Here is a 50,279-nt window from a genome sequence, read left to right as displayed (position 1 = left end):
TTTTCAATCCGTTGCTCTACCGACTGAGCTATCGCGCCGATGGGGCGTATTAAACAGGTTTCGTCATCAAAGGTCAAGTCAGTTACGCGTTTTTTTATTTAAGCGGCTATTTTTAAACCAAACCGCTCAATAAATGGCTCCGATCAGGTCGATAGTTTGCCAATATGCGCCAAACAGCGGTGAATGGCCCCACAGCCCGGCTCAAAACTGTTTACACCTTTTTCTTCTTCAAGGCGGCATGCCTCGCTGACCAAGCGCTCGGCGACACCTCGGCCACGATTGGCTGGATGCACCACCACATATTCAAGAATCTTGCTTTCTCCTTGTCCTGTACACCAGATTGCACCTATAATCTTGCTGTTAAATTCGGCTGTATAAACCGTGGTATACTGAGCCAGATTTTGCTCTAATTGTTCAACTGCATCTTGCCCGTCACCAAATTCAGGACTTGTATCGTACAGTCGCTCAAGCTGGGTGCGCATTTCTTCGTTTTCGAGTGAAGTATAAGCATGTACGGTTATAGGCATTGATTAACCCTCCTGAGCAAGCGATGGTGCTGTCACTTTTTTTGTCACAGCGAATTGATCTTTATATTCATCATTTTTGACGTTTTTTGAGGAACGTGTCCATGACAGAACGTATCAGTGAAGTGGTAAGAAATACCAATGAGACCAAGATTCGAGTTCGTTTGAACCTCGACGGATCGGGTCAGGGTACACTGAACACTGGAGTTCCATTTTTAGACCATATGATTGATCAAATCAAGCGACATGGACTATTTGATATTGATATTCACTGTGATGGCGATCTGGAGATCGATGACCATCATACTGTCGAAGACTGTGGTATCACCTTAGGCCAAGCCTTTGCACAGGCTTTGGGAGATAAAAAAGGTTTACGTCGCTACGGTCATTTTTATGCACCGCTCGATGAAGCCTTATCGCGTGTGGTGGTCGATCTGTCTGGCCGTCCGGGTCTGTTCATGGATATTCCGTTTACGCGCGCTCGCATTGGCAGCTTTGATGTGGATTTGTTTTCCGAATTTTTCCAAGGCTTTGTCAATCATGCCCTGATGACACTTCATATCGACAATCTCAAAGGCAAAAACAGCCATCATCAAATCGAAAGCGTATTTAAGGCCTTTGCCCGTGCCCTGCGTATGGCCTGTGAAATCGATCCGCGTGCGGCAGGTACCATTGCATCGACCAAAGGGAGCCTGTAATGACCCGTGTAGCCCTTCTCGATTATGGTATGGGAAATTTACACTCTGCGGCAAAAGCGCTTGAGCATGTGGGGGCTACGGTCGATGTGACCAATGACCCAAAACTAATTGCCAAAGCCGATAAAATTGTCTTTCCGGGTGTTGGTGCAATGCGTGATTGTATGCAAGGCATGCGTGATGCCGGTATTGACGAAGTCGTGCGTCATGCTGCATTTAATAAACCGGTACTGGCGATTTGTGTGGGCATGCAAGCTTTGCTTGAGCGTTCGGAAGAAAATGGCGGAGCGGATGCGCTGGGTATCTTTGAAGGTGTAGTGAAGCACTTCCCCGATATCGATGGCCTTAAAGTACCGCATATGGGCTGGAATCAAGTCCATCAGGGCGATCCGAGCCATCCAATGTGGAACAACATTGAGCAAGATGCCCGTTTTTATTTTGTGCATAGTTACTACGTTGAGCCAAAGCAGCACGATGTGATTGCAGCAACCTGTGACTATGGTCTGCAATTTTGTACGGCAATACACAAAGACAACCTGTTTGCCACGCAGTTCCACCCAGAAAAAAGTCATACCGCAGGCTTGCAACTGCTCAAAAACTTTGTGGAATGGAACATCTAAACCTTTTTTAGTCACTTCGCCTAAGATTGGGCGAAGTGGCAGCAATAACATTTTTGAATGGTATGTTTGACTATATTTTTAATGATTAAATCATTTCCATAACAATAGCATTGATGAAAAGGCCTATAAAAATGACGATACCTGATAATACTCCGCCTGCCGTACCTGGCAGCATTGATCGCCCTTTAAACTCCCGAGGCCGTATGGGCCGTTTGTCCTTTGCAGCATGGAGCCTGCTCTCTACCATTTTGGTGGTGGTTGCCGTTCTGGTTATTAGTCTGATTTTTACAAGTTTTCCTTCTGAATCGACAGCCGTGCAATTGATCAGCACGTTATTGCTGATTGCCTGCTATGTGGTGTTTTTATTTTATAGCTTTATTTTTATGATCCGCCGACTGCACGACCGTAACCACAGTGGCTGGTTGTCTCTGTTGTTTATTGTGCCGCTGATTAATGCAATTTTGGTGCTGTATTTACTGTTTGCCAAGGGCGATGCAGGCGCCAACCGATTTGGTCTGCCGCGTGGCACACCGGGCTGGGAAAAAGTATTGGGCTGGATGTATCTGGTGCTGTTGCCGATTCTGTTTATTGTTGGCTTTAGTACCAGCATGTTTAGCTCGTATCAAGAATATACCGAGCGCGCGACGGTGTTTCAGCCAGATACATTGCCAATCCAGCATTCAACACATTCGACACGTTTAAGCAGCTGATTTCGCGAAAAACCGATACTTATGGGCTTAGCGATTTGCAATTAGTTTGTTAAGATGGATCAAATTTTAGTTACATGATGATGCAAGGAACGAAAACATGCTGATCATCCCTGCAATTGACCTGAAAGATGGTAAATGTGTTCGCTTAAAACAAGGCCGTATGGAAGACGATACCGTTTTCTCTGACGATCCGGTGGCAACGGCACAGCATTGGGTCAATGAAGGCGCGCGTCGCTTACATTTGGTCGATTTAAACGGCGCTTTCGCAGGTACGCCAATTCATAAGCCTGTCGTTGAAGCGATTGCCAAAGCTCAGCCTGAACTGCCAATTCAAATTGGTGGTGGTATTCGTTCACTTGAAACCATTGAGCATTATCTCGATGCTGGCGTTTCTTTTGTGATTATTGGAACCAAAGCTGTGCAAGAGCCTGAGTTTGTCGAGCAGGCTTGCAAACAGTTTGCCGGTCATATCATTGTGGGCATCGATGCCAAAGATGGCATGGTGGCAACCGATGGCTGGGCCAATGTGACCAACGTGAAGGCCACCGATTTAGCCAAACGCTTTGCAGATGCAGGCGTATCAAGCATTGTCTATACCGATATTGCGCGTGACGGCATGATGCAAGGCGTTAACGTAGAACAGACCGTTCATTTGGCGCAGTATTCTGGCCTACCTGTAATTGCCTCAGGCGGTGTGACCAATCTGGACGACGTGCGTTTGCTCAAAGGCCAGCCGGGAATTTTAGGTGCCATTACTGGTCGTGCCATTTATGAAGGCAGTTTAAGTCTGCGTGAAGCACAGTTATTGCTGGATCAAAACGTAATGAACTAAAAATATTAGTACAAAAAAAGATGCCCCTTGAGGCATCTTTTTTTTGCTTTTACTGTGTACTTATCCATTGGTCCACGGCTGTGCCGGTGAGCCGATCCAGGCCGATTGTGCCGGAATTTTTTCGCCTTTCATGACCAAGGTCAGTGGCCCGAGTAAGCTTTGATCGCCCACCTCAGCATTGTACAGCACGATACTGCGACAATGTACGGTCACATGCTGCCCAATTTCCACACGACCGATTTTCATGATGCGATCTTCAAACAAATGTGTTTGCGGCCCACTAAAGCTATTGAGTTCGCTGTAATCTCCAATCGAGACACAGTCAAATTCGGTAATGTCTGCGGTGTCCATATACACCTGCTTACCCACTTTAACACCCAATAAGCGCATCAAGGCTGGGAGTAACGGCGTACCGCGCACATAGTTGAGGCAGTTTGGTATTGCGATCGATTCGTACAGGCTGGTAATGCCCTCACTTACCCATACAAACATGGTCCACATCGGGGCTGAACGCGGCGTATAACGACCAATCAATGCCCATTTCAGCAATACAATCACCAAGAAGCTGGCAATGCCGTACACCACACCAGACACCGCTAGAGTCAGTAACCCGATTGCCCAGCCCTGATGTACCACGTGGTCAATCACAGACAATACAATCATGTAACCCATGCCAATGGAGAAGGCCAGCGGCAATACAATGCGTAGCCCTTCAATTATACCGCGCATGAAGCGACGACCAAGGCTCGGACGGAAAGTAAGATGCTCTGGAAATTCACCAACCGATTCGCGCGCAGGCAAGCGTAGTGCAGGCGAACCAAACCAGGTTTCACCACTTTTTAAAACATCGTGCTCTGGAATTTTCGACTGCACGCCAATCAGCACGCCATCTGGCAAGCTTGTGCCGTCGGCAATGTAAGCACTGTTGCCCACAAAACTACGGCAACCAATCACGGTCGGCTGCAATACCATCCAGCCGCGGCTAATTTCTTCATCACCAAGCATGACTGCATCGGCAATAAAGCTCTCGTCACCCAATGACAATAGCTCGGGCACCACACCGGTTGCAGTCGAGACTTCGCTGTCACGTCCGACCTTGGCACCCATAAGACGAAACCAAGCAGGTGCATAAATCGTGGCAAAGAGACCATGGAGAGTTTGCAAACTGGTTTCAAAAATCTGGGTAGCAAACCATTTACGATAGTAAGTACCACTGTGTAACGAATAGGTACCTGCTTTTAAATTCGGCAAGATCACTTTTCGTAGCAGTGCAGCAAAGAGTGCGGTAAACACCACCATGACCGCACTGGCCGGAATGGCAAACAGGAAGTAACGGAACGCAGTAGACACACTGTTGGATGCCTGCAAAATACCGTGAAAGTAGTTCACATCAAACCAATCGACCAGAATAAAACTTGGGAAAATCGGAATAAAAAACAAGCAGCTAATAAATACCACGCTCAAAGCGTAATAACCCAGCTCTACTACTTTACGCCCTGCCGATGCTTGGGCACGTGAAGGCAAATGCGCAACATCTAACTGCTTGCTATAGCGTGCTGGTGCACCATCCCACACTTCAAAAGCGGGCACGGTTTTACCGTTACTTAAGGCAGAGAGCGCATTTAAATGGGCGTACTCTTGCAGTTCGGTATTTTCTTCAAGCACACTGTATGAACCGACATAGCTTTCTTTTTGCAGGCGGATCTTGCCGAGTACCAACTGACCTTGCTCAATTTTGGCATTTTCCAGATTCACCTGCGAACCCACACTGACCCCATCTTCAATGGTTAACAGATTAGGCATACGGATATGCACCGATCCGATATGAACGTTTTGTCCAATTTTGGCACCCAAAGCTTTCAGATACAGATTATTGAGTGTTGAGCCTGCCAGCAAATAATGCGGCGCAATGCCTTTCAAACGATCTGCTAACCACCAGCGGAAATACGTTTTGCCCCAGAGTGGATACTGGCCCGGACGAATGCCTTTTAACAGTAAACGATTGCCCACAATTGAAATGGCAAAACTGAGGATCAGGCTAAGCACGTATACACCGAGCGAAATTCCCATAGCGCGAAGCACGCTGTCACCCGGACTTCCCGTAAAGTAATGATAGCTAAAAAATGGCGCCAGCCATTGCAAAATGGTCAAGCCAATCAAGACTGGAATCACCATCATTTGTGCCACACCACAGCGGATACGTTTGGCATTATCGATATGATAGGCTTTGACTTCACGCATTTGCTGCTGCTTGGCCTGTTGCAGCATAAACTGACTGATCGCGCCGACTTTACGAAGCTGGTAAATATTTTGAATGGTCATTTGTGCATATTGCGGATATTCACGCAAATGCGAGGTTAAAACGGCAGCCAGTAGCGAGTGCCCACCTAAATCATCAAAAAAATCTGCCGAAAGCTGAATGGCCTGATTCGGAAAAATTTTCGCCAGACAATCAAATAAAATCTGTTCGGCTTCGTTTTGTGGCTCGTCAGATACTGCGCTATCGATGTGCTGACTTAACTCCAGTTTGCGCAGCGCGTTACGATCAATTTTACCAGAAAGTAGGCGTGGTACCTGATCGACCAGTTCAAAGCGGTTCGGCACCATGTAGGCCGGTAAGCGTGCTTTTAAATAGGCACGAATGTCCTTCACCTGAATGCGGTCTTTTTGTTCCTGATCGAGAACAATAAAAGCCACCAACTGGTCCATATCGTCGTCACGGCGCAGCACCACGGCCGCGGTTCCGATGCCGTTTAAATCACACAGGCTGGCTTCAATTTCACCCAGTTCGACACGAAAGCCACGAATTTTGACCTGATCATCGGCACGGCCAAGGCATTGAATCTGTCCGTTTTCATCCAGACGCGCCAAATCACCGGTACGGTAAAGTTTGAGTTCGTGCTCGTTGTTGGCCCACGTGTTTTGAATAAATTTTTCTGCTGTAAGTTCCGGTCGCCCGAGATATTCACGTCCGACACTTGGCCCAAAAACACACAATTCGCCCACTTCGCCCTGTGGCACCAGCTCAAGCTGGTCATTGAGTACCAACATCCCGTAGTTCGGTAATGGCACCCCAATGGTCACCGGTTCGTTGGCATAGACACGTGCCAGACTTGAAGTAACCGTAGTTTCTGTAGGTCCGTAGGTATTAAAAATCTGGTGATGCGGTAAATCCCAACGTGCAACCAGTGCTTCGGGGCACATTTCACCGCCTAAATTGATAATCCGAAGGTTGGGTACATCTTCTGGAAATAAAGCCAGTAAGGTTGGAACTGCATGCAGCACCGTGATGTTGTGCTGCTGTAGTGCTTTACATAAACGCTCTGGGTCGGTTACCAGATCTTTGGGGGCAATCCAGATGCTGGCCCCCACCAGATATGAAATCCAGACCTCTTCAAAAGACATATCAAAGGCAACTGAAAAGCCTTGATAGACTTTATCGTCATGCCGAACACCCAGCACTGAGTTTTCAGAACGTAAGAAATGACAAATATTGGATTGTTCAATCACAATCCCTTTGGGTTTTCCGGTCGAACCCGAAGTATAAATAATATAAGCCGGATCGGAGCGCGCCGCACGCTGCATCACAGGCGGCAAATTCGTTGGCTGGTTCAGCTCGGCCACAGGCCACACGGTCTGAGCCAGTTGGGTCAACTGCGCTGCCCAGTCTGTGCTGGTCACAATTCCCTTGGCTTGTGCATCGTCTAGACAGACCTGAATGCGCTCGACAGGCACATCCATATCGAAGGGTAGCCATGCCGCGCCTGCCTTACAAATCCCGGCTTGTGCGATTAACAGATCGGCACCGCGCGGTAGCCACAACCCCACAATATCACCAGCCCGAATACCGCGTGCGATCAGTTGCTGCGCAATCTGATCGGCTTGTGCGGCAAGCTCTGCGTAGCTGATCTGACGATCTTGATCAATTAAGGCAATATGCGTCGGGTACTGTGCTGCCGTGGTGTCTAAAATATCTGAGAGAACCTCAGCCTGGATAAAGTCGGGTCGCTGTTCGCCACGAATGACTGAAGGAATATGAATTATTGCGTTCATAGGATATCCAAATGTTCGCCATCGATTGTATTTATCGTTCATTTTGCGGAACAAAATTGAGGATAAACCCCGTGGTCGATCTGCTGCGGTTAAAATCAGCGCATCACCACAAACAAGCACCCAAGAGTTTTATTTATTCTTTAGGCAGATTGTTCAGGTTTTATACTAGGCAAGATTGCTTAATTCAGAATTAAAAAAATCACCTGTTTTTTTAATCTGATTTTAAGTTTTCATATTCGTTCATGAATAAGTAAATGTATTTTATTCAATTTCAAAAAGATCAAAAATAATCATGGAGAACGCTTTACAAAATCTGTGTAATTATTTACATCAAGATTAAATTTTAATTTTTATATAAAAAACAATATCTTATTTTTTTTAATTCATTTATTTTTTAAATAATATGGCACTCATCAAAATCTGATAAGAAAACTATCCTATCGATTTTTATATTTTAAGCAATATACTAAAGTTGGATATGATTATTCAAAATTCTTTCTTGCTTTTTATTGCATAGAGTCATGAATGAAATAAAAAAGAGGCCTAAGCCTCTTTTTTTAATATAGATACAATCACACAATTAAAGATACATCGCCTTATTGTCATTTAACGCAATCAAACCACGAATTGCACGGTAGACAATCCAGATCCACGAAAGACCAATCACCGCCACACAGAAGGTACTCGCAGACAACGCCACGCCGGCAAATAGATTGTCGTTATTGCCTGTGAAAAATAAAAAGAAAAATGGCACAAAGGCAATAATATTCCAGAACAGATACCACCAAAAGGTACGGATCTGCCATGTAAAGTGCGAGGCAAGCCAAGTGCCTTCTACATCCTGACGCTTCACGTAATTGATAATGAGCGCGATAATGGCCAGTAAGCCGGCACTAAAAATTGCAGCAATATATAAAATATAAAGGACCAGTGTGAGGGTTTTATTAGATTGAAGTTGTTCAGCAGGAAGATTCATATGTCACCTTTTCGTTTTTCTATTTAAGGCCTCTCTAATGGATCAAAACATTCAGCGGAGAGACCAACCACAGTAATAAAATTATATTTAACCCTATGGTACAAAAATAAATCTTACGAAAAGGTTGTTTTTGTGTTTTATGTCGCAATTTTTGTTGTGCCAGCCACGCAGCCGGCCAGCCACCCAAAAAAGCCACCACATGCAAGGTACTTTCCGCAATACGTCGAGTACCGTTTTGCGCGGCTTCTTTGTCTTGTGCATATAACCAGTAGCTCAACACATTCATGAGCGTAATAAAAATAAAGCTAAAGGGTGGCAGCAGCTTGCTAAAACTCAAAACGGCCACCACCACAATATACAGCACAGCAGCCAGCTGCATAGGCACCAGCGCAGGACGCGCCGCAGGCACCACCGAAGGCGCCTTTGAACGACTTGGCGCGCGGCTATTTCTGGCTTTGACGTAAACCACCTGCTTGGCCCGAAAACGCCCCTGCTCATCTAAAATCACCACATAATCCAGTGCACAGCCCACCAAAGGACGCGGCCCTTTGCGGGCAAAGTCGCTGATATGTAAAAACACACGTTCTTTGTTCATATCGTCGGGTTGAATAAAGCCATAGCCTTTTTCATCAAACCATTCGACTAAGCGTCCCTGATCACGCATGGCAATGTCTTCCTTAGGCAGCAACAACCTGTAAACGATTGATTAACATCTGACGCATTTCAAGCGGATTTTTTTGCATGATGTCGTCTCCCGTACGCCCTTCTTCAAGATTACGCTGAGCCACTTGCAAACGCATTAACCAAAAACGACAGGCTGCCATAGCCAGATAAACACCCAGACAGGCCTGTTCATCTTCAGTTAAAACACGTACGCGCTGATAAGCTTCAACAAACGCATCGGCATGAGCCTGATCCAGCTCTGGCAATGGATAGCGTGTACAAAAATCATTGATGGTAATGGCGATATCAAACAAGAAATCGTCTTGATTGAGTTCGGAAAAATCTAAAATACCTTCCAGCACATCACCCACAAACAAGGTGTTGTCTCTAAACATATCCGAATGAATCCAGCCGCGAGGTAAATCGGGATGCTGCGTACGGGTCTGGTTAAATAGCGCGTAAACATAATCCAGTAATTCAGCATCTTCCGATGACATTTTTGGCTTGAGTTGCTGACCCACAGCAGTCCAGTAGGCATGATTACGGCGCACACCACGTTCGAAGGTTTTGTGTTGCAACGCCAGATGCAACTCGGCCTGCGCTTTGGCGATGGCTTCAATCTGGGCTTGTGTAGCCGGAATCGGGTGCTCGCCTGCAATACGCGGCGCAATCTGTGCCGGTTTGTTGGCAATGCTATGAATATATTTGCCCGCATAGCTTAAAGGCACCGCCACAGGTACGTGATGCTGGCCCAAATGTTCAAGCACAGGGGGTAATTCACTGGCACCTTGTTCGTCAAGTTGTTCAAACACAGTCAGCACATACTGTTTGTGCGCGCTGTCGACTATAAAGTAGTTGGTGTTTTCAATACCTCCCTGAATTGGAATCAAGTCAATCACCTCTAATCCGTAAGGCGATGCGAATGCTTGAACGTCCTGTAAACTCAACGGGGTATAAACCGACATAGAAAACCTGCGTGAAACAAATATAAGTTTGATAGAATAGCCACACAGTTTACCAAGATTCTTGATGATCTCGGAAAATTTATTTATTTAGACTCATACTGTTGGATGTCACAATGCTTGCAAAACGTATTATTCCCTGCCTTGATGTCGACAATGGCCGTGTCGTAAAGGGCGTACAATTTTTAGATATCCGTGATGCAGGTGACCCTGTGGAAGTCGCACGCCGCTACAACGAACAAGGTGCAGACGAAATCACTTTTCTGGATATTACAGCAACGCATCATGGACGTGACACCACCTACCGTACAGTCGAACGCATGGCAGAAAGCGTTTTTGTTCCGCTTACCGTGGGCGGTGGCGTACGTAAAGTTGAAGACATCCGTTTATTGCTCAATGCCGGTGCAGACAAGGTCAGTATTAACTCGGCCGCGGTGTTTAATCCGGAGTTTGTGCAAGAAGCCTCACAACGCTTTGGCGCACAGTGCATTGTGGTGGCCATCGATGCCAAAAAAACCGGCGAAAATAAATGGGAAATCTTTACCCACGGCGGACGCAAACCCACTGGCATTGATGCGCTGGAATGGTCAGTCAAAATGGCCGAATACGGTGCCGGCGAATTGCTGGTGACCAGTATGGATGCCGATGGCACCAAAGCCGGTTACGATATCGCCCTGATGCGCGAAATTAACAACCGCGTTTCAATTCCGACCATTGCCTCTGGTGGCGTAGGAAATTTGCAGCATTTGGCCGATGGTATTTTACAGGGCGGTGCCGATGCCGTGCTTGCAGCCAGTATTTTCCATTTTGGTCAGCACACCATTCCAGAAGCCAAACAGTTTTTGGCAGCGCAAGGCATTGAAATGCGTCTTTAATTGGCAGCACATCATCAGGCCACCTTGCGTAGCCTGTTTTGTTGATGGGTGCAATCGGTAGCAGTCAGCGCAGTAGGTGTCCACTTTACAGGGCGTAAGCGTTCAACCGCATGGGTGAATCGCTGTGAAACAGCCCGAGGCAACCAAATACCCAGCGGATTGGCCTCTTTTAAATCGGGTGAAGACACCACGCGTGTACCCAGCAGATAATCAAACCACGGTTTGGTTACGCACCAGTTGGCATCCTGATTGGCATTCATATGATGATCGACATGCCATGGAATACGGCGCTTGGCCCAATCGGGCTGTAAATGCGCTTTTCGATGCACATAAAAATAATTGATTGCACTGTAGGCCGCCGCAATGGCCATGCCTTTGGAAAGCGGTGCAAATATGGCTATAGAGGTCGCTGCGACCACGCCAAGTGACAGCAGTTCATTACGTGTACGCCAGCTGGCTAGCCCCTCGACATAACAGTCATCATGAAAATGCTGTGTTTTTACTTCACGATGATGTGCCCAGTGTGACGCCATACTTCGAGGAACCGGGCTATAGCGTGGCTGTCCTGTACGGTGTACGCCATGCAGAATATATTTATGCGCCACCCATTCAAAGCCGTTGGCCACAATTAATCCGGCAATAAATCCTTTAATCATAGTGTTCTCCTCAATCCTGACTTGAATATATGAATTTTTCTGTGCTATGTATTGACGAAAAACCACGCAATATTGACAAAACACGACAACATGGAAAGTCGCTATGCTCACAGTGAAAAATTATGCAGGCTCGGTTTATGGCGGACTTGGGCAACTCCTGATGTGCTATTGCGAGGCCGAACAGCTGCCAGTACCCGACCGTTTACAGGCGATTCAACGGCTTGAGCGCTTTGACTATGTACTGTGGCGTGAGCTATTAGATGAGCTGTATCAGTTGCGCCCTATAGCGGGGCTGGGCTTAAAAATTGCGAGCCACGTACAACCTAAACATTTGGGCATTTTGGCTTATATTGCGCTGTCGTGTGAAAGTTTGGGCGATGCACTCAAGCGCTATCAAGATTTTTATCGACTGGTTTACGATGGTAGCCCGCTGAAGGTCGAGCAGCACGGTGCTTTTTTTTCTATTCGCTGGGAAGAGCCCGAACCCCACCCGACCCAGCTTACCGACGAAATAGCCATGGCGCTGATGCTGCAATTTTTACAGCAGTTTATGTGCAAAACCCGTATCGAGCTGTATGAAGTGCATTTTATCAATCCACTTCCCAAAGATGCGCCAGTCTATAACCGTTATTTTCAGTGTCCGGTACGGTTTTCACAGCCGAAAACCCAGCTTTTGATTCCGCTCAGTGAAGCCAGCAAGGTCGTGGGCAATGCCGATCACACCTTACAGCAATTGCTGATGCAGCAAGCACACGCCCTGCTCGATCGCTTGCCACACTCGACCCAACTCGACCAGCGCTTGCAGCAAATGATTTTAAAAGGCTTACAGCAAAACCAGTACCAGATTGAAGTCATTGCACAGCAGCTGGGTATTTCGGTACGCCAGTTACAGCGCCATTTGCAGCAGCAACACAGTAGCTATCAGCAGCGGGTACAGCAAGTGCGCTACATGCTGGCCACCGAATACCTGAGCGACCCGCACCTCAGCCTGCAAGACATCGCCCTGTTACTGTGTTATTCAGAACAAAGTGCTTTTCAACGGGCCTTTAAACACTGGTCGGGGCAAACACCGCAGCAGTGGCGACAGCAATCGCGCCGTTAGGCAAATGGATTATCGATTTCGTCGGGATCGGGGCGCTCTAAACGCTCGGGCAAAGGTGATGCCTCAAGCTCGGTCACCACAGCATTGATGACACTTTGTAAGGCTTTGGCAAATGCTAGGCCTTGCTGATCTTTGGTCAGTTGTAGATTGCCGTAAACGCTCACGCAGTCGGTCTGGTTTTCGATGGTAAGATCGTCAATTGCCATGGACTCGGTGCCATTGACATAAGGTGTAAACATGCTCGGCCTTTTCTTATGATTGTATGAGTGTTTTAGCTTGCAGCGATTTGCGCGTGATTGCAACGGGCAAATCGCTGTGTGCTGTTAGCGTAAAATCTGCAAGAAATAGTGCAGTAAGGCATCGACCAGCTGCTTGATTAAAGCCTGCTTGGTGTCGTCGTCGATTCCGCCCGAAGACGACGGTGGCGTCGATCCGCTGCTTTGCTGGGTAAACTGCTTGCTTGTGGCTGCAATGGTGTCAGAAGATGCCTCTTCGGCACATTGGCTCTCGCCATCCCAGTGTGCATAGGCCAGTGGCTGGTTTGGCTTAACCTGCGCAGCGGTTTTAGGCAGCTGATAGACATTGCGTTTTTGCTCTTCGGTCAGCTGCGGAAACAAGTTGATTCCGAGTTTTTCCTCTAAATAACACACACTGACCACATTGACCTGCAACGAGTTGTTGTTGGGTGCATAGTACGCGCCAATGGCACCTGTTTTAGGCATATACACCGCCTTATACACCGCAGTCGGGACAATCACGCCACGGCCAATGGTTTTTAGGCGTTGCCCTTCAAATAATGGCCCGGTGACCACGTAGACATCTTGCTTTTGCTTGACCACAATCGCACGGGTGGCCTCTTCAAGCTCACGCCAAATATGCTGATTATTTTTAGGTGCCTGTGGCACCATGTTTGCCAGTGAGAAACTGTCGTGCTGGGCTTTTAAATCGCCCATGTCACCGTTGGGTGCCATATGCCCGCGGTCGTAACCCGAGCCACGATAATCGCTCAATAATGCGCGATGTGCTGCATTGCCTACACGGGTTTCTTCATGAAAACTGTCTTCACGCTTGAGCTTCACACTCAGGCGCGCTGGATTGAGATATTCGGCCGACCACAATGGTGTTTTGGAAACTCCGGAATACATCACATTAAAGCCGTTAAAGCACAGCGCATAACTATTGTTTTGCAGGCTTTGCTTCATCAGCACAGGCGGAACGTCACGGTAAAACTGATTTAAACAGCCCGTGTTATGTTTGAGCGGTGATATCCACTGGCTGATTTTGCCTTCGCCAAAAGCGACCGCAAAACTGCCCACGGCCACTACGCCCAACAGGAGTTTTCCCATGTACTGATTCTTTTTTCGTGCCACGCGCGATTCGATATCTAAAACCAAAACAAAAGCTTAACAAGCCCGGATTTGCCTGTACATCAAGGTATACCCCAATCGATCAAAGCATCAGCACAAATTGATCAATAAATCATCTATACGCGTAACAATTTGTCGTTTTAATTTTATTGTTCGCTTTCAAAGTGCTTGTGTTTCGTATCTTTGATTGAAACAGCCATCAGGGTTATGACAAGGTAGACCCCTGTAAACGATAAGATGAAAAATAGGTATTACATATGAAAGCCCAGTTATTGTGTTCAGTCGCGTTGATTACAGGTACGCTTAGCATGACCGCATTTGCAGAAGCGCCTGTACAAGCAGGCGAAACGCTTGAAAGCTTATCGCAAGTGAAAGTATCGACCACAGTGAATGGTCAGCCAGGCTCAATTGCAGATTTGGTCAACAGCGGTAAAGTGCAAGTGATTGCAGGTGCTCAGCCTAGCGCACCAGCGATGCAACCAGCGCCCGCTCCTGAAATGGCGGGTGGTGCCGAAGCGCCTATGCAGGCGCCAGCAAATGCAGCGATGCCAGCACCCGAAGCCGCAGCGATGCCGGCACCTGAAGCAACTGCACAACCATCTGGTGCAGCAGCGCCACAGGCTCCACATGCCAACGCCATGCCTGAGCAGCCTGCGCCAATGCAAGCTGAATAAGCCAACCGGCATAAAAAAACCAAGGCAGTTGCCTTGGTTTTTTTATGCTCAGATTTCGATCTGACTGCCCATTTCGACCACACGGTTAGGCGGGATCTGATAAAAATCACTCACCGGACTGGTATTACGTTGCATCGAAATAAACAGCTTTTCACGCCAAGGCGACATGCCGTCTCCTACGGTATGAATGAGACGATCACGAGAAATAAAGAAGCTGATTTGCATCATGTCAAATTCAAGACCCAATGCCTCATAAGCCTGCTGTAACGCTTGCGGAATGTTGGGCTGATCTTTAAAGCCGTAATTCATCGAAATACGATAAAAATGATCGTCCATTTTTTCAATCTCGATCCGATCGGCATCGCTTACATACGGAATATCCTTGGTAAACACTGTCACCATGATATTGCGGTTGTGCAACACCTTGTTGTGCTTGATATTGTGCAACATGGCATGCGGCACAATATTCTGATTACCGGTCAGAAAAATTGCATCGCCCGGTACAAAATGAGTTTCCGAGCTTAAACCGATACTTTTAATAAATAGCCCAATCGGTAAGGCATCGGTTTCCAAACGATGATGCACAATTTCACGGCCACGTTTCCATGTCATCAAGATGGTAAACACCACCACCCCAATCACAAACGGCACCCATCCACCCGATAGAATCTTAAGCGAGGTCGACGCCACAAAAATTGCATCGAGGGTAAAAAACGGAATAGCAAACAGCGCCACTTTCCACCACGGCCACCCCCAGGCACCATGTGCAAGTACCGCAATCAAAATGGTGACACAGAGCATGGTCATGGTGACTGCTACCCCGTATGCACTGGCCAAATTACTGCTTTTTTCAAACAGGATAATCAGGATAAATACCGAGATATACAGCACCCAGTTGATAAACGGCACATAGATCTGGCCTTGCTCGACATCGGAGGTATGAATCACGGTTAAACGCGGTAAATAGCGCAGCTGAATGGCCTGATTAACCATAGAAAATACACCAGTAATTACCGCTTGTGAGGCAATGACGGCGGCCGCAGTGGCCAGCCCGATCATGGGGAAAAGCGCCCACTCGGGTACCAGTAAATAAAACGGATTCGACACCGCTTGCGGATCGCGCAATAACAGCGCGCCCTGACCGGCATAGTTCAGCATCAGGCTTGGACACACCACAATAAACCATGCCAGACGGATTGGCATACGCCCGAAATGGCCCATATCGGCATATAAGGCTTCGCCGCCTGTCATGGTGAGCACCACAGAACCCATGGCTACAAAAGCCACAAACGGCTGATGTATGGCAAACTCAAACGCCCAGATTGGATTGATAAACCATAAAATATGTGGAGTTTGAATAATACTCCATAGCCCGAGTGCGCCAATGGAAATAAACCAGAGCATGGTGATCGGGCCAAAAAACTTGCCCATGGTGGCCGTACCATGGCGCTGAATTACAAACAGTGCAGTAAGAATGCCCAGCCCGATTGGCATAAGCCATTGATCAAACGCAGGCGTGGCAATACTTAAACCCTCGATGGCCGAGAGCACCGAAATGGCAGGCGTAATAATACCATCGCCAAAAAATAGCGAGGCACCAATAAAGCCCAGCGCAATCAGGTAGATTTTTTTGTTGGGATCAAGCTGTTTGATACGCAGCAACAAGGCCAGTAGCGACATAATGCCGCCTTCGCCGTTGTTGTCGGCACGCATGACGATGCTGACGTATTTGAAACTGATGGAGAGCGTAATGCACCAAAAGATTAAAGATAGGATGCCAAAGACCGTCGCTTCAGAGATATTCACATGCGCACTGGTGAACGTCTGAGCAAAGGCATACAAGGGACTGGTCCCGATATCCCCAAACACTACCCCTAAGGCGGCTAAAGTCATCGCTGGAAGCGCGACTTTTTTTGCAGAACTTTGCATATAATATCTTCGATTTGGAACAGTATTTTTTCGCAATATTATCACTAAGTTCTAAGTTTTTCTCTAAATCAATTGTTTCATACTTGGCAGAATACAAAATTTTCGCTATTATCGCTCGCCTTGGTGAGGTGTCCGAGTGGCTGAAGGAGCACGCCTGGAAAGTGTGTATACGTTTACGCGTATCGAGGGTTCGAATCCCTCTCTCACCGCCAAAACATACGAAGTAGCCACCGTAATGAAAAAGCTTGATCTTGAAGAGGTTGGGCTTTTTTTATGTCTGAATGAATCTGATTTCAACTATTGCAGTCTTGATATATCGGAAAGATATAAATGATAGGCAGGATTATTTAGTTGTAATTTTCATCACAGACTCTAAACAGAATGATCTTACCCCACACTTAAGTAAAGCGCTTAAATCTCGCAAAATTAAAAAATATGGCTCGTCTGGATATGTCCGTATTTTCTTCCTTTGTTGACCATATGAATCGCTATCACGGCAATCTCGTGATTAGATCAGCATTACAACTGATGACGCTAACTTTTGTCAGAACAGCAGAACTTAGAATGATGAAATGGAATGAAATTGATCATGAGAATCATTTACAAAGAATTCCAGCGCATGAAATAAAGATGGATATGCCTCATATTGACCATTATCAAAACAGGCTTTAGAAATACTAAAAAAATTCAACCAATCACAGGCATAAAACCTTATGTTTTCTATAATTACAGTAAAGCTAAGCCAATTGGCAGCAATGCTTTTTTATATGTAATTCATACAATGGGCTACAACGGTAAAATGACAGGACATAGATTCTGTAAACTTGCATCCACTACCCTGCATGAGCAAGGTTATATGCATGATGCGATTGAAATCCAATTAGCTCATAGAGTTGGAAATGGTGTATCACAAGCCTACAACCATACACAGCATTTAAATTATTAGGTAAAAATGATGCAAGAATGGTCTGATTTTGTTGATAGTTTGAGATGCCTCACTCTTAACTAATACCAAGTAGAAAAGGGCTAAGCACCTATCGTTATTATTTCTTACCTAAATTATTTAATCCTTTTAAGATTAAATAAATAATTTCATCAATAAACTGACTATTAACAAGTCTATAGTATTCATCTACAGTTAAACCACTTTTATTAGCTAACTTCTCAATTGTTACATCTTGGATAACTTGATATAATTCAGTATAATTAAACTCATCTGATTCTGCATAAACATAAGTCATAAAATCCTTATAATCAGAATCATTTTTTTCTTGCCACTCTTGCGTTAAAACTTCTGAAATTCTATTTGAAGCAATTGAATCACAAATATATTTTACTACTCCTCCAAAGCCACCAATCAAAAAAATAGGCTTACTGAGCTTAGCTGCAATATAGAATTCCTCTAAGACACCTGGCATGAATCCTTTATATTTTTCTAGTTTCCCCCCTGCAAAGATCCTAATATCAGAGCTATTGATAGACTCCATCCTCATCGCACTTAAACATTTAGCAATAATATATCTGTCTTTGAGGGTTTTGACCTCTAACCATGAGCTTGGATCGATTTCTTTACTGAACTCATTAGGTAAATCATAATTTATTTGATTTAGTACTTCATAATAATCTGCCTGATAATCCAATGACTCTGGTAATAGGTGTAAAGGCCAGGCTAAATGATTTTCAACACTGAATGATTTTTGGGGAAGCCTATTCTTTAGGATACTAGCTTCTTCTAAAATGAATTCTGTAAAACCATTTGTTCTCAAATCTCCTCCATAAATAAGAATATTTTTATTTACTAATAAGTGCCTAGCAAGTTCTTGAGACAACCTTTTAAGTTCATCTGGGTGAATATGTAATTCATTAAAATCTATTTCTCCATAATCAGAAATAGAAATACCTACTCTAAAATTTTGTTCCTGTTGTTGTGTGTTAGACCATAATGGAGTAAATACATTGACTTTCAGATAGTTAACCCAATCCATTTCCTCTGCATAAATAGGGGGTTCAGGATAACAAATAGTCAACTCATCAACTTGCATTTTCTCTTTTAAATATACTATCTGTTGAATTTCAGGTGGCCTTGATAATACTATAGCGGATTTATCTATCCATCCCTGATCTTTATAATATTCCAACAATAGTTGTGAATAACAAAATCTGATAGTTTCCATTAATGCTGCTATTAAAATATTTAAAACTTCATCTTCTAGTGGAATTTCATTTGGTGCTATATGTACACATGGAACGTTGCCAGAGGGTGGGAATATTCTATCTTCATATACCTGAAGACAGTTCACAGAAATAATTGGTCTGTCATGCTTCTTTGCTTCTAATATCTCTCTTTGACACCAATAACGTGATGAATATTCATCAGTTGTAATTGAAATTAGTGTTGATTTTTTAATATGCTTTATTATTTCTTCATTAAATTTATAGCCTACAGTAATTTCAGATGCATCGAAAAAATTATTCATATTCGTGCCATCAATATAGTTCTTTATTGCTCGAGCATAAACTTCACCTGTACCACCCTTTTTAGCATGGCTTAAAAAAAGCTGAATAGATGAATCAACTCCTATGCTCGAACTTTTTAAATCACTGAATCCATACCTGAATAACTCATGTGAAAGTGACAAAATAGATAGCTGATTTTTAATTTTTTTATCAAACTCGTAAGCTCTAATAAAATGTAAACTATTTAATGCACCTTCCTCTCCTGAATGCTTTAAAGCATAGCTATCTAAAGCGATTGGAACAAGATAATTAGGCTCACTATTAGATAGACTATTTAAATATTTTCTCCACTTAGAGCAAATTAGAGTATTCCTACTCAAACATATAAAAATAATATTTCTTTTTGCAATAGATATAGGAATATCATTAGGAGGGAAATCTAATGAGCTATAAAAGAAAGTTGGAATATTTAACTCACGAGAAAATGGACGATCAATATCACGAGTTAAATATTTTCTAAATATGCCACAAATATCATCAAATTGATCATTATCTTTCTGATGCCAAATAAAATGAGCTGCTAAAGGTGGATTAATATAATTACTCAACCTCATATCTCCAATAAAAAAAATATCAAAAATCAATTAAATTTAAATATTTTAAAAATATTATTTTTCCTAATCACTGGAAACTCTCAGCATTTCTTTTAGCTGCAATATCCACTTTCCCTCTTTTATTAAATGATTCATTTATATAAAATTCACAATTACTAATAAAAGTAGAATATTTCACTAATGAACAATAAACTTCTGTATCAGAGTAATGATAAACCCCTGAATATGTATGATTTTCTCGAACAAGATATGGTAGGAGGTTATAGTAACCCTCCAATTTATTTCTAATGTTTATCCCACAGTTACAATCAACATGCGTGCAAGAGCTTTTCCCGAAAATTCGGTCGTATAATTCATCACGAATAACTCCAAGCAAACCTGAAGGATTATCCCCCCACAAAGAAGCTTGTATTTCAGAATTTATAAATGGGCGACTATAAGTTTCTTCACCAATTAATACTAGTGTTACAGTAGAGTCCGCAATGTAATTTTGGCGTATTTTCCTCATAATGCTTTCATCACTTATTTCTGTATTGATATCCCCATCATTTACAGATTTATCAATAAAATGATCACCACCAAAAGTTGCTATGATTTCATTTTTTAAATCTTGTTCTTTATCATGATGGTAACTTATAAATGTCTTATGCATAGAAAGCATTACTCCCCTTAAAAAAATAAAATTAGCGCTTTTTAGAAAAGATTAAATATTAATTAAGAAATAATTAATATTTAATTTCTTAAGTAGACTTGTATTTCTTGTAGAAGCCACTATTTAATAATTTATATTAAAGTAATGGATCATATAAGCGAAATGCAAAAAAAAAATATTTTTATTAGTCATGCCCATGTAGATGATGATGGTCTTCAAAAAACCAAGGATCTTGTTAAAAGTAAAGGATTCGACATTAGAGATTTTTCTATAAATGCAAATAAACCCAACAATGCAAAAGCAGAGGATTATATTAAATATCAAATCTTAGCCCCTAGAATTAAGCAATGCTCAGTCTTAATGGTTTATATCACTCCTCAAACAAAAGATAGCTATTGGGTTAACTGGGAAATCGAATATGCACAAAAGCTAGGAATTCGAATTGTGGGTGTATGGGCGCATGGTCATCAAGGTTGTAATATTCCAGAATCATTAGACAATTTTGCAGATGCAATTGTAGGCTGGAATAGCGATTGTCTCGTAAAAGCAATAACAGAAGCACCAATATTTGAGCACTACAAAGCTCCTTATGTTGCTCGACATCTATGTGGTTAATTTATGAAAATTTTTTCGTACGTCTTAGATCGAGATATAGGTTTCGCACCTAATCCTTTTTTTGATTTTTGCACCTTAGCCACATGTAAACCAGATATACGTAAATTTGCAGAGGTTGAGGATTGGATCATTGGTACAAGTTCTACTACCATAAACAAGCCAAGGCATATAATTTTTGCAATGAAAGTTACTGAGAAAATGACTTTTAATGAATATTGGAACGACCCAAGATTTGCGAGTAAAAAACCATTTCTCTTTGGTTCTCGTAAATATCAATACGGAGATAATATTTATTACCAGGAAAATGAAAAGTGGTTTCAATTACCTTCTCATCATACTGAAGAGGATGGTAGTATAAACTTATTAAATCTAAAAAAAGACACTAAATCTGAACACGTATTAATTAGTGATCATTATTATTATTTTGGCAACAATTGTATTCCCATTCCACTCGAATTAGAACAAATTATAAAGGAAAGACGAGGTCATAAATATGTAAATACAGAATTACATCAGCAAGTACTTAATTTATTGAAAGAATATACTCTAGGAATTCATGGCACCCCTCTTTTATGGGAATTTTTAAGTTTAAAAAATAAGCAGCTAACTATTACATTCTAAAGTAGTAACTTAATGATTTGTCTGCTTAATTACAACTATGATCAGTGATATAAATGTGAAAATCAATAAACCAGTGCGGAGTAGTAATTTACCTTCAATAGCATTGACCTCTTTTTTTAGATCAATAATTTCTTTATTGTATTTTTCCTTTATGTCATCAATTTCTTTCTTTAACTTAAAAGGTGAAAAGATATCACCAGACATATCTGAGACCTTATTACTAGTAATTGTTAGAACAGGCGGCTCATCCTTGAAATAGTCTTTATATTCTGCTTGATTTGCCCCAGCCCTATCTAAGTCTGCATACCAAATTAAGGCAAAAGGATTACCTTTCTCAAGAACAACATCACTAGGGCCCGCATTATAAACAGAAAAAGTTAGACGTCCACTCCAACCAGGATCAACATGAAATCCAGAAACATTAATTAAGCCTTTATACTTATATTTAGCTTTAAAAGAGATAAAAGCTATTGCTTCTATAGGGACTTGTACGATCTCTTCCGTAATAAGTAATGCAAATTGTCCTTTAGGAATTACAAACTGTGGATCCTCATCTGTAAGTATTTTCTTAACTTTAGTATCTGCATCCGAACTAGGTGTAATATAAACCTCTCTACCGATCGTCAAAGCGATAGAAGCACAATCAATATTATTAACACCCTTATAATCGGGTAAAAGAATTTCTATATTCTTTTTTAGTTTATACCCACTCCAAAACATTACTGTAAATATCCTTCTTTATGATTCCCTAAACGAGAAAAATAAGGGTTTCTTTTTTCTACCGCAAGCAACCTATCTTCAATCTTCATTGCGATATCATTAATTTCATATTTTTTACATAATCCCGATAGTATTTTAAATATAGATAAAGAATACTCATTAAAACTCTCTCTATATGGATGTATTTCCATATGATCCATTGACTCTACTGTTTTTAATATTTCACCTGAAAGAACACAAAAATCCATAGCCAATTCTAAACCACAATCGCTCCTCCCCTCATAACGTTTTTGCTCAATGTAAAGCTGCCCAACAGATTGAATCAACTCATCTAGCGTGGCTTGATCACTTGTATTTTTTTTCTCCAAATGCTCGCTTATTAAACATAAGAAAATGTTTGCATAAGAAAGATTTATAATTAGTGAATCTATTACTTTATTTTTAATTCTTTCTTCATCTTGACCATTTCGAACAGCACTGAGAACTTGGCTACTATATTTACCTATATGAGCAGCCATATGTCTTACTTTACCCTGTGTACTAAGCACCCAAATATCTTTATGGTAACGATCATCATGCTGCAATTGCTTATATTCTAGATTTTTAAGACTTTCAAAGGCTGACATATTTTGTTTCCTATTTCTACAACATATAGTATCAAATAGACGACTACACCACGAAATATAGCATGTTTTTTCAAATTTAGATAAGCCCCCATAGACCACATCATCGAGTTGATTTACTAGAAAAATTAGGCAAAAAGTTTTATAATTTTTAATCGATAGAAAAATTATCCCTATACTTATCATTATATTAAAAATCCACCCTCCTGTTGATGTCAAACTTAAAGATAAAAAGTATACAAATATAACTGCATAACTTAACAAACCTATATTGCCGAGTATAAAAGCAATATAGATATTGCTTCTTTTACATTTCAAACGTAAGGAATGCTCTCCTTTACTATCTATTAAATAGACAGATGAATGACAGAGATTAAATAAATAAAAGATAAAGTTCAGATTAGGAATCTCTCTCCGAATACAATATGCGACAAATCTAGCACTTACATTAGGATGAGTTGTCAACTGCTGTGCATATACTTCGCGAAGCAGTTTTTCGCGATCTTTTTTTATATCAAGATACTTTTCACTAAAGGTTTTTATAAGTTTACTCTGCTCTCCTAAGTTGAGATATTTATCTAAACTACCAATATTATACTTCAATATCAGTAAATTAAATGTACAAAATACATATATGATTATTGGAAATAAAAAAATAAAGTTGATTAAGAAAACTATACTTTCAGTCCAGTTCATTTGAATTTTTCATATACTGATAATTTTTATAATTCTAACAAATCAATAACTTAATTTTCTATATATAAATTAATTAAAAAGCTCAGACATCATAAGTATATTTTTTAAACATAGATCTTGTATTCTTACTTTTAGTAAGATAATCTTACATAAAGGATGTAAGATTATCTTACCAAAAAAAATGTGAGGCTCAGATGACCAAAAAAGATATTGAAGCTGCATTAATAAGTACATTACAGGAAATTCAATTAGTTAGTGGATTAGAGTGTCCACCCTTAACAAAGAATACTACCCCTTTAGCGGATCTACCTCAATTCGACAGCAAAGTATGGCCTATTGCCGTATGTTTAATTGGTGAAAAGTTAGGTATTGACCTTCCTAATGATGTGAATATTTTTAAAAAGGAAGATAGTTGTGATTCATTAGATATCTCTGAAATTGTCAATAAAGTTCTCTCTTTGGTAGAGAACACAATCGAAATTGAAATTAAGAAGGTTTATCTTCAATGAATGTTGAAAACAGAGATGATACTCGCTTAAAACTTGCTTCTCGATTGAAAGAAGCGCGAAAAGCAGCTGGACTTACACAAGGGCATGTTGCAAAAATGGTTAACTTACATCGACCTACAATTTCAGAGATTGAAGCAGGAAATCGACGAGTTACCTCAGATGAGTTAAAAGTTTTTGCTGACATATATGATGTAACTGTAAGTTGGCTTATTGGCGAAACTGAAGAATCCTTAAACATTGATGATCCAAGACTTCAGTTAGCTGCTAGAGAATTAAGCAAGTTAAACGATGATGATTTGGAGCGACTATTACGACTACTTGCCTCAATGCGTGATTCTTCTAAATAAACTAATAGGCTGTTAATGAATACAATCTCATTCAATAGACAAGAATTTTTTATGCAAGGAATGCACCTTGCTTTAAAAACAAGAATTAAAGCGGGCTTCGATGTCAAGTCACCTATTTGTATCTATAAATTATGTGAAATAGAGAATGTAATTGTACGTTTTAATGATATTAACATGGAAGGAATGTACGATCGCAAGCCTAAACCTAGAATACACTTATCAGCATTAAGGCCTTTGGGAAGAAGAGCTTTCACATGCGCCCATGAGCTAGGACATCATTTATTTGGACATGGCTCAACAATTGATGAACTCCAGTCACAGATCAACAATATTCAGCATCATCCTAATGAAATTCTTGCTGATGCATTTGCATCAAATATTCTAATGCCAACATTAGGTATCAAACAGGCATTTGCAAAAAGAAAAATATCAGTAAATCAAGCAACAGCATTAGACATATATGCCATAGCTTGTAATTTTGGAGTTGGGCAATCTACTTTAGTAAATCACTTAGCATATGGTATAAATTTAATAACAAAAGCCCATCGAGATAAACTCGGAAAAATTACGCCTAAAATGATAAGGACACAAGTATTAGGTATAGAAGTGTCTGAACCTCTGATATTCACAGATATATACTGGAATAATGAAGTCTTGGACATGGAGAAAGGAGCCCTTGTTCTTATACCTCATGGTACTTTTGTAGATGTAAATATGTTATCACTACATAGTGAAAATAAATTTGGGAAGGTTTATCGTGCAATAAAATGTGGCATAACTCGTATTGCTATTCCTGGCACATCGTGGGCTACGATTGTGAGAATTGCACCTCCTAAATACTTAGGATTAGCAAAATTTAGACATTTGGAGGAGGATCTTGATGAGTAAGTACTCTAATCAACTAGGTTCAGTTCATATAGTTGATGATAATCTGTCAAGAGCATGGGCAAGAATCATTCTACACATACAGGAACACCCTCAAAATGAAATTACTCCACTAATTTTGTCATTAACAGGTTTTGATATTAATGGGCAACCTAATGAAGTTGAAGGATTTTCAGAAGAGCTAAATAATTTATTAATTCAAAGAAAATTTCGAAAAATTGAAGACGTTGCAAATACTATATTTCCTAAAATATTATGGCAAACTTGTGGAAATGATAGACAAAAGCTTTATGCAAGATACAAAAAAGTATTTGAAAGTTATAAAAATTATAATCCCAGAGAAAATAATAGAGGCTCTTACTTTGAGCGCCTAATCAATTACGGAAATGATAGCAATAGAATAAATCAATTAGAATGGATCATCTCACAACAAAATTCAAGAAAAGGGGTACGGCGCTCAATGCTTCAGGCTAGTATCTTCGATCCTTATAAGGATCATGTAGCTACGGCACAATTACAATTTCCATGTATGCAGCATATGAGTTTCGAACCAACAGAAGAAGGGCTTGTAGTTAATGCATTTTATGCCACTCAACAGCTTTTCATAAAAGCTTATGGAAACTATTTAGGTATTGCTCAGTTAGGAGCATTCATGGCAAGTGAGATAAATATGCCTCTCTATAAAGTGAATGTATTCGTAGGCATAGCAAAATTAGAAAAAATTCCAAAGAATGATGTACAATTGAAGAGTTTGGTTGCTTTAGCGCAATTGAATAATTGATCCTTATCAGGGTAAATCATCTATCCTATATCTTAGCAATCAGAGTCGACTGTGAATTCTTCCCTTGATACGTACTATAATCCTGAAACTAGTAAGAAGGGCGAATATACAGAGAAAATAATGACTATGGATAAATCACACTCCCATCTCTCGCCTCTAAAAGTATCACCTGTATATGATACTTACTGGAGATTTGCCGCAGAAAGGCAAAAAATTTATTTTGATAGACTATATCAACACGCTGCTCCATGGACTTCAGATCCTATAATACAGGTTCATAAATTTACGAATGCGTATAGAGCTGCTGACCGAGTTAGTCAATATTTAATCAAAAATGTAATTTATCGAGAAGACCTACCATCTTCAAATGAAGAAGTCTTTTTTAGAATTATGTTATTTAAATTTTTTAATAAAATTGAAACTTGGCAACTACTTGAAAATTCATTAGAATCAATTACTTTCAAAGATTATAATTTTGAAAAATATGATTCTATTCTAAAAAAAGAAATGTTAAAAGGTAAAAGAATCTATTCAGCGGCTTACATTATGCCTCCAGGGAAAATAGCTTATGGGTATGCTCAAAAACACCAAAATCATTTAAAACTATTAGAAGCAATGATGGCGGATAAAGTTGTAGAAAAAATTGCTAAGTTAAAAAAAATGCAAAGTGCCTTTGAACTCATTAAGAGCTACCCAACCATAGGAGATTTTTTAGCCTATCAATTTATTACAGATATTAACTATAGTGAAATAACAGACTTTAATGAAATGGATTTCGTAATCCCTGGTCCGGGTGCACGAGATGGATTAAGAAAATGCTTTAAACATCATGCAGGATTAAGTGAACCTGAATTGATAAAATATATGGCAACTCATCAAGAAGAAGAGTTTGATAGATTAAATCTAAAATTTAACTCTTTATGGGGACGTCCTTTACAATTAATTGATTGTCAAAATTTATTTTGTGAAGTTGATAAATATTCACGACTTGCTCATCCGGAGATTCTAGGCATCTCTGGAAGAACACGGATCAAGCAAAAATATATTTCAACTGGACCTCTATCCCCTCCTTGGTTTCCTCCCAAATGGAATATCAACGAGAAGATTGATGATTATTTAAGAAGTAACGAAATAAAACCCAAGATCTTTATAGACTAAGATTTTATATAGTAAATGAGATAGTTTTGATGAACCAATACATTATTTGTCATGGAATTGATCTTTTAGATTTAGAAGATTTTTCTAAAATATTTAATAATTTTCCTAAACAATTTAAAAACGTATACTTTACTAAAAAAGAGCAATCACTAGTAAAAGATAATATCAATAAGGTGGAAAAGTTTTCCTCACGTTTTGCCGTCAAAGAAGCCGTAATGAAAGCATTAAAAGTTGGCTGGGGAAATGGGGTAGCTTTTACTGATATCGAGGTCATCACTGAACCATCTGGATCATTATCGATTGAATTACATAGAAAATTAAAGGAAATACAAATGGAAAGAGGCATTAAATCTTGGTGTGTAAGCACTAGTCATTCTCGCACTACGGTAATTGCGAGTGTAATTGGAAGCTCAGCATGAATTAACATTGTTCACTATAATAGTTTTTTATAATTATGAGTGGCTTTGTTTCACAAACATTTCAGAGACTGGTTTCCCCCAGAACCTATCAAATCCAAGGCACAACTCGAGTGTGAGGTCTGCCTAATTCTGTAAATCTCTTGAGGATTGCTACACATGCATGAATCTCGTTACCTTGACTGTCAAAATTCCTAGCAATGAGTTTATCGTCTAATAACTTAATGCAATGCATCTTGGTTTCAACCAAACTGCTCCGATGATGATAGCCACACCATTTTTGCCATATCGCCCTACCTAAATGCTTAACTGTTCGAAGTAGTTCATTTCTTTGTAGCGAATGGGTCTTTATATCTTTCTAGGGTTTCGCATTCTTTCTCGACAGAATAACAGCATAGGCTTGCCGATCCGAAATCAACTGCCGACATTTCTTGGTATTATAAGCACCATCGGTATATACGAAGTCAATCTGGTCATCTCGTGGAATTTGTTTAAGAAACTCATCACGTACTTGTAAATCTCTCACATTGTTTGTTGTGTGCTGAACTACTCGTATTTGAAGGATCTTAGCATCTATAACAATATGAAGTTTGCGTCATTGACGACGATACTCAGGCTGATGTTTCTTACGCTTCCATTCGCCTTCACTTAAAAATTTTAACCCTCTAGAGTCGACGAGTCGGTGTAACCCATCACGACTTTTCTGATAGCTTATCGCAATATCAATATACTTTTGTCGGCTGCATAAGGTGGATTAATCTGGTGCTGACCAATTCAAACCACAGAGTTTAATCAGGTTTTGAGTAAAGCCAGTGACCATACTTAAAGAAAGACGGAATAGAAATTTAATCATTAAACAGCATTAAACCGCTGTATGGGAATAAGTTTGATTACGCCCATGCTTGCATTCTTGTGGATATGCATACCATTGGATCTTAGGACCTAACCAGATTAAAATATTTCCACGCTCGATTAAAGCTTGGTTATACGAGGACCAATTAGTTGTACGGTAGGTTTTTAAGGACAGGCTTCTTCATCTAGAAATTATATTACTGAAGAAGACTTCAATAATAGCTTTATAAAACAAAACCATTTTATTTTCTAAATCTTGATTTTTTATGCAGACCCTCCTTCTCGCATCTTAATAGAAAATCCTACTTTTAGAGCTTTTCTTGAAGAATTATTATAATTAAAGTTCATTATATTTTTTTAATTCTACAAAAGATTTTGCTTGAAAGGGTACCAGCAAGAAACCAAGTAACCATCCAACACTCAAGGGCAAAATAGCAGCACATAAATATATAGCTAAAATTTGAATTAAATTTAATTCTTTGTAAAAACTCATTAATAAATACAAAAGACCTAATGCAATAGAGGCGTATATTAAAATCCAAATAGTTAAACAAGTATAAATAAAAGGCTTAACTACAAATTTCCGCAGAATATAACCATTACTAATAAGATCTTTTTTGATAAAAATAGGAAAAATAGTATGTCTTGATAAACGAAAAGCTCGTTTACGTTCCTTTCTACTCATACAATATCTAAGTAGATACAAATCCTCTAAACGGCTGTTATAAAAGCGATTTAGTAAAACTATTTCCTTTTGCTGATTAGTAATTATTGCATAAGGATGATCATCATTTACACCCTCAATCTGAACTTTAAAATTAGTTAGCAAGTCTATTATTGCAATTTCCTCTTCGTAATCAATTTTTGGTGAAATCCACTTCATAATCCAGTTAATCACTCCCAATTTCTCTATCAGAGTAATGAAAGGTATCAATAAACCAATCACTGTTAAAATGAGTGCTATCCAGTGAATAATAGTAGTGTCTAAATGCAATGATTCTGCTAGTTGTATAAATTGATTTTGATTCATTTCTTAATTTTCACGTAATACTCCCAATCCGATCTTGTTTTTTATTCTCATATAGATAAAATGAGATTAGCAACTAGATTGAAAATTTTGCTATACTATAATAATAAAATTATGCCTTAACAACTATCTTTTCCATCTTCAACAGATTTTATTATTTTCTGGTTATTGTTTTCTATTACACAAATTCTTGCTCTATATGTATGATTGATAGTACCAAGAGTAATCACATACGGCTGATTTTTTTCAAAATTACTTAATGGAATCAAAACACAACTTTTTTCCGAAATTGGTAAATCGACATTATCAAAAGATTTTTCATAAATAGTTTTGTAATCTTGAGTAAAGTTAATTTTAGCCAATTCAACTAAAAAACTGACCTTATTATCATTTTTCGACTCATTTGTATAAACGCATAAGTTCGTATCTTTGATCTTAGTGCTTAATTCTTCTGATTGCTTGTTACATGCAATAAGTGCAAAAACAATTATTAAGTTTATTATAAATTTATACATTTCAAGATCTCGGGAGCAGTTTTTTATCATAAGGATTCAATAAAAAACTTCTCAATATTTGTTCTACATAACCTTGCAATTTTAGACTTACTTGATGATGTTTACGATTAGGGTTGACATGTTGTAAATACATTGCATCAAACCAAAACTCAATGATACGTCCTTGCTGTTCAAAGTTAAAATCCTGAAATTTTTTATTTTTATCTCGACCTACTAGGTCAGTATCATATGCTTTTAACTCTCGATCTCCGGAATCGACAGAATTAACTTGTGACGTATATCCTCCGTTACATAATTGTTTTATGGCAAGCCAGCCATTAGAAACTCCCATCTGATACTGCCAGATATGAGTCATTTCATGAATAAACCAGTGCCTATCAGCACCAGGTGCCTTACTATAATCCGGAGTATTTAAATACTCATCTTTAGGCAAATAAATTTCACCCGCAGGTGTCATAGCATTACCTGTTCGAGTGTGTATTAAACCTCCAAGATGTATCCAAACTTTGGAATAATCAATTGAGTCTTTAAATATAAGTTTCGACATCTCGATTTCGCCCGATGTCATTTTTCTTTTCGTATTAAGTTTTATAACAGTTGCATTTTTCTTCATATCTCCATCAATTTTTTTTAATTTTTCGAAATAATTAGATATAAGATTACTAGTCATGATTATGTTCCTTAGAGATAATTCTGATTTCTATTTCCTCAAACTGATCACTAGTAATCAATTGAGTAAATCCATCGTGATCACTCTTACCATGAATTACATTGCCATTTTGATGAATCTCATAACAGACATTAGCTAAAGGCTCATCTGTTAGCTCATCTTTCAATACAAAACGTTGACCATATGCCTTAATTGGTGAAATAGTTCCGCTACTTTTTATATCTCTTGAGTTACCAATTCCATTTGATAATACTGCAAGATCAGATATTTTTATGTATTTTGCTCCACATGTTGCTTTATCCCCCACAGCAACAATACTTTTACCCCCAACGAGCATAAATCCTTTATTTGAAGCAATAGCACGTGCTTCAATCTTACACTTTGGACAAAAATGAGGCATACCATCGAGATGGACAGCTTTTCCTTCCACTAAAAATGTATGATCACCAATTATAATTTGACCACCATGGTCCGTCATGCAACCAACTGTTATTAATGCTTTCATTTTTCAATATAAATTTATCTTCACGTTATGCAAGAAAATATTTAGCTCACTTACAATATCTTCTATATTTTAAAAATTGATTTTTATCTATCTTTTTAAATATATCCATAAAGTAATATATCGTCAAATTAAAAAAATAAATATCTCTGTGATATAAGATTTTAAATTCATTTTATAGGCTAATTAAATACAGCAATTACTTTTCCAGAATAAATATTTGATATGTCTTGTTTTTTCATATTAAGAAATCACTTTATATAAGTTCTAATGTAGCTACAACCACCAGTTATACTCAACGTTTAAAATTTGAAAAAACATCCAATTGACTAAACCCACCCTAAATTTTATCATTCCCCTACTGGCCTACATTGCCAGTCGGTTTTGACAGACCGTTCATCTAGCGCATCGGGGTTTGCTTTTCTGAGCATCACCCTTATGTGTAAAAACCTTCTCGTCCCCCTTTACGGTAGAACGGGAGGGGGACGCGTTCGCGCGTGCTGGTTCTAGATGTCCAGTCTGTCAACCCCCTTTCGTTCTGCCACCATAATCAATTGACAGTGATTCGGTAGAACTTCTAATTACATCTAGGAGTAGTCACCATGGCTCACATCGTCCGTTTATTACTTTGCTTATCGCACCCGCTCGTTTTGCCTTTCTGTTTATCTAAACGCAGATCGCCCATATCTTCATGATCTTTTCTTAAATTCAGATCACGGCATATTTACGTTTAATTTTTAATATTTGGAATGCTTTTCCATAGGTTCGCTTGCCCAAAAAAACTCTAGCGCCAAAAAAATCATTCCATCATAAAAAATAAGGATAACAATAGATGAAAGGCAAAATACTCGATTATTCCGTTCAAACCAATACCGTCATTATTCGTACCGAAGACCAAAAGCATTATTCATTTTTAGGCGCTGTGTGGCGTGAGTGGATTGTCCCCATGCCGGGCATGCATGTATCTTTTGAATTAGATGCGCAAGGCGAAGTAAGTGAGGTATTTATCGATGTACCCACCGACGAGCCACCTATTGCGCCAACAGACCATTCACACACAGCTTTGACCAAGGCCAACGCATACAATATACGCGCTGCGCGGCATCAAAAAAATTTAGAAAAACAAGCCCGCTACCGCACCTTGGACTGGGTGTTAAAATGCATAAAGCACAGCTTCGATTTTAAAGGCCGTGCCCGCCGCCGCGAGTACTGGTCATTTATGGGGTGCTATGCCCTGCTCGGCTTAAGCCTGCTGGTGTGTTGCCATGTATTTAACTTGGCAAATAGCCTGTTTTGGGGCGTTATGCTCACTATGCTCATACCTGCACTTGCGGTGAGTGTGCGCCGCCTGCATGACATTAACCGCACGGGGTGGCTATTACTTATCAATTTGGTACCCATCGTGGGTATTGTGATGGTGATCTTTTTCTTTACCCTTGAAGAAGGCGATACGCACAGCAATCGCTATGGCCCAGCCTCAAAATAAAATGTGTGTTTGGTGTAAGGGATTCAGGAAGTGAGCGGGTTGCATCACTTCCTTCACTGCGCTTACTTTGGCGCATTTTGGTCGGGTTCGTCTTGGGTTTCTGCATCATTTAAAAACTGTGCCGAATGCTTGGGTGCAATTAAGGGCGCCGTAGGCCGTGGGTGGGTATTGGTGTATTGCATGCCCACACTGGCATACATATCGTCGGCTGCAATTTCGGTTTCATAGCGCTCTTCATCGCGCTCACGAATTTCGCGAGTAATCTGCCGAATCTCGCGCTCATCGATACCCAGCTCTTTCAGCACGGCCCCGCCAAACACAATGGCAGACTCAAAAGTCTCGCGTAAAATATAATCTACATTTTGCTTGACCAAATACAGCGAATGCTCACGGTCATAAGATCGAACCAGCAGCTTGGCCAGTGGAAACTCATGCTGCACCAGATCGACAATTTGATTGGTCATCTCTTTCTGATTCACACATACCAAGATCGCTTCGGCATGTGCCGCTCCGGAGGCCTGTAAAATATCCAGCCGCGAGCCGTCGCCATAGTAAATTTTAAAACCGAATCTCTCGGCGTTTTTAATCATGTCGATATCGGTATCAATAATGGTCACATCCACCCCGCGTGCCAGTAAAAGCTGACTGGTGACCTGCCCAAAGCGCCCGAAACCAATCAAGAGCACACTGCCGCAAAGGTCTTTAGCCACCTCAACCTCATCCAGTGAATGCTGGCTTTTCTCTTGGGTAAAGCGCTTGAGCAAAATGCCGAGCACCGGTGTAAATACCATCGAGAGCACCACAATGGCAGTCAGATTGGCTTTGGTGGTGGCATCAATCACCTGTGCACTGGCCGCCGCGGCAAACAGCACAAAGGCAAACTCGCCGCCTTGCGCCATTAATACCCCTCGATCAAGCGCCTCATGGTGCGAACTGCGGGTCATGCGTGCCACGATATAAATCATGAGGGTTTTTACCGCCATAAAAGCCAGCACTGCCGCCAAAATAAATGGCCAGTTCTGCCTTACAACGGTCAGGTCGAGCGACATGCCTACACCCAGAAAAAATAGCCCCAGTAAAATTCCCCGAAAGGGTTCGATATCGGCTTCAATCTGGTGTCGAAATGTCGACTCCGACAGCAACACACCCGCCAGAAATGCCCCCATTGCCATAGAAAGCCCACTCACCTGCATCAGTAATGCTGCACCCAGCACCACCAGCAGCGCGGCCGCGGTCATCACTTCGCGGGCTTTAGAGGCAGCCAGCAAACGAAACAGCGGATTGAGCAGCCAGTAGCCTGCGGCAATCAGGCCAGCAATGGCAAGTAACCCAATGCCGATACTTTCAAGGCGCGAGCTGGTGGTTTCAATCACGTGCGTAGGCGCCATAAAGGCCACCAAAGCCAATAGCGGTACAATCAGTAAATCTTCAAACAGCAAAATCGAGACAATTTTTTGCCCTTTGGGCTGGTTCAGATCGCCACGGTCGCCCAGAAGCTGCATCACAATGGCTGTAGAGGTCAGTACAAAGCCTGCCGCTGCAATAAAGGCAATTTGCCACTTCAGGCCAAACAGCATGGCGGTGCCGGTTAGCGCCAGCGCACAGGCCACAATTTGCAAGGTGCCCAAACCAAAAATCTGACGGCGCAGCCCCCACAAATGCGAAGGCTGCATTTCAAGCCCGATAATGAACAGGTACATCACAATACCCAGTTCGGCAATGTGTAAAATAGAAGCCGGATCTTGAAAAAACGCCAGCCCAAATGGCCCGATCACCAATCCCGCAATCAGATACCCCAGTACCGAGCCAAGACCAAGCCGTTTAAATATCGGCACCGCAATAACGGCCGCCGCCAGCAACACCACAGGCGCCAACAGACCAATCGAATGCGCTTCCTCGCTCATGCTGTTTTTCTCTTTTTTATGTTTCTTGGTTTGACTATAGGGCGAAATGCATGAATTCAAAAGCACAATTTTTTTCTATGTAGGCCAGTATGTGCTGCAATTGCACACAGTTTATGCAGATAACACCGCGCAATACTTGACCTTTGCTAAGCTTCCTGTAAAATTCAGCCTATTCAAAGATGCCGGCATAGCTCAGTTGGTAGAGCAACTGACTTGTAATCAGTAGGTCCACAGTTCGAATCCGTGTGCCGGCACCATCTTCCCTTCTGTTGTTCTTCTCTTTCTCTATTTTATTTTCTTCGCTTATTGCTTTTCTGCGGCAATTTCGACGTAACGAATCACGCCATCGTCATATAAATATCGACATAGCTTCGCGGTCATCTGTATTTTTAGCAGGTCGAGTGTGTGATCTGATGTACCCTGCCGCTGTGTAATGTAGTCTGCAAATCCGTTTAAAACCGGTGTACTGATATCACGCAGTGATAATAATTTAAAGCCTTGCTGCTCAAGGCTTTGCTCAAGGCGCTGCTGGTCGTGTAATTGTCTTAAATCGACATCGGCCGCCCGAAGTAAATAATAATATTTCTGTTTTTGCCACATCGATAATTTATACCACTGCGCTGAAAGCATCAGGGTATGAAAGCCCAGTCGTCCGTGTGTGGCAAGTACGCGTTTGGTGGACGTTAAAAATGCCGCCAAAGGGCTGTGATAGGCAGCATCGATACATAAAGCCACATCGAAGGGCTGTGAAAAAACAGCCGGATCGAGCGCCAGAAAAGACACTTGTAATACCTGATCGACTGCGGCCAGTTGGCTTTGCATCCGCTTTACCTGTGCCGGCTGTAGTTCCACGCCCGTGACATGCTGAACATGATGCACGCTCAGCCAGTGCTGTAAGCTGGCACCCTGACCACAGCCCAGATCGAGCAGGCGGTCATGCGGCTTTAAGCTGACCGCAGCGGCCAGTTGATCGGCCAGTTGTGCACAGGCCGTTGGGTAGTCGGCGGTCTCTTTCCAGTACCCCAGATTACTCCATGCCAGTGCGCGCGCATCGCCCAGCGCCGCCGCATTGATGGCATATTTATGCGGTAGGCGGCGTGTCAGGGCGTGCGGTAGCTTCATGGTTTACTCACCTAATAACCAGACTTAATAGCCCAGTTGCGGTGCCACTTCTACTTTAGGTTTAACCCCGACAAATGGCAGCGGCGCACCAAAAATTTCTGCAATATTCATGGCAGAGGTCACTGCCGATTCTAAAATCGGTAAGCCATCACACGACCACGAACCACAGTAAAACACTTTACGCTCTGGATCTTTGTGGCGCTGTTGCAGCTCTTGGTTAAGCGCTACAGTTTGCGAATCGACCACAGCACGCGTCAGCTTCACCGACGAAATCACTTTTTTCGGATCGATTGGAGTAACCGGGCGCCACGTTTGAAATACGGGAGATTTACCCACCAAACTTGGCTCGACGGCGTTCATCCATACAGTAAACTGTTGACGGGTAAACTTACGGTCCATCATGTAGCTCAGTACTGACCAGTCCTTACGCTTTGGCGGCATTACGGTGCTATCGGTATGAATCACCAGATCACCCTGCTCAAAACGGAATTGCTTTAACAGCGCCAAATCGTCTGCAAACTGTGTAGTATTTAAAAACACATCAATTTTATCGGTTGGTGTGGCCACTACCACACGATCAAAAAACTGCTGTTCGCCCTGATCATTTTCGACCAGTACTTTTTCGCCTTGCTGTTCAACCTTCACAATCGCAGAGCCACTACGGATGTCGATACCTTGAATCAAACGGTCGACAAATGCCGGCGTGCCGCCTTGCATACGCAGCAAGGCATCGCCATCGGTCAACTGACGTAAAAAGGTCAAAAGTGGTTTTGCAGGCCAGTCGCCAATGGTTTTGGGGTTACAGGTACAGATGGTATACAGCACCGGCATCACGGCGCCATGCCAAAACACTTCTTCGATATCGTTTCGGTTAATAAACTCGGCAAGGGTAATATCTTGATTTTTAGATTTAAAAAACTGGTTAATCGCGGTTTTTAGCTGCAACATGCCTTTGACCAGTCGCCAGCCATACTGCTTGATGCCCTTACGGTTGTTAATGATTGGAAAATTTCCAATGCGGCTACGCGTTGTGGTCAGCCATGTTTCGGTTTTGTCTTCAAACAACCAGCTACATGCCATGTAGGTACGTACCGGAAACATGGTCATACCCAGGTGCGTGGCCAAACTTAAGGTATTTTTCCATAAATACGGATTCATCACACGCAGTGGTGCATCGATGTTTCCACCCTCAAATTCAATACTATGGCTATCCATTCCTCGACCAGGAAGGGCTTCAAATATCGTGATTGCATGTCCTGCATCTTTTAAAATTCTTGCGGTCGCAAGGCCTGCCATGCCGCTACCTATAATTGCGATATCCAAAATGATGTTCCATTCGTGAGAATATTTCTTTTGATTATGACCCACAAAATCTTAAAATGCGGTATTAAAAACTACCAGATTTAAGGGTTTTGTGCGGCGTGCCTCTGGCAATCTTTTGAGGTTTTTCATATACATATTGAAATAATTCACCAATAAAGTATTACAGATATAAAAATGGCACTCAAAACTCTGCTTTATTTAAAAAGCTGATAAAAAAAAGTAAGATAAATTAACCAATTTTTTTGTAACAGCACTTTCATCATCTTAAATTTTGAGCTATCATGCTTCAAAAATGAGAACCACATCACATTAATTAAATGAGGGTTCCAAACAATCAGTGCATGAAAATAATGAAACAACAGCGTACGGCTCTTTATCAAAATTGATAAAGGGCCTTTTCTTTGGCTCTGCTTCAACGTCCTGAATACAGCACGGTGTATGACGAGCATTTGGCGTTGACCAAACTGATCAGGCTGCTCCTGCCTTCGGGTTTTGTCGAACAATAAAAAACCCGTTATGAATGGGCATAACGGGTTTTAAAGGATCAGCTATGAAACCTACTCAGAAACATCGATACACAGGTATTTCATTTCCAAATATTCTTCAATTCCGTGCTGGGAACCTTCACGACCTAAACCGGACTGTTTCACCCCACCAAATGGTGCCACTTCATTGGAAATAGCGCCGGTATTGACCCCAACCATTCCGTACTCAAGTGCTTCGCCCACGCGCCACTGACGCGCTGCATTTTGGGTAAACACATACGCAGCCAGACCAAACTCGGTATCGTTGGCCATTTCAATGGCTTGCGCTTCGGTTTCAAAGCGGAATAACGCAGCCAGCGGGCCAAAGGTTTCTTCTTTAGCAACACGCATGTCTTGGGTAACACCACTGAGTACCGTCGGTTCAAAGAAGGTGCCGCCCTGCGGCGCGAGTTTACCGCCGATTTCGACCTTAGCGCCCTTTTGGGTGGCATCGTCGATATGCGACTGCACTTTGGCTACGGCACGCTCGTCGATCAGTGGCCCTTGCGTCACGCCATCTTCACGGCCATCGCCCACACGTAAGCCTGCCACAACTTGAGTCAGACGTTCGGTCAACTGGTCATAGATACCCGCTTGAACGTAAATACGGTTGGCACAGACACAGGTTTGACCGCTGTTACGGAATTTGCTGGCCATAATGCCTGCAACCGCCTGCTCTAGGTTGGCATCGTCAAAAATGATCACCGGCGCATTACCGCCCAGCTCAAGCGAGAGTTTCTTGATGCTTGGTGCGCACTGCTGCATCAAGATACGGCCCACTGGCGTAGAGCCTGTAAAGCTGAGCTTTCTGACCACATCGCTTTCACACAGGGTTTTGCCCACTTCCACTGCATCACCGCTAATGTTGAGCAATACATCTTGTGGCAAGCCTGCTTTTAAAGCCAGTACTTCGAGCGCATAGGCTGTCAGTGGTGTCAGGTCTGCCGGCTTCACCAGCATTGAGCATCCGGCAGCAATGGCCGGCGCTGCTTTACGGGTGATCATGGCCGCCGGGAAGTTCCACGGTGTGATGGCTGCCGTAACACCAATGCCCTGCTTGATCACCAGTAAACGCTGATGCGCAACGGTTGGCGGTAAAATTTCGCCATCAATGCGGCGCGCCTGCTCTGCAAACCAGCGAATAAACGAAGCAGCATAACCAATTTCACCACGCGCTTCTGCCAGTGGCTTGCCTTGCTCGGCAGTTAAAATCTGTGCCAGATCTTCCTTATGCTCAAGCATAAGGTGGTGCCACGCCCACAAGATATCGGCGCGCTGCAAGGCGGTTTGGGTTTTCCACGCCGCTTGCGCTTTTTCCGAACGTTGAATTGCGGCTTCTACAGCGGCGCGGTCACTGGTTTTTACCCAAGCCAGTGATACACCTGTCGCGGCATCTTTGACCTCAATTGCTGTGCCTGTTGCAGGTGCAGTAAACGAGATATCCGGATGTGCGAGTAAATACTGTAAACTTTCTTGAATCATGCTGTTTGTCCAACTGCTGTGCTGTGGGTTTCTGCATTCAACGCTAAAACACCTTGTTTCAAGATTTCAAGACCAGAACGGAACTGTTCAGTCGGAATCGTCAATGGATACAAGAAACGGATGACGTTGGCATATTTACCACAGGTAAGTAATAACAAGCCATGCTCCATGGCATAGGTTTGTACGGCTTTGGCCTGTTCCGCTGTTTCAAATTCTGCGGCAACCATTGAGCCTAAAGCACGAATATCGATAATCGCCTGATCGGTTGCTTGCTGAAGCTGCTCAAGTACGCTCACCAGCTCTGCACCGAGTACATTGGCACGTTCGCACAGTTGCTCTTCTTCGATGGCATCAATCACCGCGTGTGCTGCTGCAACCGCAATTGGGTTACCTGCATAGGTTCCGCCCAAACCACCCGGGTTTGGTGCATCCATCACTTCTGCACGGCCAACGACGCCTGAAATCGGGAAACCACCGCCCAAGCTCTTGGCCATGGTGATGAGATCTGCTTTGGTTTCGTAATGATCCATCGCATAAACTTTACCTGTACGGGCAAAACCACTTTGTACTTCATCGGCAATCAGTAAAATACCGTGTTTGTCACAGAGTGCGCGCACGCGTTTTAAGAAATCGGCCGGTACAATATTAAAGCCGCCTTCGCCCTGTACTGGCTCAAGTACAATCGCTGCAACGTCGTGCGGTGCAACGTCTTCACTGAAAATGTTGTCGATACTTTCCATTGCGGCATCGACACTGATACCACGTGATGCAACTGGATAGCGCGCATGGAACACACCGCCCGGCATTAAACCGAAATCGCGTTTGTAAGGTGCTGTTTTACCGGTCATGGCCATGGTCATGAATGAACGGCCGTGAAACGCATTACCAAAGGTAATGATGCCTTGGCGACCCGTGTATGAGCGTGCGATTTTAACTGCATTTTCAACCGCTTCTGCACCTGTAGTGAAAAATGCGGTTTTGGCAGGGCCTGCAATCGGTGCAAGTGCATTGATACGCTCTGCAAGCGATACATAGCTTTCGTATGGTGTAACCTGATAAGCAGTATGTGTGAATTTTTCAAGCTGTGCTTGAACGGCAGCAATCACTTTCGGATGACGATGACCCGTATTTAACACCGCAATACCGCCTGCAAAATCGGTAAAGGCATTGCCTTGTGCATCCCAGATTGTGGCGTTTTCAGCCTTGTCTGCATACCACTGGCACATCACACCCACACCACGTGGAGTTGCTTGCTGTTTACGCTGATTAAGTGCAGAATGTTTAGTGTCCATCTATCTATCCTCTAGTGTTATTCATTACAGCTTTGGTCACACATTCCCGCCATCTTTTACAGGATGCTTTACAATAGCTGTCTACCACTGTAATTTCGCGCGTCTTGCGTCGACTGACGAGAGCCATTTATCAACTCAGGGAGAGAGCCAATTGCGTAGTTTGCTGGGCGATCATTTATTACAACGTTTACAACAAGATGTAGACGGAAAACTTCATCAACGTTTATTTCGCTGTTTGCAAGGCGCGATTGTTGAAGGTGTTATACCCCCAAAAACGCGTTTGCCGGCTTCACGTGACCTCGCCAAAGAAATTCATGTTTCACGAAATACAGTGTTATCGGCCTACGAACAGCTTCAGGCTGAAGGCTATTTGGAAGCAAAAACCGGACATGGCACATGGGTGGCCGAGCAGTTACCCGAAGCCTTTTTAAACACGCCCAACGGCAAACAGCGCGTGGGGCTGCGGAATCCGCCGCGCTCGTATCAATTGTCGCAGCGCGGTAGCCAACTGATTGGTTATGCTGGTGCCTCGCCTTACCAATGGGGTGCATTTGTGCCGGGTGCGCCAGATGTGACCGAATTCCCACATCATATTTTTAGCCGTATTCAGGCGCGGTTAAGTCGCGAGCCAGATATTCATCACCTGATTTACAGTAATGCAGGCGGTTGCACCGAACTGCGTAGCGCCTTGGCCGATTATCTGCGCGTGGCGCGCTCGGTACAGTGTGATCCCGATCAGATCATTATTACCGAAGGTATTCATCAGGCGATTGATCTGGTGTCACGTGCGCTGAGCGACATTGGCGATCCGGTCTGGATTGAAGATCCAGCCTATTGGGGCATGCGCAATACATTGCGCATCAATGGACTGAATATTCAACCCATGCCGGTCGATGCCGATGGTATTGTTCCCAAGCAGTATCCCGAACAGCCCCCCAAACTGATTTTTGTGACGCCGTCGCATCAGTATCCGCTGGGGTCGCATTTGAGTCTTGAGCGCCGCAAATCTTTGCTCAATTTGGCCAAGCGCTACGGTAGCTGGATTGTAGAAGACGATTACGACAGTGAATTTCGTTTTTCCGGGCAGCCTTACCCGTCTTTACAGGGCCTCGAAAGTGACGCGCCCGTAATTTATATGGGTACCTTTAGTAAAACCATTTACCCTGCCTTACGCATTGGCTATTTGGTGGTGCCAAAGCCACTGTTTTCATCTTTACGGATATTAGCTGCCGAGCTTTATCGCGGCGGGCATTTGCTTGAGCAAAAGGCATTGGCCGAGTTTATTCGGGAAGGCCACTACGAAGCACACATTCGCCGTATGCGGCTGTTGTACGGCAAACGGCGTGCTTATCTGGTCGATCTGATTAAGCGTTATTTAGGCCCAGAATTTTTGCATGAATACAACGACGATTCTGGTTTGCATTTGGTGCTTAAATTGCCCGACAATTGCGATGACGTTGCGGTTGCCTCGGCTGCACTCGAGCGCGGCATTAAGGTTCGGGCATTGTCGCAATATTATATGCACGCGCATGCCCATGCCGAACGTGGCCTACTCATGGGCTTTGCCTGTGTGAGTGAAAAAGACATGGTCATGGCCTTTGGGGTGTTGCTACAGTGTTTGCGCGAAGCCAATATTCCAACCCGCTCATAACGGCAAGCCAGCAGAATTGACAGATAAAAAAAAAAGAACCTCTTGAAGAGGTTCTTTTTTTAAGCCAGATGATTTAGCTGACTGAGTTTTTATTTTCTTGCAGCATGTGTTGGCGAGCTTCCTTTCCCCAGTTAAATTTGTGGGTCAGTACGCCCAGCGCCACAATCACCAGCGCCAGTCCTGTGGTGTAAATCACCTCTTTAAAATATGTTCCTTCAATCAACATGGTCACAATCGCACCAATGATGATGAAAATGACCAGATAGGTTAACCATGGAAATAACCACATTTTAAAGTCGATGGCTTTACCTTCGGCTTCGATTTTCTTACGCATGCGTAGCTGAGAAAATGCCACGGCAAGATACACATACAATGCCACCGTGCCGGTTGCCAGCATAAGAACATCGTATACATTCATGCTTTCACTGGCTGTGAGGTACACCGCCACGATAGAGAAAATACTTGAGAAAATGACCCCAACCCATGGACTGCTGTTACGGTTGGTTTTTGAAAACGCTTTTGGTGCATCGCCACGCTTAGACAATGAAAACATCATGCGTGAGCAGGTATAAAGTGCCGAGTTAAAGCAGCTACACACCGAAGTCAGCACCACAAAGTTCACAATATGACGCGCTTCTGGAATACCAAGCGCAGACAGCGTGACGCTATAGGTTCCCCATGTTGGGTCTTTTAACAATGGATTGTTGTGTGGAATCAAGCACACAGTGATAAACATCGAGCCGACATAAAACAGAATAATCCGCCACACAATCGAATTTGAGGCTTTACGGATTTCACGTGCCGGATTTTTTGATTCTGCGGCTGCAACGGTCACAATCTCGGCGCCCATATAGGCAAACATGACCCCAAGCAATGCCGTGACTACCGATGAAAAGCCCCCGGGCATAAAGCCTTGTGCAGTTAAGTTGGTCATGCCTGCTACAGCAGGTTCACCCCATGGCCATAAATGCATAATAGCCAAGCTTCCCACAACCAAGAACAATACAATTGCAATAACTTTGATCAAGGCAAACCAGAATTCAAATTCACCGTAGTTTTTCACGTCTTGCAGATTGACCCAGACCAAGCCAATAATCACCATCAGCATATAGCCCCAAATGGGGATAAACGGGAACCAGCTGTTGAGAATCTTACCGGCCACATAGGCTTCCCAACCCATGAGTAAAGTCCAGAAACACCAATACAGCCAGCCAATGGTAAAACCAGCCCAACGCCCAATCGCACGATCGGCATAAGTAGAAAATGATCCGCTGTCTGGATTCATGACTGCCATTTCACCGAGCATTCGCATAATCAGTAAAACCAGCAATCCCCCAATGGCATAAGCTAAAATCGCTGCGGGGCCCGCAGAATAAATCACACTGCCCGAGCCCACAAATAAAGCGCCGCCAATCACGCCGGCAATTGAAATCATGGTGAGGTGACGCGACTTCAAGCCACTTTTAAGCCCTTCGGCTTGGCCTGATTCAGTCGCTGTTTTGAGCGCTGCCATAACTATTTTCCTTAATACCTCAAAAGCAGAGGCCTGCAACATCGCCTTTGCAGTGCGCCTCTCCTTTTAACCTGTTGTTGACTGGGCCATGCCGGCTTTAACTGCCTGTATAAGGCCCAATCGAACGTTTCCGTATGCATACTTCTAATGAATCTAATGTGTCTTTTTGGTGGCCAATAAACGAGAGCCATTTGTCTATGGTAATTGGGAGCCAATCTTATTTTTTTGCACCAAAATAGTGCTAAAAAACGATTCGGATCAGTGCGCTCCTAAACGCGTTAGGGCTAATTGGATGTTTTGATTTATTATTTTTACTTACCGCGCTTCGATATTTTCTTTAATTTAAGTAAAAAATAGTGTGTACGATATAGCTCAGATCATCATATTTTCTAAAAATATAAAAATTCAGGGATAAAAAAACCTCACGCAAGGTGAGGTTTTTAAGTCATGTATTTTAGAACGGTAAGTCGTCGTCTAGATCTGCTGGAGCTGGTTGCTGTGGAGCTTTAGGTGCATAACCACCTTGATTGCCCGCAGCATTGTTGCCATAACCGCCACCTTGATTGGCACCAGCGTTGTTTTTGTTGTTATAACCACCGCCTTGGTTGTTGTAGCCGGTGTTTTGTTGCGGTGCATTGTTGTTAAAGCGTGGCTGGTTGTAGTCCTGACCACCACCCATAGGCTGCTCGCCTTGGCTACGTGTATCAAGCATTTGCATCTGGTCGCCACGAATTTCGGTGGTATAGCGCTCTTGACCGTTTTGATCTGTCCACTGGCGGGTACGTAACGAACCCTCAATGTACACTTTTGAACCTTTACGCAGGTATTGCTGTGCAATTTCACCTAAACGGTTATTCAACACAATACGATGCCATTCGGTTTGCTCTTTACGCTCACCCGTACTTTTATCTGTCCACGATTCGCTGGTTGCAATCGAAAATTGAGTCAATGACCCGCCATTTGGAAACGTTTTGGTTTCCGGGTCACGGCCCAAGGTCCCAACTAAAATTACTTTATTCACACCACGCATGAGCTTTAATCTTCCTATCTATTTCTGTCTTTTACTTTATAAGAGTTATGATTAAATGGCTACCTCTGACCCCAACAACTGCGTTAAATGTTGTCGCGCAGCATCATCGATGACGCGTTTATCCACTTTTATATACGCTACACGCTGTTCGGTCATCACCACGACTTCTTCAATTCCGCGGATCGCCAGCAGTTTAGACGTCCACTCGGCTGTGTGAGTTACCTCAGGTAAAGGCAATACAATCGACGACAAATAGCGCGGCTGCGCCAACCCGAAGCTCACCAGCAACCACAGTATAGCAATCACGGCCAAGATACTCCAACCCAGTGAAGTGTTGTGCAGCATCAGCAATTGTCCACCCAGCGTACCACCAAAAAAGGCACCCAAAAACTGGCTACTGGCATTGATGCCCATAGCGGTGGCTTTAGATTGAATCGGGGCAGATTTCGATAACCAAGACGGTAACAGCGCTTCCATCACGTTAAATGCAATAAAGAAAATACCCAAGCCTGTTAAGAGTACATACTTCGACTCATAACCAAAAATCAGAATGAGCAAACCTGCAATAATACCGGCAATGGCGGTCAGGAAGATGCCGCGCATTTTGCGATATTTTTCTGCCACAATGATACTTGGAAAAGCAAAAAACAAACTCACCACAAGTAGCGGCAAATACACTAAGCCATGTTTGGAAAGTGGAATATCGGCAAACTCAATCAGTTGAGAAGGCACATAAATAAACATCGCGGTAAGTAACAAATGCAGTGAAAATACCGACACATGCAAGCGGTTTAAATCGCCCATCTTGATAACTTGTTTAAGCTGAGCCAGATAACCCTGCTGATAATTTTTATGATGACGCGTGACTTTAGGCACCAATAGCAGCATCGAAATTGCCACCAGTCCCATCAGGGTGGTGACCCAGAATAGTCCGGAAATGCCCACCAGACTGGTGAGCCAAGGCCCTAGGCTAAACGCCACCACAAAAGATAAACCAATACTCATGCCCATCGCGGCCATGGCTTTGGTACGCTGCTCTTCACGTGTTACATCGGCCAGCAAGGCCATGACGACCGCCGATACAGCCCCGGCGCCAGCAATGGCACGCCCGATGATCACGCCATAAATGGTGTCCGACATGGCCGCGACCGCGCCGCCTAAAGCAAACAGCAACAAACCCAGCACCACGAGCGGTTTACGGCTAAAGCGGTCGGCTATCAGGCTAAACGGAATTTGCAAAATGGCCTGACTCAAACCATAAATACCGACTGCAAGACCAATTAAGGCGGGCGTTGCGTATTGATAGGACTGCCCTGCAATTGAAAATACAGGAATAATCATGAACAGACCCAACATACGCAAGGCAAAAATACTGCTTAATGCAAAGGTTGAGCGACGCTCCAACGCATTCATCATATCGACACGCTTATCTAAACTTAATCAAATTATAGAGGATTCAAGATTAAACTTCGCCTAAATTGACGAAATTCTGATACCTGATAAAAAAGGGTGCCGAAGCACCCTTTTTAGACTACGCAAGCTAACTGAAAGCCAGCTTAATCGGTTTGCGCGTGATGCTTGCTGTATCGAATCGAAGCCAAGACAGCCCATACAATAAACGCAACACCAATCAACCCTGTAACCACCTCAGGTACGTGTACACCAGTCCCACTTGCCAGCATGATAAAGGCCAAGGCACCAATGGCATAATGCGCACCGTGCTCGAGGTAAATGTATGCATCGAGAGTGCCCTTTTCGACCAGATAAACGGTCATCGAGCGCACAAAAATGGCACCAATGGCCAGACCAAGCATAATAATCACCACATCGCTGGTAATAGCAAAAGCACCAATCACACCGTCGAAACTGAACGATGCATCGAGCACTTCAAGATATAAGAAACCACCAAAACCCGCTTTAATCACACCCTTAGATGCCCCAGAAGCATCATGCGATACTGCATTGCCATTTTCATCAATTTCAGGCTCGCCGCCGAGTAAGTGACTCAACACCTGAACACCGATATAGACCACCAGCCCCCAGATACCCGCCATCGTCACCACAAGGCGTTTGTCGTCGGCCACATAGGTTGCCATGATCAGCAGCGCAACCAAGGCAATAAAGACCGACATTGCCGGCACATTCGCCAGATTGGCCAGCTTGGCTTCAATCCATTTGAACCAGTGAGTGTCTTTGCCGTCGTCGAAAAAGAAGTTTAAAAACACCATGAGCAGGAACGTTCCACCAAATGCTGCAATTTCAGCATGATGTTCCATCAGGCGTGCAGAATAGGTTTTTGGATCATTCAGTGCCATTTGGGCCACTTCAATCATGCCCATGTCGGCGGTGACCGCCACGATGGCCACCGGAAAAATCAAACGCATACCAAATACGGCAATTAAGATGCCGACAGTGAGAAAAAGCATTTTCCAAAAATGATCCCAACCACGCAAAACAGACGCATTGACGACTGCATTATCAAACGACAGCGACACTTCCATCACCGCCAGAATAGCGGTAATGGTGAGTGCTTTAAACATGGTCGAAATGCCTGCTTCCGGACCATGGGTATAGCCCCAATACGCCGATAACGCCAGACAGATGACGGTAAAGAAAATGGAAAAACGAAAATGCTTCATGAATGCCCTAAATCAAAATAAGATCAAGTATTAGAATTTCGGGATGTATTATGCGCGTTTTTTAGCTGAAAGCAGATGACATTTATCACTTTTACGCAAAATATTAAGTCTAAATTAATAAAGTGGTTTACAACGCTCAGGCCGATCGATTTTTGTTATAGTTCTTGGCACGCAAAAAATCGGATTTAGAGCAGACGACTTATGAGCTTTACTCAATTACTTTGGCAAAAAAATACCGCGTTATATGAGCAGATCCTCAATTTACCGTTTAATCAGGAACTGGCTGCTGGCACATTGGCGCCTGAGGCATTTTGTCATTATGTGATTCAGGATGCGCATTATTTGTTGGCCTATGGTCGTGCCTTGGCAGTGGCAGCCGCCAAAGCTTACGATGCAGACGACGTGATGCAGTTTTCTGAAGCTGCTAAAATCGCGATTGTGGTTGAGCGTAGTCTGCACAATGACTTTATGACGGCATTTAATGTGAGTAAAGAAACCTTTGAGTCGACACCACTAACTTTGGCTTGTCATCATTACACGTCATTTTTGACTGCGACGGCGTGGTCTGAAAGTTATCCTGTGGTATTGGCAGCGCTTCTGCCCTGTTTCTGGATTTATGCCGAAGTCGGCCGTGCCATTGTCAGTCAGTCGGTGCCAAATAATCCGTATCAGGCATGGATTGATACCTATGCGGGTGAAGAATTTCACACCGCGGTGCGTAATGTGATTGCAACCGTCGATAAGGTTGCAGCGCGCTGCGACGCCGATACGCTAGAAAAAATGCATGTGGCCTATACCATGGGTGCCAAGCTAGAATGGCTGTTTTGGGACAGCGCCTACCATCAGCGTCAGTGGTTAGGCTTATCCAACTAAAATCATCTATCAAAAGTGAGTCACAAATTGAATCTGCTGTTATGGCAAGATTAAAGTTCGGTTTGTGTACTCACTGCATGATGAAAAACATAGGGATCTGAAATTAATTCGTATTGCTCATCATCTGGATACGTGACTGCAATCTGATAATCGTCACCTGCAAATGCCTTGATTGAGCTTAAATCATCCCAGTAAGTCGCCAGAAAAAAATGGGCCCACTGATTCTGAATAACCTGTTTTACAAAAGCACCCTGATTTCCTGCAATTGTCTTTGCATGTTTTACGCCTGTACGCTGCAAATGTAAGGCAAAGTCTTCAGCATGTAATAGTGGTACACATCCATGCCATGTTCTGACGATCATTTCGGTCATCTCCTCTATATATTAAATATACGATAATTCATATTAATTAAAATAAGTATTCCAGCCCAATAACAGAAGACCTGCAGCCAGTACCCACGCCAGTGTCGCCACACTTAAGCACCACCCAATCGAGACCCGTTCAGCCAGAAAATACACCATCCCCAGATAGATTGCATAGGGAATCAGTGACCATAAACCAAATAGCGCCGTTTTACGCAGTGCCTCAGCACCTTGCTGACCAAATACAATGATATGCGCAATCAAAGCAAAGGTCGGAAAAAGCGGCACCAAGCCCGCAATATAAAAGGTCTTGCTTTTAGATAAAATGGAAATGAGCAGCACAACTGCTGCACCTAGGGTGCATTTAAAAAACAAACCAAGCATGCCAATACGTCACTTTATTTGCTGAGTTGAAACAACATATGCAGATTAAACGCCAAAATGAAGCCTACCGCTACACGCTATAGTAGATAAACACTTAACAGTGCTAAAAATGCAGGTAATGCCTGAATAAAAAAGATTTTTTTATTGGCGGTCATGCCGCCATAGAGGCCAGCCACCAATACGCAACCCAGAAAAAAGCTCGCGAGTGGAACAAATAACGCTTCGGGCGCGCACAATGCCCAAAAAAGACCGGCTGCTAAAAAACCATTATATAAGCCCTGATTTTGTGCCATCACTTTGGTGATTCGGGCTTTTTCAGGCGTATTTCCAAAGGCTTTTAAGCCATAAGGCCGATCCCACAAAAACATTTCGACCACCAGAATATAAACATGCAGCAGTGCAATCAGCGCAATCAAAATTAGTGCGAGCATGGTGTCCCTTCTTGTTTATTGTATTCAATGTGATAACGCTCACTATAGCCATATTAGATGATTGCTGAACAGAATAAATTGTGAACCTGACCGTTTTGATACTCATGAAAGCTCTAGCTGACTGAAAATAAATACCAGATGACGCTGACATAAAAAGTTACATGAATACGTTACAAATTGTGTAAAAAATCACAAAAAATTCTTTTTTTAAACAGTCAAACACGATTTGAGTGATTAATATAAATACAGCTTATTGACGTGTTTGCTCCAAAAACACGTGAGAAATCCAACAACTATTTACTCAATAAGGACACAATAATGGATAACACTATCAATCGCACATTTGTTAAAGCAATTTCTTGGGCCAGTATCTTTGCAGGTGTACTCGCTGTACTTGCAATCTCCTTTTTGCTTTCATTACTCGGCGCTGCGCTTGGATTTTCTTTACTCGACCCGATGTCGCACGATGACATTTCCAATGGCTCTGGCACAGTGGTGACCATTTGGACGCTCATCTCGTTACTGGTCAGCCTTGGCATTGGTGCTTATCTGGCGGGTAAGTTCGCAGGTTTAGATGGTGGCATGCATGGATTTTTGGTCTGGGCATTGTCACTGCTCATTGGTCTGATCTTAAGTATTATGACTTTAAACAGTGCAGTTAAAACAACAGCCAATACAGTCGGCTCAATTGCCAGTGTGACCGGAACACTTGCCTCTGGCATTGGCAAAGGCTCGGTCGAACTGATTAAAGAAAACAATATTTTAGACAACGTCATTCCCTCTATCTCTGACCTGACCGATGGCACTGATTCTAAAATTGCTCAAGCACTTGAAAAAAGTAAAGTGCCAGAGCTTCAACCGAATTACTTAAGTTCACAAGTTGACTGGGCAAAAAAACAGACGGAAGAAGCCGTGAAACAAGTGGCGCTGAATCCGAGTCAGTACAAAGAAATCACCAAAAATCT

The 50,279-nt window shown here is 42.7% G+C and carries 48 protein-coding genes, 2 tRNA genes and 2 pseudogenes (1 of these 52 cut by a window edge); 22 read left to right on the top strand and 30 right to left on the bottom strand.

Annotated features, from left to right (window positions below):
* Nucleotides 1-143: 143 nt before the first annotated feature.
* Nucleotides 144-527: a GNAT family N-acetyltransferase gene (locus tag ADA42_RS11820; RefSeq protein WP_004934135.1), complete on the bottom strand. Its 384-nt coding sequence runs from the start codon at nt 525-527 to the stop codon at nt 144-146.
* A 101-nt stretch (nt 528-628) separates the two neighbouring features.
* On the opposite strand from ADA42_RS11820, the gene hisB reads away from it, so the two are divergent.
* The 4 genes from hisB to hisA all read left to right on the top strand — a co-directional run bounded on the left by hisB (nt 629) and on the right by hisA (nt 3,381).
* Nucleotides 629-1,222 (top strand): imidazoleglycerol-phosphate dehydratase HisB, encoded by a 594-nt coding sequence (gene hisB, locus ADA42_RS11815; protein WP_004934134.1) that lies wholly within the window; start codon nt 629-631, stop codon nt 1,220-1,222.
* Nucleotides 1,222-1,839, top strand: a complete 618-nt coding sequence (gene hisH, locus ADA42_RS11810) for an imidazole glycerol phosphate synthase subunit HisH (protein WP_004934131.1) — start codon at nt 1,222-1,224, stop codon at nt 1,837-1,839. Before hisB ends, hisH begins: the two co-directional genes overlap by 1 nt.
* Before the next feature lie 131 nt (nt 1,840-1,970).
* Nucleotides 1,971-2,549: a DUF805 domain-containing protein gene (locus tag ADA42_RS11805; RefSeq protein ID WP_048765357.1), complete on the top strand. Its 579-nt coding sequence runs from the start codon at nt 1,971-1,973 to the stop codon at nt 2,547-2,549.
* 97 nt (nt 2,550-2,646) lie between these two features.
* A complete protein-coding gene (gene hisA / locus ADA42_RS11800) occupies nt 2,647-3,381 on the top strand; it encodes a 1-(5-phosphoribosyl)-5-[(5-phosphoribosylamino)methylideneamino]imidazole-4-carboxamide isomerase (RefSeq protein WP_048765356.1) in 735 nt (244 codons plus the stop codon).
* Between the two features lie 60 nt (nt 3,382-3,441).
* Here the strand turns inward: hisA and ADA42_RS11795 are convergent, their stop codons facing one another.
* From ADA42_RS11795 to ADA42_RS11780, 4 genes are all read right to left on the bottom strand, one after another.
* Nucleotides 3,442-7,434 (bottom strand): Pls/PosA family non-ribosomal peptide synthetase, encoded by a 3,993-nt coding sequence (locus ADA42_RS11795; protein WP_048765354.1) that lies wholly within the window; start codon nt 7,432-7,434, stop codon nt 3,442-3,444.
* Nucleotides 7,435-8,014: 580 nt separating this feature from the next.
* Nucleotides 8,015-8,410 (bottom strand): DUF4870 family protein, encoded by a 396-nt coding sequence (locus ADA42_RS11790; RefSeq protein WP_004934122.1) that lies wholly within the window; start codon nt 8,408-8,410, stop codon nt 8,015-8,017.
* Between the two features lie 34 nt (nt 8,411-8,444).
* Entirely contained in the window at nt 8,445-9,074 is a 630-nt protein-coding gene (locus ADA42_RS11785; protein ID WP_025094638.1) for a DUF1294 domain-containing protein, read from the bottom strand.
* 13 nt (nt 9,075-9,087) lie between these two features.
* A complete protein-coding gene (locus ADA42_RS11780; protein ID WP_004934118.1) occupies nt 9,088-10,038 on the bottom strand; it encodes a homoserine kinase in 951 nt (316 codons plus the stop codon).
* A 113-nt stretch (nt 10,039-10,151) separates the two neighbouring features.
* Here ADA42_RS11780 and hisF point away from each other — a divergent pair, with 113 nt between their 5' ends.
* The gene (hisF, locus tag ADA42_RS11775) at nt 10,152-10,910 is read left to right on the top strand and encodes an imidazole glycerol phosphate synthase subunit HisF (protein WP_004934116.1); all 759 of its coding nucleotides are present in this window, start codon (nt 10,152-10,154) and stop codon (nt 10,908-10,910) included.
* A gap of 14 nt (nt 10,911-10,924) precedes the next feature.
* Here the strand turns inward: hisF and ADA42_RS11770 are convergent, their stop codons facing one another.
* The gene (locus ADA42_RS11770) at nt 10,925-11,566 is read right to left on the bottom strand and encodes a hypothetical protein (protein ID WP_048765352.1); all 642 of its coding nucleotides are present in this window, start codon (nt 11,564-11,566) and stop codon (nt 10,925-10,927) included.
* 103 nt (nt 11,567-11,669) lie between these two features.
* Here ADA42_RS11770 and ADA42_RS11765 point away from each other — a divergent pair, with 103 nt between their 5' ends.
* Nucleotides 11,670-12,668: an AraC family transcriptional regulator gene (locus ADA42_RS11765; protein ID WP_048765351.1), complete on the top strand. Its 999-nt coding sequence runs from the start codon at nt 11,670-11,672 to the stop codon at nt 12,666-12,668.
* On the opposite strand, the gene ADA42_RS11760 is transcribed toward ADA42_RS11765, so the two are convergent.
* Nucleotides 12,665-12,907, bottom strand: coding sequence for a hypothetical protein (locus ADA42_RS11760; protein ID WP_004934110.1), 243 nt, complete (start codon nt 12,905-12,907; stop codon nt 12,665-12,667). The two genes, ADA42_RS11765 and ADA42_RS11760, sit on opposite strands and share 4 nt — an antisense overlap.
* Nucleotides 12,908-12,991: 84 nt before the next feature.
* Nucleotides 12,992-14,014, bottom strand: a complete 1,023-nt coding sequence (locus ADA42_RS11755; protein ID WP_048765348.1) for a DNA/RNA non-specific endonuclease — start codon at nt 14,012-14,014, stop codon at nt 12,992-12,994.
* 278 nt (nt 14,015-14,292) lie between these two features.
* Here ADA42_RS11755 and ADA42_RS11750 point away from each other — a divergent pair, with 278 nt between their 5' ends.
* The gene (locus tag ADA42_RS11750; RefSeq protein ID WP_004944895.1) at nt 14,293-14,709 is read left to right on the top strand and encodes a hypothetical protein; all 417 of its coding nucleotides are present in this window, start codon (nt 14,293-14,295) and stop codon (nt 14,707-14,709) included.
* Between the two features lie 48 nt (nt 14,710-14,757).
* Here ADA42_RS11750 and ADA42_RS11745 read toward each other — a convergent pair whose 3' ends face one another.
* Nucleotides 14,758-16,638, bottom strand: coding sequence for a potassium transporter Kup (locus tag ADA42_RS11745; RefSeq protein ID WP_004934101.1), 1,881 nt, complete (start codon nt 16,636-16,638; stop codon nt 14,758-14,760).
* A gap of 122 nt (nt 16,639-16,760) precedes the next feature.
* On the opposite strand from ADA42_RS11745, the gene ADA42_RS11740 reads away from it, so the two are divergent.
* Together ADA42_RS11740 and ADA42_RS11735 are read left to right on the top strand one after the other, a co-directional pair.
* Nucleotides 16,761-16,850: transfer RNA gene (locus tag ADA42_RS11740), tRNA-Ser, on the top strand.
* A gap of 165 nt (nt 16,851-17,015) precedes the next feature.
* A pseudogene (locus ADA42_RS11735) lies at nt 17,016-17,584 on the top strand (tyrosine-type recombinase/integrase); the annotation flags it as partial.
* 97 nt (nt 17,585-17,681) lie between these two features.
* On the opposite strand, the gene ADA42_RS18780 reads toward ADA42_RS11735, so the two are convergent.
* Together ADA42_RS18780 and ADA42_RS11725 are read right to left on the bottom strand one after the other, a co-directional pair.
* Nucleotides 17,682-19,703, bottom strand: coding sequence for a TIR domain-containing protein (locus ADA42_RS18780; RefSeq protein ID WP_228137608.1), 2,022 nt, complete (start codon nt 19,701-19,703; stop codon nt 17,682-17,684).
* A gap of 73 nt (nt 19,704-19,776) precedes the next feature.
* Nucleotides 19,777-20,361 (bottom strand): TIR domain-containing protein, encoded by a 585-nt coding sequence (locus tag ADA42_RS11725; protein WP_048765371.1) that lies wholly within the window; start codon nt 20,359-20,361, stop codon nt 19,777-19,779.
* Nucleotides 20,362-20,523: 162 nt separating this feature from the next.
* Between ADA42_RS11725 and ADA42_RS11720 the strand changes: the two genes are divergently transcribed.
* Both ADA42_RS11720 and ADA42_RS11715 read left to right on the top strand, forming a co-directional pair.
* Nucleotides 20,524-20,976, top strand: a complete 453-nt coding sequence (locus ADA42_RS11720) for a TIR domain-containing protein (RefSeq protein WP_048765346.1) — start codon at nt 20,524-20,526, stop codon at nt 20,974-20,976.
* Nucleotides 20,977-20,979: 3 nt separating this feature from the next.
* Nucleotides 20,980-21,597: a hypothetical protein gene (locus ADA42_RS11715; RefSeq protein WP_048765344.1), complete on the top strand. Its 618-nt coding sequence runs from the start codon at nt 20,980-20,982 to the stop codon at nt 21,595-21,597.
* A gap of 9 nt (nt 21,598-21,606) precedes the next feature.
* Here ADA42_RS11715 and ADA42_RS11710 read toward each other — a convergent pair whose 3' ends face one another.
* Both ADA42_RS11710 and ADA42_RS11705 read right to left on the bottom strand, forming a co-directional pair.
* A complete protein-coding gene (locus tag ADA42_RS11710; RefSeq protein ID WP_048765343.1) occupies nt 21,607-22,317 on the bottom strand; it encodes a dCTP deaminase domain-containing protein in 711 nt (236 codons plus the stop codon).
* Nucleotides 22,317-23,636, bottom strand: a complete 1,320-nt coding sequence (locus ADA42_RS11705; RefSeq protein ID WP_048765341.1) for a hypothetical protein — start codon at nt 23,634-23,636, stop codon at nt 22,317-22,319. The genes ADA42_RS11710 and ADA42_RS11705 overlap by 1 nt, the downstream gene beginning before the upstream one ends.
* A 194-nt stretch (nt 23,637-23,830) precedes the next feature.
* Here ADA42_RS11705 and ADA42_RS11700 point away from each other — a divergent pair, with 194 nt between their 5' ends.
* The 6 genes from ADA42_RS11700 (at nt 23,831) to acpS (ending at nt 27,735) form a co-directional block, all read left to right on the top strand.
* Nucleotides 23,831-24,145, top strand: coding sequence for a hypothetical protein (locus ADA42_RS11700; RefSeq protein ID WP_048765339.1), 315 nt, complete (start codon nt 23,831-23,833; stop codon nt 24,143-24,145).
* On the top strand, nt 24,142-24,492 hold the full coding sequence (locus ADA42_RS11695; RefSeq protein ID WP_048765338.1) for a helix-turn-helix domain-containing protein: 351 nt from the start codon (nt 24,142-24,144) through the stop codon (nt 24,490-24,492). The genes ADA42_RS11700 and ADA42_RS11695 overlap by 4 nt, the downstream gene beginning before the upstream one ends.
* Nucleotides 24,493-24,507: 15 nt before the next feature.
* Complete coding sequence (locus ADA42_RS11690) at nt 24,508-25,380, top strand: ImmA/IrrE family metallo-endopeptidase (RefSeq protein WP_048765336.1); 873 nt, start codon at nt 24,508-24,510, stop codon at nt 25,378-25,380.
* Complete coding sequence (locus ADA42_RS11685) at nt 25,373-26,158, top strand: thymidylate synthase (protein ID WP_048765335.1); 786 nt, start codon at nt 25,373-25,375, stop codon at nt 26,156-26,158. The genes ADA42_RS11690 and ADA42_RS11685 overlap by 8 nt, the downstream gene beginning before the upstream one ends.
* Before the next feature lie 120 nt (nt 26,159-26,278).
* A complete protein-coding gene (locus ADA42_RS11680; protein ID WP_048765369.1) occupies nt 26,279-27,316 on the top strand; it encodes a nucleotide kinase domain-containing protein in 1,038 nt (345 codons plus the stop codon).
* 29 nt (nt 27,317-27,345) lie between these two features.
* The gene (acpS, locus tag ADA42_RS11675; RefSeq protein WP_048765333.1) at nt 27,346-27,735 is read left to right on the top strand and encodes a holo-ACP synthase; all 390 of its coding nucleotides are present in this window, start codon (nt 27,346-27,348) and stop codon (nt 27,733-27,735) included.
* Between the two features lie 88 nt (nt 27,736-27,823).
* Here acpS and ADA42_RS18055 read toward each other — a convergent pair.
* From ADA42_RS18055 to ADA42_RS11655, 5 genes and pseudogenes are all read right to left on the bottom strand, one after another.
* Nucleotides 27,824-28,769 (bottom strand): annotated as a pseudogene (locus ADA42_RS18055) (IS5 family transposase).
* A gap of 152 nt (nt 28,770-28,921) precedes the next feature.
* Nucleotides 28,922-29,614 (bottom strand): hypothetical protein, encoded by a 693-nt coding sequence (locus ADA42_RS11670; RefSeq protein ID WP_048765331.1) that lies wholly within the window; start codon nt 29,612-29,614, stop codon nt 28,922-28,924.
* A 116-nt stretch (nt 29,615-29,730) separates the two neighbouring features.
* Nucleotides 29,731-30,126, bottom strand: coding sequence for an NF045616 family extracytoplasmic (lipo)protein (locus ADA42_RS11665; protein ID WP_048765327.1), 396 nt, complete (start codon nt 30,124-30,126; stop codon nt 29,731-29,733).
* Nucleotide 30,127: 1 nt separating this feature from the next.
* A complete protein-coding gene (locus tag ADA42_RS11660) occupies nt 30,128-30,796 on the bottom strand; it encodes a hypothetical protein (protein ID WP_048765326.1) in 669 nt (222 codons plus the stop codon).
* Nucleotides 30,789-31,301 (bottom strand): PAAR domain-containing protein, encoded by a 513-nt coding sequence (locus ADA42_RS11655; RefSeq protein ID WP_048765324.1) that lies wholly within the window; start codon nt 31,299-31,301, stop codon nt 30,789-30,791. Before ADA42_RS11655 ends, ADA42_RS11660 begins: the two co-directional genes overlap by 8 nt.
* Before the next feature lie 829 nt (nt 31,302-32,130).
* Between ADA42_RS11655 and ADA42_RS11650 the strand changes: the two genes are divergently transcribed.
* Complete coding sequence (locus tag ADA42_RS11650; RefSeq protein ID WP_048765322.1) at nt 32,131-32,784, top strand: DUF805 domain-containing protein; 654 nt, start codon at nt 32,131-32,133, stop codon at nt 32,782-32,784.
* A 62-nt stretch (nt 32,785-32,846) separates the two neighbouring features.
* On the opposite strand, the gene ADA42_RS11645 is transcribed toward ADA42_RS11650, so the two are convergent.
* Entirely contained in the window at nt 32,847-34,688 is a 1,842-nt protein-coding gene (locus ADA42_RS11645; protein WP_048765319.1) for a monovalent cation:proton antiporter-2 (CPA2) family protein, read from the bottom strand.
* Between the two features lie 181 nt (nt 34,689-34,869).
* Here ADA42_RS11645 and ADA42_RS11640 point away from each other — a divergent pair.
* Nucleotides 34,870-34,945, top strand: a tRNA-Thr gene (locus tag ADA42_RS11640).
* Between the two features lie 46 nt (nt 34,946-34,991).
* Here ADA42_RS11640 and ADA42_RS11635 read toward each other — a convergent pair.
* From ADA42_RS11635 to gabT, 4 genes are all read right to left on the bottom strand, one after another.
* Nucleotides 34,992-35,810, bottom strand: coding sequence for a methyltransferase domain-containing protein (locus tag ADA42_RS11635; RefSeq protein WP_048765318.1), 819 nt, complete (start codon nt 35,808-35,810; stop codon nt 34,992-34,994).
* Nucleotides 35,811-35,834: 24 nt separating this feature from the next.
* Complete coding sequence (locus ADA42_RS11630; RefSeq protein WP_048765317.1) at nt 35,835-37,133, bottom strand: FAD-dependent oxidoreductase; 1,299 nt, start codon at nt 37,131-37,133, stop codon at nt 35,835-35,837.
* A 557-nt stretch (nt 37,134-37,690) separates the two neighbouring features.
* The gene (locus ADA42_RS11620) at nt 37,691-39,139 is read right to left on the bottom strand and encodes an NAD-dependent succinate-semialdehyde dehydrogenase (RefSeq protein WP_048765314.1); all 1,449 of its coding nucleotides are present in this window, start codon (nt 39,137-39,139) and stop codon (nt 37,691-37,693) included.
* Nucleotides 39,136-40,431 (bottom strand): 4-aminobutyrate--2-oxoglutarate transaminase, encoded by a 1,296-nt coding sequence (gene gabT, locus ADA42_RS11615; RefSeq protein ID WP_004944850.1) that lies wholly within the window; start codon nt 40,429-40,431, stop codon nt 39,136-39,138. Before gabT ends, ADA42_RS11620 begins: the two co-directional genes overlap by 4 nt.
* A 151-nt stretch (nt 40,432-40,582) precedes the next feature.
* On the opposite strand from gabT, the gene ADA42_RS11610 reads away from it, so the two are divergent.
* Nucleotides 40,583-42,082 carry a PLP-dependent aminotransferase family protein gene (locus ADA42_RS11610; RefSeq protein ID WP_048765311.1) on the top strand — a complete coding sequence of 500 codons (1,500 nt, stop codon included), beginning with the start codon at nt 40,583-40,585 and terminating at the stop codon, nt 42,080-42,082.
* 73 nt (nt 42,083-42,155) lie between these two features.
* Here the strand turns inward: ADA42_RS11610 and ADA42_RS11605 are convergent, their stop codons facing one another.
* From ADA42_RS11605 to ADA42_RS11590, 4 genes are all read right to left on the bottom strand, one after another.
* Nucleotides 42,156-43,595, bottom strand: coding sequence for an amino acid permease (locus tag ADA42_RS11605; protein ID WP_004944848.1), 1,440 nt, complete (start codon nt 43,593-43,595; stop codon nt 42,156-42,158).
* Between the two features lie 454 nt (nt 43,596-44,049).
* Nucleotides 44,050-44,625: a single-stranded DNA-binding protein gene (gene ssb, locus ADA42_RS11600; RefSeq protein ID WP_004944846.1), complete on the bottom strand. Its 576-nt coding sequence runs from the start codon at nt 44,623-44,625 to the stop codon at nt 44,050-44,052.
* 51 nt (nt 44,626-44,676) lie between these two features.
* Entirely contained in the window at nt 44,677-46,041 is a 1,365-nt protein-coding gene (locus ADA42_RS11595) for an MFS transporter (RefSeq protein ID WP_048765309.1), read from the bottom strand.
* A 140-nt stretch (nt 46,042-46,181) separates the two neighbouring features.
* Nucleotides 46,182-47,264, bottom strand: a complete 1,083-nt coding sequence (locus ADA42_RS11590; protein WP_004934038.1) for a DUF475 domain-containing protein — start codon at nt 47,262-47,264, stop codon at nt 46,182-46,184.
* Nucleotides 47,265-47,465: 201 nt separating this feature from the next.
* Between ADA42_RS11590 and tenA the strand changes: the two genes are divergently transcribed.
* The gene (gene tenA, locus ADA42_RS11585; protein ID WP_048765307.1) at nt 47,466-48,137 is read left to right on the top strand and encodes a thiaminase II; all 672 of its coding nucleotides are present in this window, start codon (nt 47,466-47,468) and stop codon (nt 48,135-48,137) included.
* A 50-nt stretch (nt 48,138-48,187) separates the two neighbouring features.
* On the opposite strand, the gene ADA42_RS11580 is transcribed toward tenA, so the two are convergent.
* The 3 genes from ADA42_RS11580 to ADA42_RS11570 all read right to left on the bottom strand — a co-directional run bounded on the left by ADA42_RS11580 (nt 48,188) and on the right by ADA42_RS11570 (nt 49,314).
* Nucleotides 48,188-48,499 carry a hypothetical protein gene (locus tag ADA42_RS11580; protein WP_048765367.1) on the bottom strand — a complete coding sequence of 104 codons (312 nt, stop codon included), beginning with the start codon at nt 48,497-48,499 and terminating at the stop codon, nt 48,188-48,190.
* A gap of 42 nt (nt 48,500-48,541) precedes the next feature.
* The gene (locus tag ADA42_RS11575; protein ID WP_048765305.1) at nt 48,542-48,883 is read right to left on the bottom strand and encodes a GlpM family protein; all 342 of its coding nucleotides are present in this window, start codon (nt 48,881-48,883) and stop codon (nt 48,542-48,544) included.
* Nucleotides 48,884-48,960: 77 nt separating this feature from the next.
* Nucleotides 48,961-49,314: a DUF1304 domain-containing protein gene (locus tag ADA42_RS11570; protein WP_004944844.1), complete on the bottom strand. Its 354-nt coding sequence runs from the start codon at nt 49,312-49,314 to the stop codon at nt 48,961-48,963.
* A gap of 318 nt (nt 49,315-49,632) precedes the next feature.
* Between ADA42_RS11570 and ADA42_RS11565 the strand changes: the two genes are divergently transcribed.
* Nucleotides 49,633-50,279 carry the 5' portion of a hypothetical protein gene (locus ADA42_RS11565; RefSeq protein ID WP_048765302.1) on the top strand. Its footprint extends 367 nt past the window's final position, so the window shows 647 of its 1,014 coding nt (coding positions 1-647); its start codon is at nt 49,633-49,635; the stop codon falls past the right edge of the window.

It is taken from the genome of Acinetobacter sp. 243_ASPC (genome assembly GCF_001054715.1).
GTDB classification, from domain to species: domain Bacteria; phylum Pseudomonadota; class Gammaproteobacteria; order Pseudomonadales; family Moraxellaceae; genus Acinetobacter; species Acinetobacter soli.
The sequence above is the reverse complement of the archived record's forward strand: the minus strand, read 5'-3'. Positions and strand labels throughout refer to the sequence as shown.

Bases quoted from the DNA above. Each gene is read 5' to 3' on its own strand.
- tenA (WP_048765307.1), top strand. From the start codon at position 47,466: ATGAGCTTTACTCAATTACTTTGGCAAAAAAATACCGCGTTATATGAG.
- ADA42_RS11705 (WP_048765341.1), bottom strand. From the start codon at position 23,636: ATGAACTGGACTGAAAGTATAGTTTTCTTAATCAACTTTATTTTTTTA.
- ADA42_RS11710 (WP_048765343.1), bottom strand. From the start codon at position 22,317: ATGTTTTGGAGTGGGTATAAACTAAAAAAGAATATAGAAATTCTTTTA.
- ADA42_RS11750 (WP_004944895.1), top strand. From the start codon at position 14,293: ATGAAAGCCCAGTTATTGTGTTCAGTCGCGTTGATTACAGGTACGCTT.
- ADA42_RS11580 (WP_048765367.1), bottom strand. From the start codon at position 48,499: ATGATCGTCAGAACATGGCATGGATGTGTACCACTATTACATGCTGAA.
- ADA42_RS11695 (WP_048765338.1), top strand. From the start codon at position 24,142: ATGAATGTTGAAAACAGAGATGATACTCGCTTAAAACTTGCTTCTCGA.
- ADA42_RS11570 (WP_004944844.1), bottom strand. From the start codon at position 49,314: ATGCTCGCACTAATTTTGATTGCGCTGATTGCACTGCTGCATGTTTAT.
- ADA42_RS11745 (WP_004934101.1), bottom strand. From the start codon at position 16,638: ATGCAAAGTTCTGCAAAAAAAGTCGCGCTTCCAGCGATGACTTTAGCC.
- ADA42_RS11620 (WP_048765314.1), bottom strand. From the start codon at position 39,139: ATGATTCAAGAAAGTTTACAGTATTTACTCGCACATCCGGATATCTCG.
- hisB (WP_004934134.1), top strand. From the start codon at position 629: ATGACAGAACGTATCAGTGAAGTGGTAAGAAATACCAATGAGACCAAG.
- acpS (WP_048765333.1), top strand. From the start codon at position 27,346: ATGAACCAATACATTATTTGTCATGGAATTGATCTTTTAGATTTAGAA.
- ssb (WP_004944846.1), bottom strand. From the start codon at position 44,625: ATGCGTGGTGTGAATAAAGTAATTTTAGTTGGGACCTTGGGCCGTGAC.
- ADA42_RS11720 (WP_048765346.1), top strand. From the start codon at position 20,524: ATGCAAAAAAAAAATATTTTTATTAGTCATGCCCATGTAGATGATGAT.
- hisF (WP_004934116.1), top strand. From the start codon at position 10,152: ATGCTTGCAAAACGTATTATTCCCTGCCTTGATGTCGACAATGGCCGT.
- ADA42_RS11670 (WP_048765331.1), bottom strand. From the start codon at position 29,614: ATGAATCAAAATCAATTTATACAACTAGCAGAATCATTGCATTTAGAC.
- ADA42_RS11700 (WP_048765339.1), top strand. From the start codon at position 23,831: ATGACCAAAAAAGATATTGAAGCTGCATTAATAAGTACATTACAGGAA.
- hisA (WP_048765356.1), top strand. From the start codon at position 2,647: ATGCTGATCATCCCTGCAATTGACCTGAAAGATGGTAAATGTGTTCGC.
- ADA42_RS11755 (WP_048765348.1), bottom strand. From the start codon at position 14,014: ATGGGAAAACTCCTGTTGGGCGTAGTGGCCGTGGGCAGTTTTGCGGTC.
- gabT (WP_004944850.1), bottom strand. From the start codon at position 40,431: ATGGACACTAAACATTCTGCACTTAATCAGCGTAAACAGCAAGCAACT.
- ADA42_RS11665 (WP_048765327.1), bottom strand. From the start codon at position 30,126: ATGTATAAATTTATAATAAACTTAATAATTGTTTTTGCACTTATTGCA.
- ADA42_RS11680 (WP_048765369.1), top strand. From the start codon at position 26,279: ATGACTATGGATAAATCACACTCCCATCTCTCGCCTCTAAAAGTATCA.
- ADA42_RS11590 (WP_004934038.1), bottom strand. From the start codon at position 47,264: ATGAAGCATTTTCGTTTTTCCATTTTCTTTACCGTCATCTGTCTGGCG.
- ADA42_RS11820 (WP_004934135.1), bottom strand. From the start codon at position 527: ATGCCTATAACCGTACATGCTTATACTTCACTCGAAAACGAAGAAATG.
- ADA42_RS11725 (WP_048765371.1), bottom strand. From the start codon at position 20,361: ATGCATAAGACATTTATAAGTTACCATCATGATAAAGAACAAGATTTA.
- ADA42_RS11575 (WP_048765305.1), bottom strand. From the start codon at position 48,883: ATGCTTGGTTTGTTTTTTAAATGCACCCTAGGTGCAGCAGTTGTGCTG.
- ADA42_RS11790 (WP_004934122.1), bottom strand. From the start codon at position 8,410: ATGAATCTTCCTGCTGAACAACTTCAATCTAATAAAACCCTCACACTG.
- ADA42_RS11760 (WP_004934110.1), bottom strand. From the start codon at position 12,907: ATGTTTACACCTTATGTCAATGGCACCGAGTCCATGGCAATTGACGAT.
- ADA42_RS11770 (WP_048765352.1), bottom strand. From the start codon at position 11,566: ATGATTAAAGGATTTATTGCCGGATTAATTGTGGCCAACGGCTTTGAA.
- ADA42_RS11805 (WP_048765357.1), top strand. From the start codon at position 1,971: ATGACGATACCTGATAATACTCCGCCTGCCGTACCTGGCAGCATTGAT.
- ADA42_RS11650 (WP_048765322.1), top strand. From the start codon at position 32,131: ATGAAAGGCAAAATACTCGATTATTCCGTTCAAACCAATACCGTCATT.
- hisH (WP_004934131.1), top strand. From the start codon at position 1,222: ATGACCCGTGTAGCCCTTCTCGATTATGGTATGGGAAATTTACACTCT.
- ADA42_RS11655 (WP_048765324.1), bottom strand. From the start codon at position 31,301: ATGAAAGCATTAATAACAGTTGGTTGCATGACGGACCATGGTGGTCAA.
- ADA42_RS11595 (WP_048765309.1), bottom strand. From the start codon at position 46,041: ATGATGAATGCGTTGGAGCGTCGCTCAACCTTTGCATTAAGCAGTATT.
- ADA42_RS11635 (WP_048765318.1), bottom strand. From the start codon at position 35,810: ATGAAGCTACCGCACGCCCTGACACGCCGCCTACCGCATAAATATGCC.
- ADA42_RS11715 (WP_048765344.1), top strand. From the start codon at position 20,980: ATGAAAATTTTTTCGTACGTCTTAGATCGAGATATAGGTTTCGCACCT.
- ADA42_RS11685 (WP_048765335.1), top strand. From the start codon at position 25,373: ATGAGTAAGTACTCTAATCAACTAGGTTCAGTTCATATAGTTGATGAT.
- ADA42_RS11795 (WP_048765354.1), bottom strand. From the start codon at position 7,434: ATGAACGCAATAATTCATATTCCTTCAGTCATTCGTGGCGAACAGCGA.
- ADA42_RS11780 (WP_004934118.1), bottom strand. From the start codon at position 10,038: ATGTCGGTTTATACCCCGTTGAGTTTACAGGACGTTCAAGCATTCGCA.
- ADA42_RS11690 (WP_048765336.1), top strand. From the start codon at position 24,508: ATGAATACAATCTCATTCAATAGACAAGAATTTTTTATGCAAGGAATG.
- ADA42_RS11765 (WP_048765351.1), top strand. From the start codon at position 11,670: ATGCTCACAGTGAAAAATTATGCAGGCTCGGTTTATGGCGGACTTGGG.
- ADA42_RS11645 (WP_048765319.1), bottom strand. From the start codon at position 34,688: ATGAGCGAGGAAGCGCATTCGATTGGTCTGTTGGCGCCTGTGGTGTTG.
- ADA42_RS11605 (WP_004944848.1), bottom strand. From the start codon at position 43,595: ATGGCAGCGCTCAAAACAGCGACTGAATCAGGCCAAGCCGAAGGGCTT.
- ADA42_RS11785 (WP_025094638.1), bottom strand. From the start codon at position 9,074: ATGCGTGATCAGGGACGCTTAGTCGAATGGTTTGATGAAAAAGGCTAT.
- ADA42_RS11660 (WP_048765326.1), bottom strand. From the start codon at position 30,796: ATGACTAGTAATCTTATATCTAATTATTTCGAAAAATTAAAAAAAATT.